Below are 56,431 nucleotides of genomic sequence, written 5' to 3'. Positions count from 1 at the left end.
ATTCGACGGCGGCGCCGCCGCGCTGCCTGAGGGGGGGAAGGGGGATGCGCATGGCCGCCTCACTTGTAGAGTTTGATTTCGGAATTCGGCACGGGCTCGATCAGCCCCGCGAACTCGACGTCGAGGCGCGCGCCGCCGCTGAAATCGGCCTTCATCGTCATGAAGAATTTGCCGATGCCCACCGCATCCATGGCGCCGCACGAGGCCGGTCCCACGGGCGCCGTGCGGCAGTCGACCAGTACCACGTTGAGGATGCGCCGGTTGTTGCGGCCCGGATGGGCTGCCGAGGGCGCCTGGAACGTGGGACCGCTGGTCTGGTTGTACGGCGAAGGCGGCGTACTGGCAGGAAAGCTTGCGCCGGGGCTGACGGGGTAGCTGGCCGTGTCGAAGTAGTTCGCCTTGGCCGTGCTGTACATGGGATTGGCGTTGGCGTCCGCGACGCTATAGGCTGTGCCGGCCTTGGCCGGGGTGGCGCCGTTGCTTTGGTAGGCGGGGCCGTAGGACCACAGCACGCCGTAGCCGGCGAACTGCGCCTGGGCCGCCGTCACGGGCGTCGTGAAGGTCGGCGGCAGGCGGTAGTTCGGCTTGCTGCCGGACAGGCTGACCGATTGCTGGCTGGGCAGGGTGCTGGCGCCCGGTTCCATCCAGCCGGTGGGCGGCGAGTTGGCGGCGCTGGCGACGCAGGGCGACGAGCCGCCATTGCATGGATATTCCTTGATGTTGGTATCGGGCGGCGCTGTGGCGGGATCGCACACGGATGGTCCGCTGTAATCGTCGAAGCGCGAATTGAGGGCCGCTGCGATCTTGCCGGCGCTCAAGCCCGTGTTCGTGTAGACCTTGCCCGAGCCGCTGCTGACGACGGCGCTGCTGCCCGTGCACATGAAGGGCGCGGTGGAATTGGCGCTGGCATGCGACGCGTCGCAGGCGCCAGGGGGCGCATCGACCGGGTTGATCAGGTAGGGATCGGACGGGCCGCCCAGCGGATTGAGGCCGAACAGGTTGTAGGTGACGCCGCGGCGGAAACCGAATTCCAGCAGTTCCGTCAGGCCCGTGCCGGCCGGCGCGGCCGGATACGTGTATTGCGCCGTCTTGTTGGCCGGATCGACGGCGCACACGCCGATCGGCGTGACGTCGTTGACGAAGCGGCCCGCCACCGCCACGCCCGAGGTGCTGGTGCTGGCGATGCCGGCGATGCCCATCAGGTAGGTGGCGAAGGTCTTGCTGCCCGTGTCGACGCGGATGAAGGTCTGGCCCTGGGGGCTGGTGCGGGCGCTGGCGCCGGACGACCAGGGGCCGTCCGGGCTGGGGCCGAAGCTGATGTTGGCGGCCGTCAGGGTCAGCGCGGTGGAAAAATCGTAGCGGTTCTTTTGCGCGATGGCGATGGCCTTCGTCTGCGCGTTGTCGATGCCGCCGGCGCTTTGATCGAGTTCCAAGGCGCCTGCCAGCGCCGAGCTGTCGGCGCCGTTCTGCAGCTCCGTCTTGGCGATGTACAGGTGGCCCAGGTCCAGCACCAGGCCGCCCATGGCAAACAGTACCACCAGGGTCAGTCCCAGCACGATGGCGATCGCGCCCTGCTGCTTGTCGTGCCTGCGGAATGCGGTGTTCATGGCTGTCTCCTGGTGGCCTGGGGGAAGTGCATCGCGGGACTGGCGCCTACTGGCGTCCGCCCACGCCGATGGTGAAGACATTCGGTTGCGGGTCCGGCGCTGCGAACGATTTCTGGTAGCGCTGGTAGGCGCTGGCGCCTGCCTTGCCGTCGATGCCGCTGACGGGGTTGGCATTGCGGTAGGCGTCCGGATACATGATCTGCTGCGCCTTGAGCAGGGCCACCGATTCGCCGAAGTGCGAATCGAGCACGGGCGTGGTGGTGGCGGTGCAGCCGGCCAGCAGGCATACCAGGGCGGCGCAAGGCAGGCAATGTGCGGTTTTCATGGTGTTCTCCTATTTGAGGTCGAAGCCGGCGGCAGGCTGGGGCGCGGCTGCTTGCGGCGGCATGGGGGCCGCTGGTGCTGGTTCCTGTGCCGCTGCGGGCGCAGGGGCGCTGCCTTCCATTTTTCCCTGCATGAACATGTCGCCGCGCGTCGGCTGGATGTAGCCGTCGGTGGGCAGCTTGTAGTCGGGCGGCAGCGGCTTGACCAGGTGCGGCGTGATGATGAAGACCAGTTCCGAGCGGTCCGTCTGGAAGTCCGTGCTGCGGAACAGGGCGCCCAGCACGGGCACTTCGCCCAGGCCCGGCAAGGCCTTGATATTGCTGGTCACGTTGTTCTTGATCAAGCCGCCGATGGCGAAGCTCTGACCGTCGAACAGCTGCACCGTGGTGGTGGCGCGCCGCGTCGTAAACGAAGGCAGGACGGCCGTGGCCGAGATGCCGGTGGCCGTGATGCCGATGCCGTCCTTGTTCAGGTCCGACACTTCCGGCGCCACCTTCAGGTTGATGCGTCCCCCTTCGAGCACGGTGGGCGTGAATTTCACGGCCACGCCGAATTCCTTCTCTTCCAGGGTGATGGTGGGTACGCCGCCATTGTTGGTCTGGCTGACGGGGATGAAGATTTTGCCGCCGGCCAGGAAGCTCGCCTCCTGGCCGCTGATGGCCATGATGTTCGGTTCGGCCAGCACCTTGATCAGGCCATCGCGTTTTTGCGCGTCGAGGTTGAAGAAGTTGTTCTTGCTGGCGCCGCTCAAGCCGCTGGGATTGTTGCTGAGCAGGCTGGACAGCAGCGAATACGACCAGCTGCCGATGGTCTTGTTGATGCCCAGGCTGGCGCCCAGCTGGTCGACCAGCACCTTCGACACTTCGGCCACCTTCACTTCCAGCATCACCTGCTGCGGCGCGGCGATCGACAGCAGGTTGATCACGCGCGGCATGCCCGCATCGGGCGCGGCGGCGGGAGCGGCGGCGCCTGCGGCCGGCGCTGCGCCGGAGGTGGCGCCGCCGCTGCGGCTGCTGCGCTGCACATAGGCGTTGGCCAGCGACAGGGCCTGGTCGGCCTTGACGACATCGCTGACCATGCCCGACAGGATCAGGGTGTCGCCCGCCACCGTGACGTGGATCTTTTCGTTCGGCAGCAGCTCGGCCATGCGTGCCTGCAGGCTGCTGCTGTCGATGCCGACGGCCAGGTCGATGATGGTGGCGTCATTGCTCTTGTTCCACAGGATCAGGTTGGTGGTGCCGACGGAGCGTCCCAGCAGGTACACCTCGGTGGGGTTGAGCAGGATCACGTCGGCGATGCGCGGATCGCCGACGGACATGCGGCTGGCGGCGAACGGCAGGCGCACCAGGGTTGACTTGCCTTCGGCCAGGCTCATTTGCGGTGCCATCTCGGTGCGGCCGGCGCGCGATTCGCTTTGCGGCGGCGTGGACTTGGGACGGACGGCGGCCCGGCTGCTCCTGGCGGCGCCCGTTTCGGCAGCGGCAGCGGTAGCGGCCGTGGCGGCGACTGGCTCGGCGTGCGCCCGGGGCGCCAGGGCGCCGATGGCGGCGATGGCAAGCGCCAGGCGCAGGCCCCGGATGCCGCTTGCTGTGCGATATGTACTCATGGCTAGGCTCCTCTGGTGCAGGTTAGAATTGTTGGGAGCTGCGTTCCAGCCCCTTGATGACATCGACGCGTGGACCGGCCTGTGGCGCAGCTGCTGCGGCAGGACGGCGGCGCGGGAGCGGCTTGGCTTGCACCATGGCGGCGGGGGCCGCCATGGCGACTTTTTCATCGAGCAAACTGGATTTGGTGGCGCCTTCCGTGTTGACGGGCTTGTCCTCGACCTGGTTGCGCAGCACCAGCGACAGGGTGCCTACGCTGCGCGCCAGGTCGAGTTTTTCCGCTTGCTCCGGCGTCAGCTCCAGGGTCACGGCGTTGACCACCTTGGGCTTGGTGTCGTCGCGGCTTGATTCCTGGGCGATGGCCAGCACGAGGATGCGTTCGAGCACGATCTTGGATATGTTCGGATCGCGGTCCGGCGTCTTGCGCGCCCCTTCGCCCTGGGTGTTGACGAGGATGTCGACGAAGTTGCCTGGCAGGGCGAAGCCGGCCACGCCCACCACGTCGTTGACGCGCACGGTCATGGCGCGCTTGCCCTCGGCGACGACGGCCGACAGGCCGCCTTGCGTGCCGGGAGGCGCCAGCTTGCCTTCCATGATCGGTTCGCCGTGCTGGATGCTGGTGCGCGTGACGCGCGTTTCCAGCAGTTTCGGATCGTTGATGGCGCCCGGCGGCAGCGCGTTCGATGGCCAGTCCACCATGCGGACCATGTCGGGCGTGAGGCGCGCGCCCAGGCTGATGTCGACCTGGGCCACGGCCACCTTGTTGATGTTGCCCGAGGCTTGGGCATTGATCCAGCGCGCGGCCACGATGACCGCGGCGAACGCCAGGATGACCGCAATGGCCATCATCGTCAGAGCGCGTGCGTTTCTCATTTTGCTTCCCCTTTGTGCTGGACCGCTGCCGGTCCGTTATGTGTGCTTGCAAGGTCGTCATCGCTGCCGAAATAGTTTTTCCATGCCCACAGCAGTACTTCCGGATTCAGCTGCGCCGCGTGGTCTTCATAGCGTGCCTGGTCGCACACCTGCGCCAGGATGTCGCGCGGATAGCAGGCCAGCAAGGGCCGCTGGCACTGGCTGTGCAGGTGCAGCAGGTAGGTGTAGGAGGCTTCGTCGAAATTGATGCCCAGCTGGGCGCAGGTGCTGCGGAACACGGCCAGGTAGTGGTAGGCGCTCAGGGGGCCCACGTGGATCTTGTAGCCGATGCGGCGCAGGAAGGAGTCGTCGGCCAGGTGCTGCGGCGCCAGGTTGGACGAGAACACGACGATGACGTCGAAGGGCACGGGGAATTTGTAGCCCGTGTGCAGCGACAGGTAATCGATATGCCGCGCCATCGGCACGATCCAGCGGTTCATCAGCTCCACGGGCGAGCAGCGCTGGCGGCCCAGGTCGTCGATGATGAAGATGCCGTTGTTGGCCTTCAGGTGCGGCGGTGCCTGGTACAACCGGTTGCCCTGGTCGAATTGCAGGTCGAGCATGTCGAGCGTCAGCTCGCCGCCCGTCAGCACGGCGGGGCGTTCGGCGCGTACCCAGCGCGGGTCGGATGGCACGGAGCCGCCGTGCGACAGCGTGTGCAGCATGGGGTCGAGGAAGGGCAGCACTTCGCCGTCGACCATCACGGCATGGGGCAGGGCGATGGCGCCGCTGAGCAGGCCGTTCAGGCGCTCGGCCAGGTAGCTCTTGCCGCTGCCGGCGGGGCCGTGGAAGAACAGGGCGCGGCCGGAATTCATGGCCGCGCCCAGCTGGTCGAGCACGGCCGAACTGGCCACCACGTCGCGAAATTCGCGCTGCACGTCGTCGCGGGTGACCTGCATGTCCGCCACGCTTTGCGCCAGCACCTGGTTGCTGTAGTCGGCCAGGGTGACTGGGGCGGGACCGCTGTAGGCATTGCGGCGCATGTACTCGGCGGCGCGCAGGCGGCCCTGGTCGCCCAGCAGGTAATACAGGTCGGCGTCGGTGCCGCTGCCGCCGTTGCGGCGCGCTTCGCACAGCTTTTCGGCGCGCATGAAGGTCAGCAGCGGTTCGAGCACGCCGGCGCCCAGTTTCACGTGCGTCGACAGGGCGGGCAGGCCGATCTGGCCGCGCAGGAAAAGTATCTTGACCAGCAGTTCGACCAGGAACAGGAAGGGCAATCCCGTTTCCTCGACCGTGCGTGGCGCGCGCCTGGCCGCCGGCTCGATGCCGCCGCCGTCGCTGCGTTCTGGATAGGTGTCAGGCATGATAGATACTCCTCTTGCTTGGGTGGCAGGTGATCAGAAAATGAAGGGCAGCAGGCGGTATTTCACCTGGCGCATGTAGACGCGGTAGCGCACGTCGCTGGACAGGAAGCGCTCTTCGCGCAGCAAGCGCGCCACCAGCATCAGCATGGCCAGCACGTACACGACGCCGTTCACGGGCGAGGTATTGGCCAGCAGGTAGCCGCTCAGGGAAATCAGGTAGCTGGCATACAGCGGATGGCGCACCACGCGGTAGGCGCCGCCCGTCTTGATCTCGCGCTGCGCCGCCACCAGGCCGAAGCTGCGGTTCAGCGACAGCAGGCCGGCGATCTGCAGCAGGCTGCCGAGGGCCAGCAGGTAGCGCGCGCCGGGCCAGATGGCAATGTCGGCGGGCGAGAGCAGGAAGGGGGCGAAGGTGGCGCCGATGGCCAGCAGCCAGTCGCCCGCATCGGTGGAGACGCTGACGGGGGCCGAGCGCACGATGAAGAACAGGGCGGCGAGGGTTTCGGCGGCGCAGAACAGCAAATAGCTCCAGTCGCCGCCCTGCAGGTAGCCCACCACGTGGGCACTGGCGAAGAAGGTCCACAGGCAAGCCATGGCGATGCTGGTGAACAGGCTGGCGTGGCGCGAGTGGCAGAGGGTGGCGAGGGTGTGCATGGTCGGGTCCTGTGGTGGCTGGTCGTCGGAGCGGCGCGTTTCAGCGCAGGCTCCACAGATGGTGGTATTGCAGGAACACCTGCAGCGCGGTGCCGCTGGCAATGGCGAAGGCGTAGGCCAGCTTGCCGGTGGCTGGCGGCGGTTCGGCGATCGTGGCGGCACCGCCGGCAAGGCTGTGCAGCAGCGCGCCCAGCATCATGTGATAGGTGTTGCGCAGCACCAGGCGCAGGCGGCGGCCTGCCAGCGCGGCGGCCAGGGCCAGCACGCCGCCGCACAGGAAGGTCAGCAGGGCCGCTTCCAGCACCGCATCGGGACCGAGGAAGGTGCCGCACATGGCCATCAATTTGACGTCGCCGGCGCCCAGGGCGCGCAGCAGGTACATGGGCAGCAGCAGGGCCAGTCCGGCGCCGGCGCCGGCCAGCGCCTGCAGCAGGCCCAGGCCGCCGAAGGAGGCGTCGAACAGGCCGGCGCCGGATGGCACGAAGCTGTTCAGGATCAGCCCCGCCAGCGTACCCCACAGCACCAGCAGGTTGGGGATGCGGCGCGTGCGCAGGTCGTGCCACAGCGCGGCGGCGAGCAGGGCGGCCAGCACGGCCAGGCACAGCAGCATGGGCAGGCGGGCGCTCATGATGTCAGTCCTCCCTTGCTCAGGCAGGGCGCCGTGGCCAGGTTCATGGCGGGGGCCGCGGCCTGGCTGCCCAGCATGCGTCCCACCAGGTGCCACACCAGCGCCGCGCCGGCTGCGCCTACATACCCGTCGAGCGCATAGTGCCAGCCCAGGTGGATGGAGCCGAGCAGGATCAGCACGGCGAAGGCGGACAGGGCGAGCCCGGCGGCGCGGCTCACTTTCCAGCCCATGATCGCCATCAGCACGGCCGTGGCCACATGCATGCTGGGCATGGCGGAGATGCCCAGTTCGCCGTTCGTGCCCTTGCTTTGATAGCCTTGCCACAGCATGTCCTGCACTTGCAGTGCCCAGACGGGGACGTGCTGGTTGGCGTCATGCAGGTAGGCCATCAGCGGCGCATACGGGTCGCTGGCGTGCAGGTGGCCGTAGTAGCAGGGGCCGACCGAGGCAAACAGCACGGCCAGGATGCTGCCCAGAGCGATCCAGGTCAGCGCAAAGCTGAGCAGGAACTGCATGCGCAGCAGGGGCCGGCGGGTATCGAGGATGAGCCAGTAAAGGATGGCGTAGAACAGGAAGAACCAGAAGTGGTAACTGAAGTTGAGCAGGCCCGTGATGAGCGGGTGGCCCAGCAGCGGCTGCAGCCTTTCCCATGGAGCCTTGCCGCCATGCAGCGCCATGTCCCAGGCGGACAGGCTGGCATCCCAGGTGTACGGATGCAGGCGGGGGATGGCGGCCTTGAAGACGGTGAAGCTGGAGGCGAAGACGGGGATCAGCAGCATGGCCGGCAGCGCGTGCAGCAGGCGCTCGTTGCTCAGGTAGCGGCGCAGATCGTGGTACAGAAAGTGGCACAGGCGGTGCGGGCGTTTCACCACCATGACGTGGATGGTGTAGCCGCACAGGATGAAGACGGGGCCCGTGAGGATGGCCACGAGGAAGCCGGCCAGTACGTTGAGGGTGTCCGAGGCGCTGGGCAGGCCGCCGGCCAGCAGTGCCGCCGCGGCGGCATACAGCAGCACGATCAGCAGCAGGGCGCGGTGGGTGCGCAGCGAGGCGCGCAGGGTATTCATGACAGGGCCAGGACCACTTGGTCCTTGACGTAGACGAACAGCAGCTTGACCTGGTCACCGAGCAGGGTGATCGTGATCACCAGCACTGCCGCGATCAGGCCCGCCAGCAGCGCGTACTCGATCGCCGTGACGGCGGACTCGTCGGATAAACGGCTGAAGAGAGTTTTCACGATGGGCCTCTGATAGGTGAGCAGGGGGAAACTTGCCTGTGGCGTTGACCTGGCGGTAACCGGACTGGCGACGTGCCAGCCCGGTTGCCGTGTTCAGGCGGCAGCGGTGTTGGCGGAGGTGAGCTTGGTGCCGATGGTGCTGAACGTTTTTTTCAGCTGCGTGCCGACGATGGTGACGGCAGCGATGATGACTACGGCGATCAGGGCGGCGATCAGGCCATACTCGATTGCGGTGACGCCATCTTCTTCGCGGATAAAGTTTTTGATGAGGTTCATGACAACTCCTGGTAGTGGTTAAGGTACAGCGGTGGGTAAAACGGCATGGCAGCGTTGCTTCCTGGCGTACTCATGGACTCTCGCCCAGTGCCAGCAGTCCGATGATGCAGACCACCGCCATGAGGGCCGCCACAAGTGCATAGCGGTAGAACGCAGCCTTTTCCTTGCCCTGCAAATAGGTGATCAGGGCTGTCGGAAGAAACTTGTCAAAGCGCATGCTGTGCTCCGTGTCGTGGTGGGCCGCGCGGTGATTTGCACTCCGGTAAATCCACTATAGAAGTCGGCACCTTGATCTACATCAGAAGAACATCCTTTTATTGCAAGGAGGAACTGCTTGTTTTTTTCGTGACAATTGTCATGGTCGAGTTTGGCGCGCAGGGGCGAAGGGAGGCCGAGCCGGTGGCTGGCGCAGGGAGGTGGCGGGGGACGGGTGTGCGCGGCCGTGCAGTGGCCGGGCAGGAGGGGGCAGCGGCGTCAGGCGCCGGGCGGCAATTGGCCCAGCTGGTGCTTGGTGGCGTAGGCGTACAGTTCCAGGCGGTTGTACACGCCCAGCTTGCGGTAGATCGATGTCAGGTGATTGCGCAAGGTGTGTTCGGAGATGAACAGCTGGTCCGCCAGCAGCTTGGCCGGCGTGCCGCTGCCGTGCACCAGCGCGGCGATGATCTTTCTTTCCTTGAGGGTCAGGCTGGCGATGGCGATGGCGTGCGCCGAGCCGCCGCCGGGCTGGGTCAACTGCGTCAGCATGCGTCCCAGCATCGCGTGTTCCAGCCACAGCTCGCCCTGGTACACCTTTTCGATGGCCTTCAACACCATCTCCGCCGGCGCATCCTTGCTGACGATGCCGCGCGCGCCTTTCAGTACCGTCTGGTCCAGGATGGCCTGGTCGTGGCTGGCCGTCAGCACCAGCACGCGCGTGCCGCCGCATTGCGCCAGCGCGGGCAGGATGGCCAGCGAGCTGATGCCGCCCAGGTCCAGGTCCAGTACGATCACGTCCGGTTGCAGCGCCTTCGCCTGCTCCAGCGCCTCGGTGCCGTCGGACGCCGTGGCGACCACGCGCATGCCGGAGTGCTCGCCGCCGATCAGGCGCTCCAGGCCCCACAGCATGGTCTTGTGATCGTCGACCAGCATGACGCTGATGACATGGCTGGCCGGTGGCATGTGGCGTACGTCATTCATATGGGGATCTCGATCTGGACGGAGGTGTTGCCCAGCATGCCATGCGTGACGCGGGCCGTGCCGCCGAGGGCGGCGGCGCGCTCGGCCAGCGAGTCGGGCAGGAAATCGGGGACGTGCGCGGCGGCGCATTCGTTGTCGATGCTGATGTGCAGCGCGCCCTGCACGCAGGTCAGCTTGACGGCGCCGTGGCGCGCCGACGTATGCTTGCGGATATTGCTCATGCCTTCGTTGACGATCTGGAATACCTCGGCCGCCAGGCGGTCGTTGATGTGCAGGTCGCCTTCGATATGCAGGGCGATGTCGATGCCATAGAATTCGCGGATCTGCGTGGCCTGGCGGCGCAGCGCGACCAGCAGTTCCGGCTCGCTTTGTACCTGGCCATTCTTGAACGTGCGCGCGTAGCTGCGCAGGTCGGTGATCACCTGGCCCGACATGATGATCAGCTTTTCCAGTTCCGGCAGCAGCGGGTTGCCCGGCGTGGCTTCGTTGCGCAGGGCGGCCAGGCCGTGGCGCAAGCCGATATACGGTTGCACGGCCGTGTCATGCAGGTCGCGCGCGATCTTTTCGCGTTCGCGCGAGGCCGCCTGCGACGCCAGGCGGTCGAGCAGGTTGATGTTTTCAATGACGGGAAACGCCTGCGCGCCGATATGGCTGAGAAACAGGGCGTCCGTCTTGCTCATGCTGGTGGCGGACACGATAAAGATCCGGCCTTTGCCATTGCGCAGGGGCAGCGGCGCGCTGATGAAGGCGTGCGCTTCGAGCAGTTCGGCCAGGCGGGCGCCCGCCGCGTCGTCATGCCGCAGCCAGCGTCCGCTGTTTGGCTCGAGCATGCGCGCGCCGCCTATCCATGGCAGCCAGGGGCCGGCGGGCTGGTTGTACAGCGCGATTTTATCGTGCGGGAAAGCGAGCAGGGGACTGGCCGCGTCGTCGCTGAGGAGCGAACTCGTATGCACGACGCCCGTACCCGTATGAATCACGCTGCGCAGCGACCAGACACGCGTGCCCTTGTCCTGCATGATCAGCAGGCAACTGCGGCCGTTGAAATAACTGCGGGTTTTTTCCAGCACCGAGGTGATGGTCTGGTCGACGCCGAAGCGCGGATTGGACAGCTGGCTGACATCGCGCAGCAGCGCCAGGTGGCTGCGCTGGGTGATGGCCGAGCCGCCCCAGTAGGCGATCATGTAGCCGAGCGCCAGCAGGAAGGTGGTGCGCAATAGCAGGCGCGACAGTTCCGCATCCGTTTCGCCGAACAGGGCGGTGGCGGCAAACAGGCCGGCCGAGGCCAGGGTGACGCGCGCGCCTTCCTCGAAGCCCCGCTGGAACGACGAGGTCAGGATGGCAAAGAAAAAGAACAGGAAGAATAAATTGTTGTGGCTGCTGGTGGAAAACACGATCAGCGCATACCAGGCCACGTCCAGCCAGTACAGCAAGATGTCCTGCGGCAGGCTGAGGCCCAGCAGGGCCAGCACGTAGAGCAGCAGGCTGTGCATGGTATACGCGGAAAAGATCAGCCAGGTGATCTTGCTCAGCTTGCCGGCGCTTTCGGGGTCGATGAACAGGGTCAGCAAGGTGGCGCTCGACAGCAGCAGGCGCATGCCGTTCACCATGGTCGTATCCATGCCGGCACCCGGCAAGCCGGATATGAGGGGAGGATCGAGATTCACAAGCGCTCCTGGCCATGTCCCGCATGGGGGGCCATGCGCAGGGATAGATACCACAGACAAATTCTTGTTGTTGTTGCTGCAATCAGTAACGAGTCTACGCACACGCCGTAAAGATGTCTACTGGAATCCTTTGCCCTGCGTTGCTTTTTTTATAGCGGCTGCGCCATCACGCGGTTGCGCCCGGCGCCCTTGGCCTGGTACAGGGCGCGGTCGGCGGCGCCGATCAGGGCGGAGATGGCCAGCGGCTGCTGCGGCTGCTGCGTGGCGATGCCGATGCTGACCGTGATGTGCTTGACCTCATTGCCTGTCTTGGCATGCGGAATGCGCAGGTCGGCCGCATGCTGGCGGATCGCCTCGGCCATGCGCAGCGCCTGCGCCGCGTCCGTATCGGGCAGGATGGCGGCAAACTCTTCGCCGCCATAGCGGGCCAGCAGATCGGTGGGGCGCTGCAGCATGGCGGCCAGTTCGGCTGCCACGCGGATCAGGCAATCGTCGCCCTGCTGGTGGCCGTAATGGTCGTTGTAATCCTTGAAATGGTCGATGTCGATCATCAGCAGCGACAGCGGGCTGCTGGTGCGCATGGCGCGCCGCACTTCCTTCTCGATCGCCACGTCGAAGTGGCGGCGGTTGGCGATGCCTGTCAAGCCGTCGGAAAAGGTTTGCGAGCGCAAGACCATGGTCTGTTCGCGCAGCAGCTTTTCGCGTCCCACGGCGATGGTGACGTCATTGATCTGGATCAGGCAGTGGCGCGGCGAACCGGGTAAATTGATCGGTGTGACGGCAATGGCTTGCTGCATGCGTTCCTCGGCGTCGTTGCCGCCCGTGGCCGCGCCATGCGTGTACAGCGCAAACGGCGCCTTGTGCAGGGTTTGCGACAGTAGCGACTGGAAATTGTCGCGCAGGGCCTGGGTGATGGCCGAATCGATGCGCTTGTGCCGCATTTCCGGAAAGACGGCGAAGAAATCCTGGCCCAGCACGGCGTCGGCCTGGCGGGCCGAGTGGTGCGCCATCCAGCTGTTCCACAGCACGATGCGGTGCTGTTCATCGAGCACGATGGCGCCCAGGTTCACGGCGCCGAGTATGCTCTCGAGCAGGGCGAGTCGATGCAATGCATCCGGCATGATCGTCACGCCTGTCCCAGGACCTTGGCCAGGTAGCGGCTGACCTGCTGTTTCAGGTCGTGCAGGGCCGACAGGTCGAGCACGAAGGCCACATAGCCATGGATCTGGTGCTTGGACAGCACGAAGTCGATATGCAGCATCAGCACGACGGCTTCGTCATCCTGGCCGCCGAACGAGGACAGGATTTCCGCGCTGGTGCCCACGTGGTACAGGGGCAGCGAGCCATGCAGTTCGCTGTCGAACAGGTTGGCCAGGGTTCCGACGCAGGAGTTGAGGATGATGTTGCCGATCTCGCTCATCGCCTCCTGTTCCATCTCCGTCAGTTCCTGCAGCGGCATGGCGTCGCCCACCATCAGGCGCACGATTTCCAGGCTCTTGTCCTCGGGAAACATCAGGATGGCTTCGGTGGCGAAAGCGCCGTCGTAATGCTGGCTGACGCCGCAGATGCGTTCGCCATCCTTCTTGCTGCCCAGCAAGGCGGCTGCGTCGGCACGGTTCAGGAAGGTGATCGACGGCACCGACATGGTGACTTCTTCATTCACGATCTCGCTCATGGCCGCCGCTGCATGGCCCACCCCGATGTTGAATATCTCTACCAGGGCATCGTTCTCGAGTTCGGAAAGATTGACCATGCTCACAGTCCCAGTGATTCGATCAGCTGGTGGATGCGCGTTTCCGTGATCGGTTTTTCCATGAAGCCGACGCCTAGTTCGCTGGCGCGGTTGCGGGTGGCGTTCTGCACATTGGCCGTGACGAGAATGATGTGCGTCTGCGGACACAGGGCGCGCAATTGTTCCGCCGCCGCGATGCCGCCCATGCCGGGCATGTTGACATCCAGTAGTATCAGCACAGGGGTGGCGGTCTTGACTTTTTCCAGAGCTTCCTCACCCGTCGCCGCCTCAATCACTTGCCAGTCGGCATGTTTGCTGAGGATGAACTGATGCGACATCAAACGTGAAACCCGGCTGTCATCGACAACAAGTACCTGTTTACTGTGATTCATGTGCTATTCCTGAAACGTCATATCGGTCAATCGTGCCATTTTCGCATATTTTAAAGGGCATAGAGTGTAAATGGGCGCGCAATTGCCTTAGGGCAAGGTTTTCATGCTTGCCTGTTGTATCGAGGCGCCTTGTCGGTCATGATGGCCGGCTGGCCGGGCTGGCAATCCGTTAAAATAGCGCCATTCCTCACTTTAGCCTGAATGCCATGACCCAAGACGAATTGAAGCAAGCCGTAGCCCGCGCCGCCATCGACTACGTAGTAAAAGGTGAAATCATCGGCGTCGGCACCGGTTCCACCGCCAATTTCTTCATCGATGAACTGGCCAAGATCAAGGACAGCATCAAGGGCACGGTCGCGTCGTCCGAAGCGACGGCCGCGCGCCTGGCCGGCCATGGCATTCCCGTCTTCGACCTGAATGATGTCGAGTCGATCGCCGTCTACATCGACGGTGCCGATGAAATCACGGCCAGCGGCGCCATGATCAAGGGCGGCGGCGCGGCATTGACGCGTGAAAAGATCGTTGCCTCCGTATCCAAACAGTTCGTCTGCATCGCCGACGGCTCCAAGCTGGTGGAAACCCTGGGCGCTTTCCCGCTGCCGGTGGAAGTGGTGCCGATGGCGCGCGCCGCCGTGTCGCGCCAGCTGGCCGCGCTGGGCGGCACGCCCCGCCTGCGCTTGAAGGCAGGGACTACCGAAGCGTTCATTACCGATAACGGCGGCGAGATCATCGACGTGCTGGGTTTGAAAATTGCCGACCCGGTGGCGCTGGAACAGCAGATCAACCAGATCGTCGGCGTCATCGCCGTCGGCCTGTTCGCCGTGCGCGGCGCCAACGTCTGCCTGCTGGGCATGCCGGAAGGCGTGCGTACCCTGGCATACTAAGATGATAGCCGGCGTTCGCCGGCATAGACGTTTTAAACGGCGGCCCCTTGCGGGCCGCTTGTCATATGCGCCTGGCGGTACACGGCCACGGTGCGCAGCAAGCCGCCGAGAAAGATGCCGCTGAAGCAGCCATAGGCGAGGCAGACGGGCAGCATGAAGCCGCTCGCATGGGCATAGGCGGGTGCGATGGCCAGGGTCACGGCGACCGCATATTTCAGGCAGAAAATACTCATCATCAAGATCAACGGCACCCAGCTGCCGGGACGCTGCACGCTGCCCCGCGCGGGAATGGCCACGATGGCGTCTGTCTTGGTCAACGACCATGCCAGCGCCGCGCCGGCCAGTGCGCCGGCGCCCCAGGCGAACGGCGCCACGCCGGCCAAACCGAAGCTGCCGTACACGCCGCTCAGGGACAGGGCCAGCATGACCAGGGGAATGATGCACAGCTTGCGCAAGCTCACTTCGCGCGCGCGGCTGGCCAGCACGCCGCGGTACACGAGAAAGCCCAGGATGGCCCAGACATACAGGGGAGTGTGGCTGAAGATTTGCTGCAACATGGTGTCCGCCTTTGGAGTGAGGTTGTCGATGGACGTACTGTGCCAGCGGGCGGCGCGGGCGGCGAGCTGGGTGCGACGAAACGGGGAGGCGGTGCCGTGAAACGGCGGGGGAGGGCGTGAAACGCAGGTGAAACTGCCCGTGACGCGGTCACGGGCAAGCGATAAAACTTATTCCGTTGGCGGCACGTAGCCCATGGCGGCATCGGCGCCATCGCCGAAGAAATGCTTTTCCATCTGCGTGGCCAGGTATTTGCGGGCGCGCGCGTCGGCCAGGTTCAGGCGGTTTTCATTGACCAGCATGGTCTGGTGCTTGAGCCAGGCAGCCCACGCTTCCTTCGACACGGATTCGTAAATCTTCTTGCCCAGTTCGCCCGGGTACGGCGGGAAATCCAGTCCTTCGGCTTCCTTGTTGAGTTTGATGCAGTGGATCGTGCGGGCCATCTGTGCTCCTGAATCAGTGTAGAGATAAAGCGTGATTATAAGGCACTTTGCGCCTGCCCTCGCTGGGCCGTCGCAGCCTGGCGACACGCCGTTTGCCGCGCCCTTGCGCTGGATCAAATTTGATCTGCGCCGCCCTAGCTAGTAAGATGCCTTATCGCGCCAGCCGCTGGCGGCGCCTCTTCCAACCAAGCAGTAGCAATTAACCAATATGGAATCCCTATGACCTCAGTGAAAGTCCATGGCATCGATGTCAGCAATACAGGCAGCTTTGCGCTGTTTGGCGGCATCAACGTGCTCGAATCGCGCGATCTCGCCATGCGCGCCTGCGAAGAATACGTGCGCGTGACGCAAAAACTGGGCATTCCCTATGTGTTCAAGGCCAGTTTCGACAAGGCCAACCGTTCCTCGATCCATTCCTACCGCGGTCCGGGCCTGGAAGAAGGCATGCGCATCTTCCAGGACGTGAAGGCGGCGTTCGGCGTGCCCGTGATTACCGACGTGCATGAGCCATGGCAGGCACAGCAGGTGGCCGAAGTGGTCGACGTGCTGCAATTGCCCGCCTTCCTCGCGCGCCAGACGGACCTCGTCGTGGCCCTGGCGAAAACTGGTAAAGTCATCAACATCAAGAAGCCGCAATTTTTGAGCCCTGGCCAGATGGCCAATATCGTCGAGAAATTCAAGGAAGCGGGCAACGATCAATTGATCCTGTGCGACCGCGGCACCTGCCTCGGCTATGACAACCTGGTGGTCGACATGCTGGGCTTTGGCGTCATGAAAAAGACCTGTGACGACTTGCCGATCATCTTCGATGTCACGCATGCGCTGCAGCAGCGCGACCCCGGCGGCGCCGCTTCGGGCGGCCGCCGCCAGCAAGTGGCGGACCTGGCCCGCGCCGGCCTGGCCGTCGGCATCGCCGGCCTGTTCCTGGAAGCCCACCCTGACCCTGACAACGCCCGCTGCGACGGCCCCAGCGCCTTGCCGCTGGACCAGCTGGAGCCGTTCCTGGCGCAATTGAAGGCGCTCGACGACCTGGTGAAATCGTTTGCCCCGCTGAACATCAAATAATTGATTATCAAATATTGATATTGCGCAAAGAAAAAGCCCGGCATGCCGGGCTTTTTCACGTGTTACAGGGTTTTAATTAGGACTTGCGATTTACGCTGCCAGTTATACATATGCTGGCGGTCCTTCGGCAGATCGTCGACGGTGGCCGGCACGAAGCCGCGTTTCTTGAACCAGTGCGAGGTACGCGTGGTCAGCACGAACAGTTTGTTCAGGCCGGCGGCGCGGGCGCGGTTTTCCATGTGTTTCAGGATGCGCTCGCCGTCGCCCTGGGCTTGCACTTCCGGGTTGACCGTCAAGCATGCCATTTCTGCCATCTTTTGCGCGGGGAACGGGTACAGGGCGGCGCAGCCGAAGATCACGCCGTCATGCTCGATGACGGAGAAATAATCGATTTCGCGCTCGATCAGCTCGCGCCCCCGCTTCACCAAAGTGCCGTCCGCTTCCAGCGGTTCGATCAGTTTGATGATGCCGCCCACGTCTTCAATGGTGGCCTGGCGCAGGCTTTCCAGGTTTTCATGGCTGATCATGGTGCCCACGCCATCATGGGTAAACAATTCCAGCAGGGCCGAGCCATCCATCGAGAACGGCACGATGTGCGAACGCTCGACGCCGTTGTGGCATGCCTTGACGCAATGTTTCAGGTAAAACGCCGTGGCGTCGGGCAAGAAGCCCGCCATCAGCACGGCTTCGGCCTGGTGCGACGACAGTTCGCGGATTTCCACGCCCGTCGCGTCTTCCATCATCGGTGTTTCCGTGATGAAAATCAGCTTGTCTGCGTGCAGGGCGATGGCGGCGCTGCACGCCACGTCTTCCATGGTCAGATTAAACGCTTCGCCGGTCGGCGAGAAACCCAGCGGCGAGAGCAGCACCAGGCCGTCCGAACCGAGGATGGAATGGATGGTTTCGGCATCGACCTTGCGCGTGATGCCCGTCAGTTCCAGGTCCACGCCATCGATCACGCCCAGCGGGCGCGCCGTGATGAAGTTGCCGGAAATGATACGGATGGCCGCATGCGACATGGGCGTGTTCGGCAAGCCCTGGCTGAACGCGGCCTCGATATCGAGGCGCAGCTCGCCGGCGGCTTCCTTCGCGCATTCCAGCGCGGCAATATCCGTGATGCGCACGCCGTTGTGGAAGCGGCCTTCGACGTTACGCAAGGCCAGTTGTTCCGCCACCTGCGGCCGCGAGCCGTAGACGACGGTGACATTGATGTCCAGCGCATGCAGCAGGGACAAATCATGGGCCAGCACCTGCAGCGCCCCGGCGCTGACGAGTTCACCGGGGAAGGCGACCACGAAGGTCTTGCCGCGAAAGGCGTGGATGTAGGGCGCGACGGAGCGCAGCCATTGGACGAATTGGGTAGGGTTTTCCATTAAGCGCATTATAATTCGCTGCGCGATGTGCGCGCTTAAAATACCTGTAAAAAAACAATGTCTTCAGCCAGCAATAAGTCTTCCCCTCCTTCCACCGTTGCAAACGTGCCCGCCAGCGGCGATGTTGCCATGCCTGCCGCCACGTCTGCGCAGGGCCGCCAGCGCCCGCCCGTGAGCCAGCAACGGCAGCAAGCGCCGCGCGCGGAACAGCAGAAACAGCAACAGCAGCAGCGATCGGGAGAGGGCAGGCCCCAGGCCGCGCGCCCGCCGCGCGAGGGGCAGGAAAGCCGCGAAGCCCGCGACGCGGCCCGCGCCGCGCGCGAAGCGGAAAAGGCTTTCCGCAACCCGCTGCCGCCGATCACGTATCCGGAAGACTTGCCCGTCTCGGGCCGGCGCGAAGAAATCGCCAAGGCATTGATGGAAAACCAGGTGATTATCGTCTCGGGCGAGACGGGTTCCGGCAAGACGACCCAATTGCCGAAGATTTGCCTGGAACTGGGACGCGGACAGAAGGGCTTGATCGGCCACACGCAGCCGCGCCGCATCGCCGCCTCGTCGACGGCCAAGCGCATCGCGCAGGAGCTGGGCACGCCGCTGGGCGAAACGGTGGGCTTCAAGGTGCGCTTTGCCGACACCTTGACGAAGGGCGCGTCCGTCAAGCTGATGACGGACGGTATCTTGCTGGCCGAGACGCAGACCGACCCGTTGTTGAAGAATTACGACACCATCATCATCGATGAAGCGCACGAACGCAGCCTGAACATCGATTTCCTGCTTGGCTACCTGAAACAGCTGCTGCCGCGCCGGCCGGATTTAAAGATCATCATCACCTCGGCGACCATCGATGCGGAACGCTTCGCGCGCCATTTCGGCACGCCGGAAAAGCCGGCGCCCGTGATCGAAGTGTCGGGCCGCCTGTACCAGGTGGAAGTGCGCTACCGTCCCGTGGAACGCGAACAGGTGGCCATGCCGGGTGCGGGCGCGGGTAGTAGCGGCGCCGACAAGCCGGGCCAGCGCACGGCCGCCGCGCGCGAAAAGCGCGACTTGATGGATGCCGTCGTCGATGGCGTGGAAGAGCTGTGCCGCATCGGCTCGGGCGACGTGCTGGTGTTCTTGCCGGGCGAGCGCGAAATCCGCGACTGCGCCGAAGCGCTGCGCAAGCACCACCCGCCGCATGTGGAGATTTTGCCCCTGTTCGCCCGTCTGTCGGCCGAGGAGCAGGAGCGCGTGTTTAAAACCAGCAATGCGCGCCGCATCGTGCTGGCCACCAACGTGGCGGAAACGTCGCTGACCGTGCCCGGCATCCGCTACGTGGTCGACGCGGGTCTGGCCCGCGTGAAGCGCTACAGCTACCGCAACAAGGTCGAGCAGCTGCAGGTCGAGCCGATCGCCCAGTCGGCCGCCAACCAGCGCGCCGGGCGTTGCGGCCGCGTGGCCGACGGCGTCTGCATCCGCCTGTACGAAGAGCAGGATTATTTGCTGCGCCCGAAATTCACGGAACCGGAAATCCTGCGTTCCTCGCTGGCCGCCGTCATCCTGCGCATGAAGTCCCTGCACCTGACGGACGTGGAAACCTTCCCCTTCATCGAGCCGCCGCTGGCGCGCGCGGTGGCCGACGGCTACCAGTTGCTGCAAGAGCTGGGCGCCGTCGATGAAGTCAATAAACTCACGCCGCTGGGCAACAAGCTGGCCAAGCTGCCGCTGGACCCGCGCGTGGGCCGCATGATCCTGGCCGCTCTCGATAATGCCTGCCTGACGGAAGTGCTGATCGTCGCTTCCGCTTTGTCCGTGCAAGACCCGCGCGACCGCCCGATGGAGCACCAGCAGGCGGCTGACGAGGCGCACAAGAAATTCGCCGATGAGAAGTCGGAATTCCTGAGCTATCTGAAAATCTGGCGCTGGTTCGAATCCGCCATCGAGCACAAGAAAACCAACCGCCAACTGCAAGACAATTGCCGCACGAATTTCCTGTCGCAAATGCGCTTGCGCGAATGGCGCGACGTGCACTCGCAGTTGTTGACCATCGTCAAGGAACAGGGCTGGCGCCTGAACGAAGCGCCCGCCACCTATGATAATCTGCACATGGCCTTGCTGACTGGCTTGCTGGGCAATATCGGCTTCAAGGGCGAGGACGAGCCGGGCGCGGGCTACCTGGGCGCGCGCGGCATCAAGTTCCATATCTGGCCTGGTTCCTCGCTGCTGAAAAAACCGGGCAAGTGGATCATGGCGGCCGAGCTGGTCGACACGACGCGTTTGTACGCGCGCTGCGTGGCGCAGATCCAGCCCGAGTGGCTGGAAAAGGTGGGCGAGCACCTGCTGAAAAAGTCGTGGGGCGAACCGCGCTGGGAAAAACGCTCGGCGCAGGTGACGGCGTCCGAACGGGCGACCCTGTATGGCCTGGTGGTGTACAGCCAGCGGCGCATCAATTACGGCAATTTTAACTTGCCGGAAGCGCGCGAAATCTTCATCCGCGACGCCCTCGTGGGCGGCGACTTCGACACGCGCGCGCCGTTCTTTGCGCACAACCATAAACTGATCAAGGACATCGAAAACCTCGAGCACAAGTCGCGCCGCCTGGACGTGCTGGTCGACGATGAACTGATCGCCGCCTTCTACGACAAGCTGCTGCCGGCGGACGTGTGCAATGGCGCCGGTTTCGAGAAGTGGCACAAGGAAGCCACGCGCGAGAACCCGAAGCTGCTGTACCTGAACCGCGAAGAGCTGATGCGCCACGAGGCGGCCGGCGTGACCACCGACCTGTTCCCGAAAACCATGTCCGTGACGGGCCTGGAAATGGGCCTGACGTACCACTTCGAGCCGGGCAGCGTGCGCGATGGCGTGACGTTATCGGTGCCGCTGTATGCCTTGAACCAGTTGCCGCGCGAGCGCTGCGAATGGCTGGTGCCGGGCATGCTGAAGGAAAAAGTGCATCTGCTGTTGAAATCGCTGCCGCAAAAGCTGCGCCGCCACTGCGTGCCGCTGCCCGACTATGCGGCGAAATTCTGCGAGCGCGTGCATGCAGCGGGCGTGTTTGGCCGCGGCGACCTGATCGACGCCATCATCCTCGACATCCGCACGCAGATCACGATTAACGTACTGACGACGGATTTCAAGCCGGAAACCCTGCCTGCCCATCACTTCATGAATTTCAAGGTGATCGACGAGCACGGCCGCCAGCTGGACATGGGCCGCAACCTGGCCACTTTGCAGGCGGAATTCGGCGGCCAGGCGCGCCAGAGTTTCCAGAAGCTGGCCGAAGTGTCGGGCGTGTCCGGCACGGGTACGCCCGGTGCCAAGGTGGCGGGCGCGCAAGTGGCGTCGCGGCTGCAAGCGCAAGCGCAGGGTGCCAACGCGGCGGCAGGCAAGGGCGGCGCGCCGGCCAAGGGCGCAGCCGCTGCCGCGGCGCCGGCGTCAGGCAATGCCACCGTCTCGCAGCACATGGGCTTGACGGCCTGGACCTTTGGCGAATTGCCGGAGTTGCTCGAAATCGTGCAAGGCAAGCTGACCCTGATCGGCTTCCCCGCGCTGGTCGACAAGGGCACGCATTGCGACCTGGAAGTGTTCGACGACCCGACCGTGGCCGCCCGCACGCACAAGGTGGGATTGCGCCGCCTGTTCGCGTTGCAAATGAAGGAACAGATCAAGTACGTCGAGAAAAGCATCCCCGGTTTGCAGCAGATGGGCATGCAATTCATGGCTCTCGGTTCGCAGGAAGAGTTGCGCGAGCAAATCATCAACAAGGCGCTCGATATTGCTTGCCTGCAAGATCCGCTGCCGCTGGACGCCGCCTCGTTCGCCAAGCGCCAGGCGGAAGGCAAGTCGCGCCTGGTCTTGCTGGTCAATGAAATCGCCCGGTTGCTGTCGCAAGTGCTGACGGAATTCCACGGCTTGCCCAAGCGCCTGCAAAATATTCCTGCCGCGGCCGCATCCGATATCCAGTCGCAGCTGCAGGGACTCGTGCATAAACGTTTCCTGACGGAAAACGAGTACACGCAACTGGCGCACTTCCCCCGCTATTTGAAGGCGATCAATGTGCGCCTGGAAAAACTGCGCGCCGACCCCGCCCGCGACACCAAGTTGATGGCCGAATGGCAATCGGCGGCCGCGCCGTACCTGCGCCAGGCCAAGGACCGCCAGGCCGGCAAGAACACGGATCCGAAACTGGTCGACTTCCGCTGGATGCTGGAAGAGCTGCGCGTGTCGCTGTTCGCGCAGGAATTGCGCACGCCGATGCCTGTTTCGGCCAAGCGCCTGCAGAAAGTATGGGAGTCGATGCAGCGGTAGCCTGCTAAGCCCCAGGCAAATACTGGGTCGTACCCTCAGGGTACGACCCCAGCCCTTGTCTGTCGGGTTTGCCTGCCGTCTGCTCCATCAACTACGCTCGTCGCGGCCATCATCGCCGAGCGATGAGCGCGAGCCGCCCTGGCTGCTGCCCGTACCGGCGCGGCTGCCGCTCATGGAGGTGCCGGACATGCTGCCTTCGCTGCCCGATTGCAGGCTGGCGCCGCCGCGCAGGTCGCTGCCCGATGGCATGCGGCTGCCTGCCATGGCGCCGCTGCCGTAGCGCGTGCCGCTGCCATAGAAGGCTTCCATCTGCTGGTTCCACGCTTCGCTGCCCATGTCGGGCCAGTTGTTCTTGTCGAAGCCGGGGGCGTCTTTCAGCAAGTCTTTGTCCACGTTGAGCAGGAAGCGCTTGTTGACGGTGTCCAGGGTCAGGCGTTCCCAGGGCACGGCAAACAGCTTGTCGCCCATGCCCAGGATGCCGCCGAAGGACAGCACGGCATAGGCGATCTGGCCCGTGCGCATGTCGAGCATGATTTCCTTGATGTCGCCCAGCTCCTCGTCGTTGTGATTGTAGACATCGTCGCCGAGCAAGGTATCTGCCCCCATCAGTGCCGGCCCCGGGCCGTCGTGGTTGCGGTACATGCCCAGGATGTCGCGGTCCAGATAGCTCATGGTGTTCTCTCCTCTGGTGAAGTGCGGATCGAACATCCAGATTAAGCATGCGCACGAGGTCGCGCTTGATCTGCCTCAATGGTGTTAAGTAACCCCCAATAAATTATTATGATTTCTGACTTCCATAACCGGCGCTCTGCAAGGTGGCCGACGAGGCTTGCCCACTGCTAGCAGTGCTCGCACTGCGTCGCAGTGGGCGCCTTGCATAGCATCCGGTTCTGTTCGTCATAAATTCACAATAATTTCCTGAGGATTACTTAGCGGCACTTTTATCGGTGTGCAAACGTACGGTGTTGCCAGACAATTGCGGTACTCTATGCATTCTACGGAGGAGGCCGCACATGCTGACGATGCAACGATGCAGTGGGATGAACTTGCGGTACGCTCCAACACGCCATGCGCGCCGCTTGCCATGGTAAAGCCCGCCACCAAATGGTTGCGCGGGCTGTTGCGCGCCGGTAAGGCGCAGCAGCGCACGGCCAGCAAGCTGGCCAAGGTGCTGTTCGGGCCCGTGCCGGCCAAGCCCACGCCTAAACCCCGCGGCAAGCCCGTGGCCAGGAGCCGGCCGACGCCGCGTGCCAGGCCCGCCAGCGACGCGCTGCCTGCCCTGGCGCCGTTTGCCACGCCCCTGTCGCCCCCGCGCGTGCGCAAGCGAACGGCGCCCCCGCCGGGCAAGTGGCTGGCCGCCCACTATGCGCCGTTGCCGGAACTGGGGCAGTTGCCGGGCCGGCGCCTGCCGTATTTCCTGTACCTGCCCGAGAAGGCGCCGAGCGCCGCCATGCGCAGCCGTGGGCGGCCGCTGCTGGTGATGCTGCACGGCTGCGAACAGAGCGCCACGCAGTTTGCCGAAGGCACGCGCATGAACCGCCTGGCCGAGCGCAAGGGCTATGCCGTGCTGTATCCGCAGCAATCGCTGCGTTCGCATGCGCGCCGCTGCTGGAAGTGGTACGACAAGCTGACGCAGGAGGGCGGCGGCGACGTGCGCCTGATCGTCGGCGCCATCGAGCAGGTGGCGGCCCGCTATGCGATCGACCGCGCGCGCATCTATATCTGCGGCATTTCCGCCGGCGCCGGCATGGCGCATATCGTGGCCCTGAACCATCCGCAACTGTTTGCGGCGCTGGGCCTGCATTCGGGGCCCGTGTTTGGCGCCGGGCATAACCTGATCGGCGCGCTGGGCGTGATGCAGCATGGCGCGGCCGCCCGCGCCGACGCGGCCATCGATGAAGTGCTGGCGCGCCAGCCCGCGTTCCCCGGCCTGCCCACCATCCTGCTGCAAGGGCTGGCCGACAAGGTGGTGCGGCCCATTAACCAGACGCAGCTGGTGCGCCAGAGCGTGCGCGTGAACCGCATGCCGTTCGATACCGTGGTGACGGCGCAGCGCCTGCCTGGCGGCGCGGCGGGCGGGCGCAATCCGGCCCATGCGTATGGGCTGCACGATTACCAGGTGGGCAAGCAGGTGCTGCTGCGCGTGGCGCAGGTCGAGCATCTCGAGCACGCCTGGAGCGGCGGCGACGCCAGCCTGCCGTTCAACGACAAGGCCAAGCCCGACGCCAGCAAGATGCTGCTCGATTTCTTCGCCGGCCACCGCCGCCGATAAGCTGCCGCGCCGCGCGCCGCAACGGCGCGCAGGCACTGGTACGCATCGTTCTTCCCTTCCCCGCATGCCCGCTGCCGCGCGCCGGCACGCTGGCCGCGCCCTTTTCAGTGCCGATTTCCAGTACCGCAACAGCAGGGATACTTCTAAAGTGGTATTGCTGCGGTATTTAAAAATCACAAAAACAGGCGCTAAAAATACTAACTGGTATACAATTGGTACACGTTTTCAGTGAAGTCGTGTCCGCCGTCCCATGCCCCGACAGCCGGCACGCACTGACGGCAGCCACCCACGTTACGGAACGCGCCATGTCCATCAAGTCCAAGCAGTTGCTGTGGTTTTTTGCGTTTTTCCTCGTCTTTGAACTGAATATTTATTTGTCCAACGACATGATCATGCCGGCCATGCTGGGCATCGTCGGCGAGTTCCAGGCGGAGGCGAAATTCGTCCCCTTGTCCCTGAGCCTGTATCTGCTGGGCGGCAGTTCCCTGCAGATATTCCTGGGGCCCCTGGCCGACGCCATCGGCAAGCGCAAGCTCGTGTTGACCGGTAATACCTTGTTCCTGCTGGCCACGGTGGCCGTGCCATTGACCGCTTCGATCGAGCAATTTCTCGTCGCGCGTTTCATCCAGGGCATGGGCTGCTGCTTCATCTTCGTCGGCTATGCCATGATCCATGAACTGTTCGACGACATGGCGGCCGTCAAGCTGAGCAGCATTCTGTCGAGCACCACCATCCTCGCGCCCCTGGCCGGCCCCATCCTCGGCAGCGCCATCATCAGCCGGCTGGACTGGCGCTACGTGTTTTTCCTCTCCGGCCTGCTGGCGCTGCTGTCCTTGCTGGGCCTGTGCAAGACCATGCCGCGCACGCCGGCGCCGGTCGCTCGGCTGGACCTGGGCGCCATCGCGCGCAGCTATGGCGCCATTTTCAGCAATGGGCGCTTCATGTTCGGCATGTTCACGGCCGGGCTGGCCACCGTGCCCCTGACGGCCTGGATCGGCTTTTCGCCCCTCTTCGTGCTGCAGGAAATGGGCGCGTCCTACACCACGTATATCGCCCTGCAATGCGTGATTTTGTCCGGTTTCGTTCTCAGCAGCATCGCCATCCAGCGCCTGCGCCAGGATTTCCCCCTCGTTTCCCTGTTGCGCCTGGGCGGGCTGATCGCGGCCGCCGGCATGCTGGGCGCCGGCGCGGGCCGCCATCACGTCGACGTGTTTGCCGCTTGCATGTTTGTCTATTCCATCGGCTTCGGCCTGTTCAACGGCGCCCTGATCCGCAGCGCGATCACGGCCAGCAAGGAATCGATGACCTTGACGACGGCCGCCATGAGCTTGCTGTACTGCATTTATCTGTCCGCCTGGCTGCAGCTGTACAACGTGCTGTGCCAGCGCTTCGGCTATGCGCTGGAAACGTATGCGCTGCTGAATATCCCCGTCATCGTGGTCATCACGGCCTGCCTGCTGCTGTTTACGCGGGGCATGGCGGGCCGCCGGGAAAGCGAGGTGCTGCTCGCCCGGCACTGATGGCGCAACGATGCGCATGTTGTCGACCTTGTTTTATCTCCTGCGACGTTTATTGACACTCTCCTGCGGAAAATGGTGCGCCCATGAAAATAGATGACCTGGCCTCGAAACACGATCAAGCAAAGATTTTCAACCTGGAATACGAGTTCCGCATCAACCGGCTGAAACTCGATTACATCACTCTGGCCGATGTGCGGCCCCCTGGCATTGATCTGGAACAACTGGCCGCGGAGCACCAGGCGGGCATCGCCGCCCTGCGCAGCTTCGTCGCCCTGAATTTCAACCATTTCAATGCGGCAAGCTGTTCCTCGCTCAGCTGCATCCCCACGCGCGCGCTCGGCGAGGACGAGCGCTACCTGCACCGCATCTGGATGGGCGGACCGTTGCCGGCCATCGCCTGCGAGGCGATCGGGCAGTGGGGCGCGGCGCTGGAAGAAGTGCAGCACAACGGCGGCGCGCCGTATGTCTCCATTCTGTGGGTGTGGGATGCGCAGCAGCTGCGCGATGACGAGCGCTTCAGCCCCACGGGCGGCGCCGGGCGCTACACGATAGGCCGCTACGACATCGGCGGCACGACCCTGCATATCAACTCGCTGCGCGCGCTGGCGCTGGACTTCGCGCCGGCCCGCTTCGATATCCTCGATATCCTGCATACGCAGCGCTATTTCGCCACCTTGTCCGATTATTTCCGCATCCTCATCATGTGCGAATACGGCGGCCTGTATATGGATGTCGATACGATCCCGCACAATCCGGCGACGATTTTCCTGATGAAGCCGGAAGTGCCCGATTATTTCCAGCGCAACGATGATGACAGCGAAGAGCGCCGGCATGTCAGCTGGATGAATCTGTTTCTCGATGAAACGGGCATGCTGATCGCCAAGAAGAACGATGCGGCGCTGCGCGTGATCCAGCGCAATGTGAACCGCGCGTATGCGGGCATCGATGCGCAGATTCCCCGTTCCTGCCCGCAATTCGAGGCGCGGCTGTTCGGCCAGTTTTATGCCGAATGGAAGAAAAACCTGGGCGTGACCCTGCTCAGCCATGCCGAGTTTTACCAGCGCTTTTGCGTGCTGTATGACGGCGCGCGGGAAGCGGTGGCGGGCGGCATCCGCGGCATGCGCTTGCTGGACGATATCATTACCGACATGCACATCCCCTTGAGCGACGAGGAGCGGCGCGCGTATGCGCGCTGCGTGGCGCGGCTCGACGAAATCGGCTGGCAACTCGACGATCCTTTGATCTTGCCCAATATCGTTGACGTGTTCGATATCGAGGAAGTGCCGCGCATGGCGTATGCTGCCCAATTGCGGGCGGATATCGAGCATTTTCACTATTATTCGGTGCTGTCGGACGATCCGCAGCTCGACCGCGTGAATGACGTTTTTTGCCGCTACCTGCTGGCCCACCGTTCGCAGCATATTGCCGCCGGCAACTTCTGGCGCCCGACCGTGGGTCGCCACGGCAGCCGCATGCCGGCCGCCGGCGATGCCGCCCCGCCAGGTGACGAGGCTCAGGCGGGCCTGCTGTCGCATGCGCCGCTCACGCTGGTGGCGGGCGAACTGCTGGGCGACGAGGCGAAGAACCGCATGGCCAAATTGCTGTTTGCTACCAGCTATCTGGAATACTGTTCGTTCGGCAATAAACTCAATCTGCAGTTCGTCGAATTGCAGCGGCGGCAGAACATCGACCCCTACCTGGCGCATATCCACGGCCTGCATGACGAGGACGGGCGTTTCATCGGCTTCTTTACGGCCGCGACGATGGACGAGTTCCAGGCTTGCGGCGCCGTCTCGTATTACCGCGATGACATGAAGGCGCTCGACGATGCGTATGACGCCTTCGTGCTCGCGCATGCGCGCGCCGACGACTGTTTCGTCAGCAGCCTGGCCATCGACGAAAAATACCGTGGGCAGGGCTTGTTCCGGCAAATGTTCCACGAAATCCGCGACCTGTCCAGCCGCAAGGGCTGCGCGCGCATCACCTTGACGGTGTGGGAAAAGAGCGAAGCGCTGCAAGTGTATCTGCACAAGGGTTTTCGCAGCGTGGGCACCTTCGACTATGCCTACAGCCTGTTCTATGACCGGCTGCATTTCCTCGTGTATGAAGGAAACTGAGGAGTGTAACTGAGGAGGAGGGGAGCAGGGGCGGCCGGCAGCCGCCCCTGAGCAGTCTTACAGGGCCAGGAAGGCCAGGCCCGCCACGGCCGTCGGCAGCAGGGCGCCCGCCAGCAGGCCGACGGCGCCGATCGATTCATCCTTGAAGCCGCGGCGCAGCAGGGCCACGCCGGCCGGGTTCGGCGCATTGGCGATGACGGTCAGGCCGCCGCCGGCCACGGCGCCGGCCATCAGCATGTATTTCGCTTCGTCCGTCATGCCGACGATCAGCGAACCGAGGTAGGTGAGGGCCGCATTGTCCGTGATCGCCGTCAAGCCCAGGGCGCCGAAGAACAGGGCCAGCGGTTTCAGGCTGGAAACGATGGGCTGCAGCCACCATTGCTGCATGCCGCCCAATACCACCAGGCCGCCCAGGAAGAAGCCGACCAATAAACCTTCCTTCAGGATCAGCGGGCTTTGATAGCGCTCATACGCCTGCACGAAGCCGAGGAAGAACAGGAACAGGCCGATGAACAGCACGGGATGGTGCGCCAGGGTGACGACGCCGGCCAGCACGATCATGTGTACCAGACTGACGGCCAGCGGCACTTTCGGCGCTTCCACATCGCCGGCCTTCGGCTTGATGTCGGAGGTGTTGCTGTGCAGATATTTGCGCAGCAATATGCTCACGCCCGTGGCGTTGACCAGCACGGCGATGGCGGCCTTCCAGCCGAAATGGGTGGCCATGTAGGCGCTGTCCCAGTTCCACGTGGTGGCCACCATCAGCACGGGCGGCGCCGCATACGAGGTGAGGGTGCCGCCGATGGAAACGTTGACGAACAGCACGCCCAGGGCACCGTATTTCAGCCATTCAGGAATGCCCGGACGAAAGATTTGCGGCGCCAGCATCAGCGCGGCCAGGGTCATGGCGGCCGGTTCCGTGATCAGGGAGCCCGTCAGGGGCACGAGCGCCAGACCCAGCCAGACGAGGGCCAGTTCAGTGCGCAGCGGCATCACGCGCGCCACGCCTTTCAACAGGCGCTGCACGGCGTCCAGCACGGGGCGCGAGGCGGCCACCACCATGACGACAAAGACGAACAGCGGCTCCGTGTAATGGCGCGACTCGGCATACTCGATGGCCGCATCGCTGCCCGAGACAAAGGCCATGATGATGATCAAAATGAAAGCCCAGAAGCCGAACACGACTTCCACTTCGCCCAGCAGATGCAGCAAGCCCGCATGGCGGGGGTGGCGCCGCGATAATGTCTCAAACGACTTGGCGGCGAAGGTGTGGATGAGCGCAAGGCCGAAGACGATGGCGCTGATGATTTGGATGGTGGTCAAATGCGTTTCCTTATGGACGGAGGAAGCCGCCCGGTGCATTGCCGAGCGGTAAGGAGAGTGCTTATGGTACAGCAATCGATGCGGGAAACGGGGTTTTTCGGACGTTGCGGGACGGCCTCCGGATGGGGATGCGCAGATATGCCTTGCCAAAAGGGGGGCTGAATAGTACTGTATATGCATACAGTACTCATCTTCATATTCAATTATGCAACATTCTCAATTGATGGCCTCGCCGGAAGCCTTGCACCCGTCCTTGTGGCGCGCATCGCAGCTGGGGCAGGGCGCCACGCGCTGCCTGGACACGGGCTTTGCCGCCTTGTCGGCGCAGCTGCCCGGCGGCGGCTGGCCCAGCGGCAGCCTCATCGATCTGCTGGTGCAGCAGCCGGGCAGCGGCGAATTGCGGCTGCTGGCACCCGCGCTGGCGCAGCTGCCGGGCTTGCCCATCGTGCTGCTGCAGCCGCCCCATCCGCCGCAGGCGCTGGCCCTGGCCGCGCAGGGACTGGCGCCGTCGCAATTGCTGTGGCTCAAGAGCGCCGGCAGCAAGGATGCCTTGTGGGCGGCGGAAAACATTTTGCGCAGCGGCACGTGCGGCGCCTTGCTGTTCTGGCAGGCGCACGTGCGCGCCGACAGCCTGCGCCGCCTGCACCTGGCCGCGCAGTCCGGCAACACCCTGTTCTGCATGCTGCGCCCCTTGCACGCCGCGCAGGATGCGTCGCCGGCGCCGCTGCGCCTGTCCGTGCGCCCGGCCGCCGGCGGCATCGAGATCGGCTTCATCAAGCGCCGGGGACCGCAGCGCGACGCGCCCCTGTTCCTGCCCCTGCAACCTCCTTCATTACTGTTACGCCATGCGACTCTGGATCGGCCTGTACCTGCCCCGGCTCCCGCTCGAAGTGTTTTGCCCGCGCTGGTCGGCTGACCTTCTCGGCGTGGTGCTGGAGCAGGAGCAAGTGATGGCCGTGTCGCCGCTGGCGCGGGCGGCGGGCATCCGGCCGGGCATGCGCCGCGCGGGTGCGCTGATGCTGGCGCCGCAGGCGCGCCTGCACGAACGCTCTTTGGCACTGGAAGCGCAGGCGCTGCAAGCGGTGGCGCTGGCGCTGCTGCAATATTCGCCGCTGGTGGCGCAGGGCGAGGAAGCGACCCTGCTCGTCGATGCGGGTGCCAGCCTGCGCCTGTTCGGCGGCGTGCGCACCCTGTGCCGACACATCGCGGCCAGCTTGCGCGCGCTCGGCTACACGGCCCGGCTGTCGTGCGCCCCCACGGCGCGCGGCGCCTGGCTGCTGGCGCGCGCCGGGACGCGCCGGGGCCGGACATTGAGCATGGCCAGCCTGGTGCGCCGTCTGGACGGCCTGCCGTGCGCCTTGCTGCCGCCCGCGCGCCCCTGGCTGGAATGGCTGGACGGCATCGGCTGCCGCACCCTGGGGCAGTTGCGCCACTTGCCCCGGCCCGGCTTGCAGCGCCGCTGCGGCGGGGCCTTGCTCGACATGCTCGACGATGCGCATGGCCACGGCACGGAACTGTTCGTGTGGCTCGAAGCGCCGCCCACGTTTTGCGCCAGCCTGGAACTGTTCGACCGCGTGGAGCACGCGGAAGCGCTGCTGTTCGGCGCGCGCCGGCTGCTGCAGCAAATGACGGGCTGGCTGTGCGCGCGGCAATTCGCCGTCGAACGCATCCAATTGCTGCTGGCGCACGAGCGGGGCAGGGTGGCGCGCCCGCCCACCGTCATCGACCTGGCCCTGGGCGAAGCCGTCTGGCGCGACGAACATTTATTGCGCTTGCTCAAGGAACGCCTGGCGCAGCTGGTGCTGGAGGCGCCCGTGATCGGCCTGACCCTGGAAGCGCTGCAGGTGCAGCCGATGGCGCCGCCCAGCGAGACCCTGTTTCCCGAGCCGGGCGGCACGCCGCAGGAACGCCAGCGCCTGCTGGAATTGCTGGTGGCGCGCCTGGGTGCCGAGAATGTCTTGCAGGCATCTCCGCGCGCCGATTACCGCCCCGAAGCGGCCAACCGGTGGCTGCCGCTGCCGGCCAAGCCCGTTTCAAGAAGCGCGCCACCCGACTTGCCGCCCGGCTTGTCCGGCATGCCCCGTCCCGGCTGGCTGCTGGCCCAGCCCATCGCCCTCTTGATGCGCGAACACCGGCCGTTTTATGGCTCGCCGTTGAAAATGGTGTCCGTCGCCGAACGCATCGAGGCGGGCTGGTGGGGCCAGTCGCAGGCGCGCGATTATTTTATTGCGGAAGGCCTCGACCACGCCCATTACTGGGTCTACCGCGAACGCATCGCCGGCAGCGGAGAAGATGCCGCGCCGCGCTGGTTTTTGCATGGCTTGTTTGGCTGAAGGCGCTGTCCTGCTGAAACTGCCATGCTTGGCTATACTTGCTTTCTTGCGCCACGTCATACACTCAATAAGGATTTCCATGTCCCAACTTTCCGACTTTCCCATCACCGGTAAATGGCCTGCCCGGCATCCCGAGCGCCTGCAGCTGTACTCGCTGCCCACGCCGAACGGCATCAAGGTCTCCATCCTGCTGGAAGAGCTGGGCCTGGCGTACGAGCCGCACCTGGTCAGCTTCGAGCAAAACGACCAGTTGTCGCCCGCCTTCCTGTCCCTCAATCCGAACAACAAGATTCCCGCCATCCTCGACCCGGACGGTCCCGGCGGCAAGCCGCTGGCCCTGTTCGAGTCGGGCGCCATCCTGCTGTACCTGGCGGAAAAGACGGGCAAGTTCCTGCCGCAGGACGCGGCCCTGCGCTATGAAACGATCCAATGGCTGATGTTCCAGATGGGCGGTATCGGCCCCATGTTCGGCCAGGTAGGTTTCTTCCACAAATTCGCCGGCAAGGATTACGAGGACAAGCGGCCGCTGGAACGCTATATCGGCGAAGCGAAGCGCCTGCTGGGCGTGCTCGAGCAGCGCCTGCAGGGCCGCGACTGGATCATGGGCAGCCAGTACACGATTGCCGACATCGCCATCTTCCCGTGGGTGCGCTGCCTGGTGGGGTTCTATGGCGCGGGCGACCTCGTCGGCTTTGCCAACTTCCCGAACGTGCAGCGCGCGCTCGATGCCTTCCTGGCCAGGCCAGCCGTTGCCAGGGGCGTGGATATTCCCAAGCGTGGTTAAAGCAGGCGGCGGCCAGGCGGCGCTACAATGCGCCATCGGCCGCCCTGCGCGGCAGCTTTGATCTGAGACAATGAAATCCACCCGGCAAGATTTTCCCGGCGCGCACGGCCATGTACTGGCGGCGCGGCTCGATGCGCCCGACGGCGCCATCCGCGCCTATGCGCTGTTCGCCCACTGTTTTACCTGCGGCAAGGACGTGCTGGCCGCGCGGCGCATCGCGCAAGGTCTCACGGAGCACGGCATCGCCGTGCTGCGCTTCGATTTTACGGGGCTGGGCGCCAGCGAAGGCGAGTTCGCCGCCACCAATTTCTCGTCGAACGTGGACGACCTGGTCGCCGCCGCTGATTTCATGCGGGCAAAACATGCCGCGCCGCAATTGCTGATCGGCCATAGCCTGGGCGGCGCGGCCGTGCTGGCCGCCGCGTCGCAAGTGCCGGAAGCCACCGCCATCGCCACCCTGGCCGCGCCCAGCACGCCCGCGTATGTCACGCGCATGTTCAGCGAGCATCTGGAGCAAATCGCCGCCGAAGGCGAAGCGCTGGTGCAGCTGGAAGGGCGGCCTTTCCGCATCCGCCAGCAATTCGTCGACGACGCGGGCAGCCACAGCCTCAAGGCCTGCATCGCCGGCCTGCGCCGCGCCCTGCTGGTGATGCACGCGCCCAACGACACGACGGTCAGCCTGTCGAACGCGATGGAGATCTTTACGGCGGCCAAGCACCCGAAAAGCTTCGTCTCGCTTGACGATGCCGACCACTTATTGACGGGGCGCAATGATGCGGCCTATGTGGCCAATGTGATTGCCGCCTGGAGCGCGCGCTATATCAGCTAAGTAAGCAAGCGGTCGCCCATGAAAAACGCCGCGGCAGCAGAAGCTGGCGCGGCGCGGATACTATTGGTACTTTACAACACCTGACAAAATCGTAGCGAGCGGCAGTGATTTGTGGCCGAGAAGCGCAGCCGTGCTAAAGCACGGTGAGCATCGCCGGCCGCAAAGCGCGACGCGCAGTAGATTTGGTCAGGTGTTCTCAGTCTTCGTCAAATTCGGCGGATAAATCCTTCCAGCCCTTGCTCACTGCAAAGGCGGAAAATTCCTCCGGCGCTTCCAGGACGATCAGTTTCTTGTCTTGCAAGCCCAGGTCGCCATGGCCGAAGTCGGGGCCCACGTAGCCGAGGCTGCGCAGGCGGGCCAGGATGTGGCCGACCAGGGTCTTGTCCTTGTACGCGCCCGCTTCGAGCGGGGCGGCGAAATCGACGTAGACGTCGATGATGCCGTAGCCTTCGTCGAAGATGCGGATGGCCTTGATGTCGTGGGCACGGCCGGAGCCGTCGGTGGCCTTGAAGGGGCCGCTGAGCTGGATGTCGGTGTCATTGTTCATGCCGCCAGCATACACCAAAAGCCGGCCCCGCATGGGGCGCGCGGCGCAAAATCACCGGGCAATCCCCGCCTCAGCGCGCCTGCAGGATGGCCGACAGGCGGTCGCGCGTGCCGGCGATGCGCTCCAGTTGCGGGTAGCGCAAGCCGCCGTGGTAGTCGAGCGCTACCGTCTGGAATTGCTTGCCCTTCCTGACCAGCAAGTTGATCGGCTGCGGGCTCGTCTTGGCCGCCTGGATGGCCGCCTTCAGCAGCTTGGGCGTGTAAGCCGTGCCATTCACGGCGAGCAAGGTCGTGTTGCCCGACAAACCCGCCCGGAAGGCGGGGCCATCCCACAGCAGCTTGCCCAGCTTGCCATCCTTGTCGATGGTCAAGCCCAGCGAATACGTCAGGTCCGTGCTCTCGCCGCGCTCTTCATTGGCTTTCAGGAAGGGCGTGGGCGTGTCGCGGTAGACCAGCTTCCAGCCGGCGCGGGCCAGGCCATCGAGCGGGGCGCCGGGGCCGTGGCTCTCCAGGCGCGTGCGCAAAAAGGCGGCCCAGTCGTGCGGCTGCACGGCGTTCAGGGCCGCGACCACATCCTCGAACGTGTAGGGCAGGGGCGTGATGCTGCCATCCTGCACGCCAAAGAAGGCGCGGGCGAAGTCGTCCAGCGAGCGGCGCTCGCGGGACAGTGCACGGATGGTGGTGTCGACGTCGAGCCAGATCAGCGCACCTTCCATATAGTAATCCTCGTCGCGCTGCCAGCTGCTCCAGCCGATGGGGCGCCGGCCATTGATGATGGGATCGTTCGTCGTATCCTGCATGGTGCGCCAGCTGCGCCCGGGCATGACGTCGTAATGGGCCGCCGTCGCAGCGAACAGGTCGCGCATGTGGGCTGCCGCCACCAGACCGGAGCGGGCCGCCAGCACATTGCCCCAGTACTGCGTCTGGCCTTCGTATACCCACAGCAGGCTGTTTTGCAGCGGCGTGTTGAAATCGGGCGTGTCCTGGCCGGCGGGGCGGCGGAACTTGCCGTTCCACGAATGCGCCAGCTCGTGCGGCAGCAGCACGCGCTCCGCCTCGTTCTTGTCCCACTCGCTGAAATAGCCGGGCTTGACGCCGTTTTCGCTCGATTGCAGGTGTTCGCGGCCGATGCCGCCGAACTCGTCGCTCAGGGCCAGCAGGAAGTCATAGTGGCGGTAGTGGCGCGCGCCGAACAATTTATAGGCTTGCTGCAGCATGGCCCGGTGTTGTTCGATTTGCAGCGGCGACGCTTCCAGGCTGTCGGCGCTGTCGGCCATCACGTTCAGGTGCACGGGGATTTTGGCGCCCGGATCGAGGTCGATGCGCTCGAAATGGCGCCCCGCGAAGACGGGCGAGTCGACCAGGGTGTCGAGGTCCAGCGCTTCGAAATCGACTTGCTGGCCGGCTGGCGTGGCCGCCCGCGCGCGCACTTCCAGGGCACTGGCAAATTCCCAGCCGGCCGGCAGGGTCAACGATGGCTGCACGAGGATGTCGCGCGCGGCGCGCCCGGCCGGATACAGTGTCATCGCATGCCATTGCACGCCCAGCATGGCGCCCGTCATGGTGATGCGGCCCTGGCTCGTGTCGACGGGCGAGAGGAACTGGTATTGCGCTTCCACGGCCGTGGCGCCGGCCGGCACGTCGAGGTGGAAGGCGAACATGTTGACGGGATCGCGCCGCCATTCCAGGGGCTGGCCGTTGGCGGACAGGCGCAGGCCGGCCAGCTGGTTCAGGGGGCCGCTGGGACCGTGATTGCCCGGAACCCATTGCGGATACAGCAAGGTCAGCTTGCCGGGCGCGGCGGGAATGCTTGCGCGGATGCTGAACAGTTGCTGCGCCACATTGCTGGCGTCCACCTGCAGCACGATGGGGGGAGCGGTGGGCGAGGCGGCCTGGGCCGCAGTGGAAACGAGAAGGAAGAACGACACGGACAGCAAGGCGCGGGAATAGGGCATGGAGCGGGGCATGGAGCGGGGCATGGGACGGGGCGGCGGGAGGACAAAGGCCGAGTCTAGCATTCTGTAAAAATTTCTTACAAATTTGAGGCCGTCTGGGGCGTTTTTCGCCAATTTCAAGGCCTTGAAAGGGCGTTGACAGGCCGTATATCGGTAACAGGCGGATGCTCACGGTGAGGTCCGCCCCTCTTATCGCTTTAATGAAAAGGATATTTATCATGCGTACTTTTGACCTTGCTCCCCTGTACCGTTCCGCCATCGGCTTCGACCGCCTGGCGCAATTGCTCAACGAACAGCGCGCCGATGCGCAACCGAGCTACCCGCCCTACAACATCGAACTCGTGTCGGAAGATAAGTACCGCATCGTGATGGCATTGGCCGGCTTCTCGCGCGAAGAGATCGACATCATCACCGAACGCGACTCGCTGCACGTCACGGGCCGCAAGCAGAAAGATGGCGTCGAGCGCACGTTCTTGCACCGCGGCATCGCTGCCCGCGATTTCGAACAGCGTTTCCAGCTGGCCAACCATGTGAAGGTCACGGGCGCCACGTTTGAAAACGGCATGCTGACCATCGACCTGGTGCGTGAAGTGCCGGAAGCGCTGAAACCGCGCAAGATTGAGATCGGCACCGGCGGCGACACCATCGCCACGGCCGCTAACGTGAATGCGCTGGAACAGCGCCAGGCGGCCTGATCTGACTGCGGCGCCCCTCGGGCGCCCGGGCTAGCCTCTCCCATGCAGTAAAATACTGGCCGGTTGATCCGGCCAGTGTCACGTCTGGAGCCAGTTCGGGTCCTCCTTGATCGGCATGCAACATGCGTGCGGCACGCAAGATTAAACCCTGCTTAAAGGCGCAAATGCCTGTTTCCAAATGGAAAAATGTTAAGCACCGCCTAAGACTCGTGGCCCACTATTGCATACATCAAAATCTCATTGAATGAGGAGCAATTCATGGAACAGCAAACGAATACCGCATCCCTGAAAATCAAACGCACCGTAGCCGCGCTGGCCGCGATCGGTGTGCTGGGCGCCGGCGGCGCCATGGTGGTGCATCAGAACAATGCCGGCGCGAATGCCGCCGCCGCTGGCGCCCCCGCCGCCCCCGTGGCTGCCGCCGTGGCGCCCGCCGCCAGCGCGCCGCTGGTAGCCTTGCCCGACTTTAGCCAGATCGCCGCGCGCAACAGCCCGGCCGTGGTGAACATCAGCGTGACGGGCAGCACCAAGGTGGCGTACGACCCATCGGCCCAGGCCGGCAATGACGACTTCGGCAACGACCCGTTCCTCGAGTTCTTCCGCCGCTTCCAGGGGCCGCAAGGCGGGCAGCGCGGCGGCCGCGACGTGCCCACGCACGGCCTCGGTTCCGGCTTCATCGTCAGCCCCGACGGCGTCATCATGACCAACGCCCACGTGGTGCGCGATGCGCGCGAAGTGACCGTCAAGCTCAACGACCGCCGCGAATTCCGCGCCAAGGTGCTGGGCACGGATCCGAAGACGGACATCGCCGTGCTGAAGATCGACGCCAACAACCTGCCCATCGTGCCGCTCGGCCATTCCAGCGACCTGAAAGTGGGCGAGTGGGTGCTGGCCATCGGTTCGCCGTATGGCTTCGACAGCACGGTGACGGCCGGCGTGGTCAGCGCCAAGGGCCGTTCCCTGCCGGACGACAGCAATGTGCCGTTCATCCAGACGGACGTGGCGGTGAACCCCGGCAACTCGGGCGGCCCGCTGTTCAACACGCGCGGCGAAGTGGTCGGCATCAATTCGCAGATCTACAGCCAGACGGGCGGCTTCCAGGGTTTGTCGTTCGCCATCCCCATCGACCTGGCCGGCCGCATCAAGGACCAGATCGTTGCAACGGGCAAGGCCAGCCACGCCAAGCTGGGCGTGACGGTGCAGGAAGTCAACCAGGGCTTTGCCGACTCGTTCAAGCTGGCCACGCCGGAAGGCGCGCTGGTGGCCAACGTCGAGCGGGGCAGCCCGGCCGACAAGGCGGGCCTGAAATCGGGCGACGTGGTGCGCAAGGTGAATGGCCAGCGCATCATCGGTTCGGCCGACTTGCCGGCGCTGGTGGGTACATCCTTGCCAGGCGACAAGATCAGCATGGATGTCTGGCGTGACGGCAAGATCGTCAGCCTGACGGCAACCCTGGGCAATGCGGCCGACAAGGTGGCCGAAGTGGCGAAGAGCGACAGCGCCGCCGGCAAGGTAAAGCTGGGCCTGGCCCTGCGTCCGTTACAATCGGATGAAAAACGCGAGGCGGGCATCAGCGCCGGCCTGCTGGTGGAAGATGCGGGCGGCGCCGCCGCGAATGCCGGAGTGCAGCCGGGCGACGTGCTATTGTCGGTGAATGGCCGTCCCGTCAACACGGTCGAGCAGGTGCGCGACGTGGTGGAAAAATCCGCCAAGTCGGTGGCCTTGCTGATACAGCGCGGCCCCGATAAGATCTTCATTCCCGTGCGCCTCGGTTGATCTGGCGCAGGATGCAAGGTCGATAAAACAGTCAAGATGAAGGAGTAGGGCATGCGCTTATTGCTGGTAGAAGACGATACGATGATCGGCGAGGTGGTGCTCGATTTGCTGCGCGCCGAGCATTACGCGGTGGATTGGGTCAAGGATGGCGACATGGCCGATACGGCCCTGCAGACGCAAACCTACGACCTGGTGCTGCTGGATCTGGGCTTGCCCCGCAAGGATGGCCTCGATGTGCTGCGCTCGATGCGTTTGCGCAAGCTCGACACGCCTGTGCTGGTAGCCACGGCGCGCGACGCCATCGAGCAGCGCATCGCCGGCCTCGACGCGGGCGCCGACGATTACGTCTTGAAGCCGTATGACCTCGACGAATTGCTGGCGCGCATACGCGCCCTGCTGCGGCGCGCCTCGGGGCGGCCGGAACCGATCTTCGAACACCAGGGCGTCTCCATCAATCCGCTGACGCGCGAAGTGATTGCCGAGGGCCACCCGGTCAACCTGTCGGCGCGCGAATGGGCCGTGCTGGAAGCCTTGATCGCCCGTCCCGGCATCGTGCTGTCGCGCGCGCAGCTGGAAGAAAAGCTGTACAGCTGGAAGGATGAAGTCAACAGCAATGCCGTGGAAGTGTATATCCATGGCTTGCGCAAGAAACTGGGCAGCGACCTGATCCAGAATGTGCGCGGCCTCGGCTACATGGTGCCCAAGGCATGAGGATGAAGGTCACGGTGACGCATTCGCTGCGCGGCCGCCTGCTGTGGTTTTTGCTGGCGGCCATCATCATGGCGGCCCTGGCGCAAGCCTCGATCGCCTACCGCAGCGCCCTGTACGACGCCGACCAGATCTTCGATTACCACATGCAGCAGATGGCCCTGTCGCTGCGCTCCGGCGCGCCGCTGGCCAACCATGCGCAAGCGTTGCCGGCCGACCCCGTCAACAACGACATGGTGGTGCAGGTGTGGACGCCGGACGGCGTGCAGGTGTTCCGCTCGATCACGCGCGCGGAATTGCCGCAGCGCGCCGTGCTGGGCTTTTCCAACGTGAAAGCCAATGGCACGACTTACCGCATCTTTTCCGTGCAAACCAGTTCCCAGACCGTGCAGATCGCCCAGGACATGGCCGTGCGCAAGCGCATGGCCGGCAGCCTGGCCCTGCGCACGGTCGGTCCCATCGCGCTGATGGCGCCTATTCTGATGCTGGTCGTGTGGTGGGTCGTCAGCGGTTCGCTGGCGCCCGTCTCGCGCGTGCGCAAGCAGGTGGCGGCGCGCCAGGCGGACGATTTATCTCCCGTCTCGGAAGCGGGCTTGCCCGACGAAGTGCGCCCCCTCGTGCATGAGCTGAATTTGCTGTTCGGGCGCGTCAAGACGGCGTTCGACGCGCAGCAGCATTTCGTCGCCGACGCCGCGCATGAATTGCGCACGCCGCTGGCGGCCCTGAAACTGCAGGTATTGAGCCTGGAACGGGCTGAATCGGAAGAAAAACGCAGCCTGGCCATTTCCCGCGTGAGCGCCGGCATCGAGCGGGCCACGCGCCTGGTCGAGCAGCTGCTGGTGCTGGCGCGCCAGGAAGCGAGTGCCGCCAGCGGCGACCAGCTGCAGGCGGTGGACTTGAACGATGTCGTCAAGCGCGCGCTGGGCGACATGGCCGGCATCGCGCAGGCGCGCAAGATCGACCTGGGCCTGCACCACATGGATGCGGCCAAGGTGGCGGGCCAGGCCGACGCGCTCAACATCATGCTGCGCAACCTGGTCGATAACGCCATCAAGTACACGCCGCAGGGCGGCACGGTCGACATCGACCTGCGCGCCAGCCCCGTCGGCGTGACCTTGTTGGTGGAAGACAGCGGCCCCGGCATTCCGCCCGAGGAGCGCGAGCGCGTCTTCAGCCGCTTCTACCGCGTGCCCGGCACGGACGCCAACGGCAGCGGGCTGGGGCTGGCCATCATCAAGGCCATCGCCGAACGCCATGGCGCGCGCCTGGTGCTGGACAAATCCGAGCGCCTGGGCGGCCTGTGCGTGCGCGTGGAATTCCCGCAAGCCGTAAAAAAATAGCGTTTTGATCATGATCTTTGGCCTGTTGCATTGACGCGCACGCCGCTGGCATATATTGTCTGCGCAATAAGCAATCAAGCAAACGGAGCGCAGCATGCAGAAGATCGGCTTTTCAGGCACCCTCGACCCCATCACCAACGGCCACATGTGGGTGATCGGCGAGGCGCGTTCGCTCGCCGACGAGGTGATCGTGTTCCTGTCGCAAAACCCCGCCAAGCGTCCCCAATTTCCCGCCGAAGACCGCAAGCGCATCATTGAGCAGAGCGCGCGCGAGTGCGGCTGGGACAATGTGCAGGTGGTCATCGTCAAGGGCGACTACACGGCGCGCGCGGCGAAAAAGCATGGCTGCGACTACCTGATCCGCGGCATCCGCACGACGGCCGATTTCGACTATGAAAACCTGATCCAGCAAACGAATGTGGACGTGCTGCAGGGCGCCAAGACGATCTTCGTCATGCCGCCGCGCGACCTCGGCTCCGTCAGCTCCAGCTTCGTCAAGGCGCTGGAAGGCCCCGTGGGCTGGAACTGGACCATGAAGAAATTCGTCCCCGGCCCGGCCTACCAGGCGTGGATACTCGACTGCCTGCGCAAGGAGTGGGAAGCGCTGTGGAATTACACGACTGCCTCGCAAGCGGACATCGCGCTGGCGGATCACTGGTTCGCCCACCTGACGGGGCCGCAGGCGTATGGCGGCGCGGACCGCCACTATCACAATCTCGATCACCTGGTGCACGGCCTGTCCGAAATCCGCGTGTGGGCCGACAATACCTATGCGCCCAAGCGCGACAGCGCGCTGGTCAAGAAGGCGTTCTGGTTCCACGACGCCGTCTACAGCCACGACGACGATGCCCTGTATTCCAGCGAAGAGGCGAGCGCCCAGTTGTGGCTGGCCAGCGGCCTCGATGCGGGCGACAACCTTGATGTGGCGCAATTGATACGCGTCACCGATCATTTCCAGGGGCCGGGCATCAGCCACGCGCTGAAAGACGCCATGCTCAGCGCCGACCTGGCCATCCTGGGGCAGGATGACGAGGTGTACCAGGCCTACACGCAAGCCATCGGCCGAGAATACGCGCACGTGGACCCCGCGCGCTTCAACGAGCAGCGGAGCCTGGCCCTGCAGCATTTGTGCGGCAAGGCGCAGGCGGACCAGCTGTTCGGCGATGCATACTTTGCCGACCAGTACAACGAACGGGCCATTGAAAACATGCAGAAGGAAATCGCGGCGCTGGCCGGCTGATGCTCGTCAGGGGCGGGCGGCGGCATGCGCCAGCGCATCGTCGAGCCGGTCGTTGCCCCAGAAGAGTTCGCCGCCGCTGAGGAAGCTGGGGGCGCCGAACAGCTTCAGCGCTTGTGCCTGCTCGGTCTGGCGGCGCAGCCGTAGCTTGTTGTCCTGCGTCAAAGCCAGCGCCACGATGGCGCGCGCATCGAGGCCCAGTTCTTCCAAAGCCTCGCTGACGGCTTCGAGGTTGTCGATGTCGCGGTCTTCGGCGAAATTCATCGTCATCATGCGGCGCGCAAAGGGCGCAATCCAGCCCTGGTCCGCGCCGATCAGCGCCACGCGCATGGGCAGCAGGGCCGTGCGGGGGAAGACGCCCGGTTGCTGCCATGGCAAACCGTACTTTTCACACTGGCGCGCCATGTCGCGCCACGTGTAGTCGCCCTTGATTTTTTGCAAGACGAACGGCGACGTCTCCCAGCCCAGCGCCTTGAAGACGACGCCCAGCAGGAAGGGTTTCCAGATCACTTGCACCTGCTTTTCACGCGCCAGCGCGTCGATGCGCATGGCGCTCAGGTAGCTGTAGTTGCTGCCGAAGTCGAACCAGAATTCCAGTGTGGCCATGGCATCGTTTCCAGATCAGGCAGCCGCCGCCTTGGCGCGCGCCGCGTGCAATTTCTTGAAGCTGTCGATCAGGCGCTGGTGCCGGTCGAGGCCTTCCAGCTGCATGCTGGTCGGGGTCAGGCCGTAGAAGCGCACGCTGCCGTCCACCGAGCCCAGCACCGCATCCATGCGGTCGTCGCCAAACATGCGGCGGAAATTGACGACGTAATCGTCCAGCTCCAGCTCGTCATCGAGTTCCACTTCCAGCACCACGTTCAATGCTTGATAGAACAGTTTGCGCTCGAGCGTGTTGTCGTTGTACTGCAGGAAAGTTTCCACCAGCTCTTTCGCTTCCTCGAATTGCTGCAGGACGAGCTGTATCAGCAGCTTCAATTCCAGGGTCGTCAGCTGGCCCCACACCGTATTTTCGTCAAACTCGATGCCGATCAGGGTGGCGATGTCGCCGTATTCGTCGAGCTCGCTGTTTTCCAGGCGGTCGAGCAAGTCTTCCAGGCCGGCATCGTCCAGGCGGTGCAGGTTCAGGATGTCGGCGCGGAACAGCAGCGCCTTGTTGGTATTGTCCCAGATCAAATCCTCGACCGGGTACACCTCGGAGTAACCGGGCACGAGGATGCGGCAGGCGGTGGCGCCCAGCTGGTCATATACGGCCGTGTAGACTTCCTTGCCCATGCCGGCGAGGATGCCGAACAGGGTCGCCGCTTCCTCGGCATTCGAGTTTTCGCCGTGGCCGGAAAAATCCCACTCGACAAAATCGTAATCGGCCTTGGCGCTGAAGAAGCGCCACGAGACGATGCCGCTCGAATCGATGAAGTGTTCGACGAAGTTGTTCGGCTCGGTGACGGCTTCGCTGGCAAACGTCGGCTGCGGCAAGTCGTTGAGGCCTTCGAAGCTGCGGCCCTGCAGCAATTCCGTCAGGCTGCGCTCGAGCGCCACTTCCAGGCTCGGGTGCGCGCCGAACGAGGCAAACACGCCGCCCGTGCGCGGGTTCATCAGGGTGACGCACATCACCGGGTACACGCCGCCCAGCGACGCATCTTTTACCAGCACGGGGAAACCTTGCTCTTCCAGGCCCTGGATACCGGCCACGATGCCCGGATATTTCGCCAGCACTTCCTGCGGCACGTCGGGCAGGGCGATCTCGCCTTCGATAATTTCGCGCTTGACGGCCCGCTCGAAAATTTCCGACAAGCATTGCACCTGTGCTTCGACGAGGGTGTTGCCGGCGCTCATGCCATTGCTGACGTACAAGTTTTCGATCAGGTTCGATGGGAAATACACGGTCTCGCCATCGGACTGGCGCACATACGGCAGCGAGCAGATGCCGCGCTCCGCGTTGCCGGAGTTGGTGTCGATCAGGTGCGAGCCGCGCAGTTCGCCATCGGCATCGTAGATGTCGCGGCAGTAGGCATCGAGAATCTCTTTCGGCAGCGCATCCTTGCGGCCCGGCTTGAACCAGCGCTCGTTCGGGTAATGGACAAAATCCGCGTTGGCGATGTCCTCGCCCCAGAACGAGCCGGCGTAGAAATGGTTGTTGCTGAGGCGTTCGATATACTCGCCCAGGGCCGACGCCAGCGCGCTTTCCTTGGTCGCGCCCTTGCCGTTGGTGAAACACATGGGCGAATGCGCATCGCGGATGTGCAGCGACCACACGTTGGGAATGATGTTGCGCCACGAGGCGATTTCAATCTTGATGCCCAGGCCCGCCAGCAGGCTGGACATATTGGCGATGGTCTGTTCCAGCGGCAAGTCCTTGCCGACGATATAGGTGCTCGCGCCAGGGGCGGGATTCAGGGCCAGCAAGGCCTGGGCATCGGCATCCAGGTTTTCTACCTCTTCAATGACGAACTCCGGCCCCGCCTGCACCACTTTTTTCACCGTGCAACGGTCGATCGAGCGCAGGATGCCCTGGCGGTCCTTGTCCGAGATATCGGCCGGCAACTCGACCTGGATCTTGAAAATCTGCTGGTAGCGGTTTTCAGGATCGACGATATTGTTTTGCGACAGGCGGATATTTTCAGTGGAAATATTGCGCGTATCGCAATACAACTTCACGAAGTAGGCCGCGCATAGTGCCGATGATGCCAAAAAGTAATCGAACGGGCCGGGCGCCGAGCCATCGCCCTTGTAGCGGATGGGCTGGTCGGCGATGACCGTAAAATCGTCGAACTTGGCTTCGAGACGCAGCTTGTCGAGAAAGTTGACTTTAATTTCCATGAGGTAATCCAATACTGTGCTTATGAGTTAGCCGCTATTATCCGTGCTTTCCGCCGCAGGGCAAAGATTGTTCGCGGCGGCCGTGCTGGCGGGGCGCCGCTGGACCGGGCCGGCAGGGCAGGCAAGGGGTATGTTCCCTTATGCAGCAGGCTGGTAGTCCATTGCTTTTCACCTATCGCACTGAAGGTTGTCTCTCTATTATGATTATTCTTGCTGATATAAAAAAATCGCAAACTGTGATGGACGAGCTCGCATCGCAGTGCGATTTTGACCTTGGCCGTGCTGCGCGGGACAGCTCCTGGATCAAGTTGCTGCCAGAAAAGTCTTTCATGGTACTGGCCGGTGAAAGCAGCGGTGGTGTTTTTCTTGCCTACGGGGAGGGCGAGATCGAACGACGCCCGGTCCTATATGTCAGCTCCGAGGGCCATGCCGGCCGTATCGCCGCCAATCTCACGGAGCTGATTGCCATGATGCTGGCGCTGCCATACTGGCGCGACCTGCTCAAGTTTTCAGATCGTGGCAACTTGCAAGAGATGCGCCGGACCGCTGGGTTCAGCGAACAGGACTTTGCAGAGGAATACGCCGAGTTTCCTGCTGCCAGGAAAAGGATAGCAGACTCTTTACTTGTTCCGGCCATTGCTGATCCAGTCAGATTGCTGCATGACTGCGTACATGCCACCGATTGCAGTGTCGTGGCCGAAGACGGCTGGCCTTACGAGTCACTGTTTCATCATTTCAAGTCAAGCGACAATCCCGGCTGGACGTGAGTGTATGGATGCCGGCATAAAAAACAGCGGCTGCCCATGCCGGCGCAGCCGCTGTTGTTTCAGGTGGACACGGTGATCAGAATTTCACCCACAGCCGTCCGAAATACGAAGCGCCGTTCAGGCCGAACTGCACGCTGTCGTATTTGAAGCCGTTGTCCGTCTCGTCCGCGTTTTGCGTGGTGGGCTTGACGTTGAAGATGTTGTTGCCGCCAAAGGTCAGCTTGGTGTTCTTGTTGATGCTGTAGGTGAAGCTCAGGTCGGCCGAAGTCTTGGCCGCATAGTGGGCGTTCGGCACGCCAGCGGCCGTGCCGCTGAAGGTGCCCAGGGTTTGCGGGCCAAAGTAGATGATGCGCAGATCCGACTCCAGCTTGCCCGTGATGTAGTCGAAGCCCAGCGTGGCTTTCGAACGGGGGCCACCCTGTTCGATGAACAGGCGTTCGCGTTCGGACAGCAGTACGTCAGCATAGCCTGCCAGCGAATCGGGCGTCTTGACCTTCGTCACTTCCGTTTTGCTCAAATTCAAGGCCAGGAAGGTGTTCAGGCGGTTGCCGGCCAATTCTCCCTTGTGCGACGCCGTCAGGTCCAGGCCGCGCGTGCGCGTGTCGATGGAATTGACGAAGAATTGCGCTTCGCCCACGCCCAGCAGGGCCAGGCGCGCGGCCAGGTCCGGGTAGTTGTCGGCATTGAAGCGGCCCGACAGCACGATGCGGTCCTTGATCTTGATGTTGTACAAGTCGGCCGTGACGGAAATGGCTTGCGTCGGCGTCCAGGTGGTGCCGAAGGTAAAGCTGGTGGATTTTTCCTCTTTCAGCTTGGGAATGCCGGCCGCGTTGGCGACGGCGCCGCCGTTGGGCGCCAGCACCACGTCCGTGGGCACGCCGCCGATGAAGTCGGTGAAGGTGGACGAGAAATACACTTGCTGCAGCGATGGCGCGCGGAAGCCCGTGCTGGCCGAGCCGCGCAGCAGCACGTTCGGCGCCACTTTATAGCTGGCGGCCAGCTTGCCCGTCACGGTGGAGCCGAAATCGCTGAATTTCTCATAGCGCAGGGCCGCCTGGGTTTTCAGGCGTTCCGTCCAGTCCAGTTCCACGTCGCCATACGCGGCGATGCTGTGGCGTTTGGCCTTGGTGGCGTCGCCGGGCTGGAAGCCGGGAAAGCCCTGGCTACCCGCATTGCCGCCCACGCCCACGCCGTCGGCATCGTTGTAGGAGCCCGGTTCGCCGGCCATGATCTTGTATTCCTCGCTGCGGTACTCGGCGCCGAAGGCCACGTTCATGCCGCGCATGACCGTGTCGTAGTAGCGGCTGAAGTCGGCGTTGCTGGTCAGCTGCTGGAACGAAAAGCCGCCCGCGTCGAAACGGCTGGGGCTGACGCCCTTGCCGCCGTTCATCAGGTCGAGGTTGGCGATCGAGGCGTTCAGCGTGTTGCTGATGTCGTAGCGCATCTTGTTGTAGCCATAGGTTTGCGAAAAATCAGCATGCCATTCGCCGATCTGGCTGCGGTGGCCGATGGTGGCGTACTGGTCGTCGATCTTGCCATTGATGAAAGGCACGAAACCATCCGGATACATGGCGGCCGAATTGCGTGATGGAATGTCGTCGCTGCCGATGCCGCCCCGGCCGAACGCGGCGCTGGACGCGTCGCGCGTCTGCGCGCCGGCCGTGAAGTACAGCTTGCCCGTGGGGCTGGTGGCGTAGTCGCCATTCACGTACAGGGTCTTGTTTTTGGATTTGGTGTCGCCGATGATGCGCATGCTGTCCGCATCGGCCCGGTTCGAGCGGCCGCGGTCCAGGTATTCTCCCGTGATGGCCAGGGTGCCCTTGTCGCCCAGCGCGATGCCGCAATAGGCGGAGGTCATGTAATTCTTGCCGTCGCCTGCGGAATACTGGCTGTAGCCGGCCACGGCTTCGCAGCCCAGGCTTTTCTTCAGTTCGATGTCGATCACGCCGGCAATGGCGTCCGAGCCGTACTGGGCGGCGGCGCCGTCGCGCAGCACTTGCACGTTCTTGATCGCCAACAAGGGAATCGCATTCATGTCCGTGCCCGTGTTGCCGCGGTTGCGCGCGCCGAACAGGTTGACCAGGGCCGTCGTGTGGCGCCGCTTGCCGTTCACCAGCACGAGGGTCTGGTCGGAGCCCAGGCCGCGCAGGGCGGCCGAATCGATCAGGTCGGCCCCGTCGGCGCCCGTCTGGCGCGTGGAATTGAACGAGGGCGAGATGTATTGCAGCGATTGCGCCAGATCAAACTGGCCGCCTTGTTCGGCTACCTTGGAAATGGGAATGATATCGACCGGCACCATTGTGTCCGTGGCGGAACTGGCGACCCGGCGCGAGCCGACCACGCTGACCGTTTGCACGGGGCCTTCCGTGGCGGCCGCTTCCGTGTTCTGGGCCATGGCGGCAGGGCTGAAGGCGGCCAGGGCGGCGCTGCCGTACAGGCTGATGAGGATGGCTTGACGCAAGGTGGTGAGGGTCGGCACGCAGTATCTCCAAGTGGCTGATGAGCAAGATTCGTGACTTGATTCTAGTGCCATCTTTTCAGCATTCACCAGCGATACTTTGTTTTGTTATTACAAATTCGCTGTAACTGTTGTTTCCTGGTTGATTATCTTTTGGCCACTGCCTGGCTTGCCTTGTACTGGTGCGGCATGCCCCGTTCAGGTGCTGCGTTGCACCATGCCGCCCACCCAGATCGCTTGCGCGCCGTACTGGACTTCGATCAGACAGGGCTGCTGCGTCACATGGCCCTGGTGCAGCCGCAGCGACTGCCGCAAATGCGCTGCCAGCGCGCCCGCCGCCACGCCCGTGGCGCTGTCTTCCAGCGCCGGATCGAGGTGGTTGAAGTTGCGCCCCTCGTACTCGTGTTCGCCCGTGCGGCAATACGCATAGCAGCCGCTGACCTTGTGCAAGGCGCTCCAGTCGGCGATCAATTCCAGGTTCGGCCGCAGCGCGCGCAGGGTGGTGCGGTCGGCCACTTCCAGCAGCAGCTTCGGGCTGCCGACGGAGGCGACGACGGGCGGCGACGGCAAGTGCATGTGCTGGCCCATCAGTTCGGACGGCACATATTTTTCCAGCATGACGGCCGGCGCCGGCTGCGAAGTCAAGCCAATGAATAGCCCCTCCGCGCGGCGCACCAGCTGCAAGGCTTGCCCGCGCATGGCCGTGCTCACCGTCAAGGTTGCCGGGGCGCCGGGCGCCGTCAGCAGCACATGCGCGGCGGCCAGGGTGGCGTGCAGGCACAGGGGGCTGCGCGTGTGCGGATAAAAATAGTCGAGCACGATGCCGCCGTCCGCCTGCCGGTCGATGAAGACGCAGGCGCTGACCTGGCGTTCGCGGGCGAAGGCCTGGCGCGCCGTTTCTCCGCTGCCGTCGTTTTCCACGACCAGCGCCGCATTGCCGCCACTGGGGGCGGCGCCGAAACATTTTAATAAGTGGACGATCATGGCGGGCACTGTGCAAGGTAAAACCCCAGCATAACTGAGATGGCCGTTTTCAGATGAGTATAATATACTGTGTTTATATGCAGTATTGAGGTAGATCATGGGGAGCGCAGTCTTACCCGAGTATGCTGAGTTGTACTGCCTGAGTAATTTCAGCTTCCTGCATGGGGCCTCGCATGCGGAAGAGCTGGTGGCGCGCTCTGTCCAGCTTGCTTACCGGGCGCTGGCGATTACCGACGAGTGCTCGCTGGCGGGTGTCGTGCGCGCCCATGCGACGGCCAAGCGGGCCGGTTTCCCCCTGATTATCGGCGCGCACTTTCATTTGACGCAGGCCGACGGCAGTCCGGGGCCGTCCCTGCTGGCGCTGGTGCAGGACCGCGACGGTTACGGCAACTTGTCTGAACTGATCACCATGGCGCGAACGCGGGCGGCCAAGGGGCGCTATTTGCTGACGCCCGACGATTTCGCCGCGCCGTCGGCGCAGTTTGCCCATTTGCAGGGCTTGCCCGGCTGTTTGATGATCTTGCTGCCTGGCTATCCGGCCCAGCCCGCGACGCTGCGCGCGCAGGGGGCGTGGATGCTATCCACCTTTGGCGGCGAGCGCAGCTGGATAGGCTTGAACCTGCTGCAGCGGGCGCAGGATGACGCCCACCGCAGCGCCGTGCAGGACGCCGCGCAGGCGCTGGGCTTGTCCGTGGTGGCCGTCGGCCATGTGTGCATGCACGTGCGTTCGCGCAAGCCCCTGCTCGACACCCTGTGCGCGATCCGCGTGGGCAAGCCCGTGGGCGAGTGCGGCTATGCGCTGGCGCAAAACGCGGAGCAGCATCTGCGCGCGCGCTTGCGCCTGGCCAATGTGTATCCGCCGCAGGCGCTGGCGGAAACCCTGCGCATCGCGGACCTGTGCACATTCTCGCTCGACAGCTTGCGCTATGACTATCCCGACGAGCTGGTGCCGCACGGCCACACGCCGGCGACGTATCTGCGCGAAGAAACGTATGCGGGAGCGCGCCTCCGTTTTCCGCTGGGCATTCCGGCCAACGTGCAGGAGCAGGTCGAACAGGAGCTGGAACTGATCGCGGAGCTGTCGTATGAAGCGTACTTTTTGACCGTGTACGACATCGTGCGCTTTGCCCGCTCGCAAGACATTCTGTGCCAGGGCAGGGGGTCGGCCGCCAATTCGGCCGTCTGCTATTGCCTGCACATTACGGAAGTGGACCCGGCGCGCGGCAATTCGCTGGTCGGGCGCTTCATGTCGCGCGAGCGCAACGAGCCGCCCGATATCGACGTCGATTTCGAGCACCAGCGGCGCGAAGAAGTGATTCAATATATCTACGGCAAGTATGGGCGCGAGCGGGCCGCGCTGGCGGCCGTGGTGATCAGCTACCGGCCCAAAAGCGCCTTGCGCGACAGCGGCCGGGCGCTGGGGATCGACCTGGCCATCGTGGAAAAAGTGGCCAAGGCGCACCGCTGGTTCGACGGCAAGCGCGATTTGCTGGAGCGCCTGGCCGAATGCGGGCTCGACCCGGAGGCGGCATTGTCGCAGCAGTGGGCCGGCCTGGCGCAGCAGTTGCTGGGCTTTCCCCGCCATTTGTCGCAGCATCCGGGCGGCTTTGTGATTGCGCAAGGAAAGTTGTCGCGCCTGGTGCCGATTGAAAACGCGGCCATGGCCGAGCGCAGCGTCATCGAGTGGGACAAGAACGACCTGGAAGAGCTGGGCTTGATGAAGGTCGACGTGCTGGCGCTGGGCATGCTGTCGGCCCTGCGCCGCGCCCTGGAGCTGGTCGGGGCGCGGCGCGGCGAGGAATTTCGTTTGCAGGATATTCCCGCAGAGGATTCCGCCACCTACGACATGATGTGCCAGGCCGACACCATCGGCGTGTTCCAGATCGAGTCGCGCGCGCAGATGAGCATGCTGCCCCGCCTGCGTCCCCGGGAATTCTACGACCTCGTCATCGAGGTGGCGCTGGTGCGCCCCGGCCCCATCCAGGGCGGCATGGTGCATCCGTATCTGCAGCGGCGCCAGCAGAAAGAGCCGGTCGAGTATCCGAAGGGCCTGGAAAAGGCGCTGGGGCGCACCCTGGGCATTCCCATTTTCCAGGAGCAAGTGATGCAGGTGGCCATCATCGCGGCCGGTTTCACGCCTGGCGAAGCGGATCAGTTGCGGCGCGCCATGGCGGCCTGGAAGCGCAAGGGCGGCATGAACAATTACCATGACCGTATCGTCAATGCCATGGTGGAGAATGATTATGACAAGGAGTTTGCCGAGGCTATCTTCAGCCAGATCGAGGGCTTTGGCGAATACGGTTTTCCCGAGTCGCACGCGGCCAGTTTCGCCCTGCTGACGTACGCCAGTTCCTGGCTGAAATGCCATGAACCGGCCGCCTTTCTGTGCGCCTTGCTCAACAGCCAGCCCATGGGCTTTTACAGCCCCTCGCAACTGGTGCAGGATGCGCGCCGGCATGGCGTGCCAGTGCTGCCTGTCGACGTGACCGTCAGCGCCTGGGAGGCAACCCTGGAAGCAGGGCAGGCCCCCGCGCCCGCCGTGCGCCTGGGCTTGAACAGCCTGTTCGGCATGCGCGCCGAGGCGGCCCGGCGCATCGAGGATGCGCGCGCCATCGCCGCCTTTCTTGATGTGGCCGACCTGGCGCGGCGCGGCGGCCTGGACCGTCATGACTTGCAGGTCTTGGCGGCAGGCAACGCGCTGCACGCGCTGGCCGGGCACCGGCGCGCGGCGCTGTGGCAGGCGGCCGGCGCCGTGCCCGACAGGGATTTGCTGCGCGTCACCACGCAGGAGGAAGACTTGCCCGTGCTGGCCGCGCCCACGGAAGGCGAGGGCATCGTCAGCGACTACCGCGCGCAAGGCCTGACCCTGGGCCGCCACCCGCTGGCGCTGCTGCGCAGGCAATTGCTGGAAGAACGCTTTCTGCCCGCCGCGACGCTTGCCAGCTACACGGATGGCCAGCTGGCGCGCGCCTGCGGCATCGTCACCGTGCGCCAGCGTCCGGGCACGGCCAAGGGCGTCATCTTCATGACTCTGGAAGACGAGACGGGCACAGTGAACGTCATCGTCTGGCCCGACCTGGTGGAAAGCCAGCGGCGCGAAGTGCTGAGCGCGCCGCTGCTGGGCGTGTACGGCGTGTGGCAGCGCGAGGGCATCGTGCGCAATCTGGTGGCCAAGCGCCTGGTCGACATGTCGCATCTGCTGGGACGCTTGCGCACCAGCAGCCGCGATTTTTGTTGAGGCTTGTCAATATCGTCCGGACGGTGGCATGATGATTATCATGACTACTTTGCCCGAACCGATATTGCGTCCCGCCCTGGTCGCCGACGCGCCCGCCATCGTCGCCCTGATTGACGACCTGATGCCCTTTCTGACCCTGCACCCGGACGGCGCGGGGGCGGAAAAGTTCATCGAGAACTGCCGCCAGCCCGCCATCGAAGGCTATCTGTCACTGCCCAATTACGCCTACCAGCTCGCGCATATCGACGGCGAGCTGGCCGGCGTCGTGGCCATGCGCGACAACACGCACCTGTTCCACATGTTCGTGCCGCGCGCCCTGCACCGGCGCGGCATGGCGCGCCGCCTGTGGCAGGCGGCCCGCGATGTGTCCTTGGCCAAGGGGAATGTCACGGCGTTTACCGTCAATTCCTCGGCCTATGCCTTGCCCCTGTACGAAAGCCTGGGCTTTGTTGCCACGGGACCGAAGGTGGAGACGGGCGGCATTGCCTTCGTGCCGATGCGCATGGAATGGTCAACATAACCCAACGACAGGGACTGGGGTCGTACCCGGCGGGGGCATTTTTCCCAGTGGGAAAAATGCCGATCCCGAAGGGAGCGACCTACCATCTGACAATCTTCCCCGGATTCATGATGTTCTTCGGATCCAGCGCGTGCTTGAGGGCGCGCATGGTGTCGATGGCGCCCTCGCCATGTTCTTCCACCAGGAAAGCCATCTTGTGCATGCCGACGCCGTGTTCTCCCGTGCACGTGCCATCCATGCCGATGGCGCGCGTGACCATGTCGCCGTTGACCTTTTCCGCGCGCGCGACGTCGGCCGGGTCATCGGGATCGACCAGCATCTGCACGTGGAAGTTGCCGTCGCCCACGTGGCCGATGATGGCGTAGACGAGGCCCTGCGCTTCGCAATCGGCCTGGGTGGCGAGGATGCATTCGGCCAGGCGCGAAATCGGTACGCAGCAATCGGTGGAAATGGCGCGGCTGCCGGGGCGCATCTGCAGCAGGGCAAAGTATGCGTTGTGGCGCGCGGCCCACAGGCGCGAGCGGTCTTCGGGGCGGCTGGCCCACTCGAAATCGCTGGCGCCGTGTTCCGCCGTGATGGCTTGCACCAGCTGCGCCTGCTCGGCCACGCTGGCCGGCGTGCCGTGGAATTCAAACAGCAGCAGGGGTTTTTCCGGCAAGGCCATCTTGTCGTAGGCATTGATGGCCTTGACGCCGTTTTCATCGAGAAACTCGACCCTGGCCACGGGAATACCCATCTGGATGGTCTGGATCACGGCGCTGACGGCTTCGCCCGTGCCGGAGAACGAGCACACGGCGGCCGAGATCGCTTCCGGCAGCGGATACAGTTTCACCGTCACTTCCGTGATGATGCCCAGGGTGCCTTCGCTGCCGACGAACAAACGCGTCAGGTCGTAGCCGGCCGACGATTTTTTTGCCCTGGTTCCCGTCTTGATGATGCGGCCATCGGCCGTCACCACCGTCAGGGCCAGCACGTTTTCGCGCATGGTGCCGTAGCGCACGGCGTTCGTGCCCGAGGCACGCGTGGCGGCCATGCCGCCCAGCGAGGCATTGGCGCCCGGGTCGATGGGGAAGAACAGGCCCGTGTCGCGGAGCTCTTCGTTCAGTTGCTTGCGCGTCACGCCCGCCTGCACGGTGGCCGTCAAGTCTTCACTATGCACGGCTACCATCTGATTCATTTGCGACAGATCAATCGTCACGCCGCCATGCAGGGCCAGCACGTGGCCTTCGAGCGAAGTGCCGCTGCCGTAGGCGATGACGGGCACGTCGTGCGCGCTGCACAGCTTGACGGCGGCGGCCACTTCCTCGGTGGAGTGGGCGAAAATGACAGCGTCCGGCAGCATGGGGGGATAGCTCGACTCGTCGCGGCCATGGTGGGCGCGCATGGCTTGCGTCATGGAAAAACGGTCGGCAAAGATCAGGGAAAGTACGGCAGCAAGGGATGCGGGCAGCGGTTTTTTCAGTACCGCCAACTGGTCAGTTTGATTCACGCAAGTCCTCCGTTTTTTTTATTCTACTCCGCGTGCGGAGATTTCACCGAGGCACCATTTTTGCCGGTTGTAAAAAAATCGCATCGCGGGCCGTGCATTGGTTGTAAATGAGAATCATTTCTATTAGAATGCCCGCCAGTAGTTATTTTGCAATGCGTGCTTCCACCCGAAAGGCCATGCCCATGAGATTCCCCCTGTCCTTCGCCGCTGTCCTGCCCGTCTGTGTGCTGGCGCTGAGCGCCTGCAGCAGTATCGCTCCAGTCACTGACGCTGCCACCGCTGCTGCCGCCGCTTCGCCAGACGTACGCCAGCTGGGCGAAATCGTCGACTTGCGCAGCGGCCAGCGCGTGACTGCCGAACAATTGCTGGCCCGGCTGGCCGCCGCCCCGCGCGTCATCGTGGGCGAGCAGCACGACCAGCTCAGCCACCACCAGATCGAGCAATGGCTGCTGCAGCAATTGCAGGGCCAGCGTCCGCAAGGCAGCGTGCTGCTGGAAATGCTGAATCCGGACCAGCAAGCCAAGGTGGACAAGGTCAAGCCGTGGCTGCGGACGGATCCCGTCGTGCGCCCTGAGCACGTGGCCGAGCTGCTGGCCTGGCAGCCGAGCTGGAAGTGGGCGCAATATGGCGACCTGGTGATGACCGTGATGCGCGCGCCGTATCCCGTCTGGTCGGCCAACCTGGACCGCAGCGAGATCAAGCAATTGTTTATCGACAAGCCGGCCGTGCAGGGCAAACATTCGAACCTGGCCAACGACGGCAAGGTGCATGACAAATTGAAGGACATCATCCGCGTCATGCATGACAACCAGATCGACGAGCCGCGCCTGGCCGCCATGCTGTCGGTGCAGCAGCAGCGCGACCGCCGCATGGCCGAGCGCCTGCTGGCCGCGCCCGCGCCGGCCGTGCTGATCGCCGGCGCCTACCATGCGCACAAGGACCTGGGCGTGCCGCTGCACGTGCAGGATTTGACGGGCGGCCCGGCGCCGCTGGTGCTGGTCCTGGCACAGCAGGGCGCCACGGTGCAGGCGCCGCAGGCGGATTTCGTCTGGTTCACGCCCGTAACGCCCGCCGTCGCCAGCGCCAAGTAAGCCGTTGCACCTCCGCCGGGCGGTCAGCCCGGCACTCTCCCCCAGCAAGCTCCCCCATGGCAGCCAGGTAGTTCGTCCGATTTTTTTGCATGCGCGTGCGCGCCGTTGGCGCAGCCATGCCTGTTACCTGTCAAAGTTCTCATGCGTATCCTCCGTATCAAAGCCGCCAGCTGCGGTGTCGTTCTTTCCCTGTTGCATGCCACCGCGCAAGCGTCCGCCTTGCCGCACGATATGTCGCCGCTGGGCATGTTTTTCGCCGCCGACCAGGTCGTTAAAAGCGTGCTCATCGGCTTGCTGGCCGCCGCGCTGGCCACCTGGGTGGTCTTGCTGGTGAAGGGCGCCAGTTTGCTGCAAGCCCGGCGCGAGGCGGCGCACGCCGTCGCCATGCTGAAGACGGCCACCTCCTTGCCTGACGCGGCCGTCAAAGTGGAGGGCGCAGGCAGCATTTCGCTGGCGCAACAGTTGCTCGCTGATGTACAGCAGGAACTGAGTTTGTCGCACGCGAGCGCGCCGGCGGCGGCCCTGAAGGAGCGGGCCGGCTTTCGCCAGGAGCAATTGATCGCGCACAAGGTGCGCAGCATGACGCAAGGCATTGGTTTACTGGCCAGCATAGGCGCCGTGGCGCCGTTCGTCGGTCTGTTCGGCACCGTGTGGGGCATCATGAACAGTTTTATCGGCATCGCCGTCAGCCAGAGCACGAACCTGGCGACCGTGGCGCCCGGCATCGCGGAAGCCTTGCTGGCAACCGCCCTGGGCCTGGTGGCGGCGATCCCCGCCGTCGTCATCTATAACGTCTTGAACCGTGGCATCAACCAGTACAAGGCGCAGCTGCGCGCCGCTTCCGCGCAAGTGCTGCTGATGCTGAGCCGCGACCTCGACACGCGCCAGCAGGCCTGAGCAATGGCTTCCCTGTTTCCCTCCCCGGACGACGACGCGGCCGACATGCCGGAGTTGAGCGAGATCAATGTCACACCCTTCATCGACGTGATGCTGGTGCTGTTGATCATTTTCATGGTGGTCTCGCCGCTGGCCACTGTCGACCTGAAGATCGACTTGCCGGCCGCCACGGCCAAGCCCGAACCCCGTCCCGACAAACCTCTGTTCGTTTCCCTGAAGGCGGACCGCAGCCTGTATCTGGGCGAGTCGCGCGTGGCGCGCGAGCAGCTGGGCAGCCTGCTCGATGCACAGACGGGCGGCGACCGCCAGCGTACGCTGTTTTTCCAGGCCGACAAGCAAGCCGCGTATGAAGACGTGCTGGGCGTGATGGACGCCCTGCGCCAGGCCGGCTACCTGAAAGTGGGCCTGGTCGGCCGGGAGGGTGGGTGAATCCGCGCCCCGTATTGAACTGGGGCATCGCCACGGCGCTAGTGGTAGCGGGCATGCTGGCGTTGCTGCTGTGGGCCAGCTGGCAGCCCGTCGCCGTGGCGCCCGCCAACCCGGCGGCCAGCGTGATGGTGGTATTTGCCGCACAGGCGATGTCGCAGGAAATACAGGTCGCGCATGCCGTGGGCGCGC

General features: G+C 64.1%; 51 protein-coding genes (2 of these 51 only partly in view). 22 read left to right on the top strand and 29 right to left on the bottom strand.

Annotated elements, in window-relative coordinates:
• The 17 genes from BZG29_RS22565 to BZG29_RS22490 form a co-directional block, all read right to left on the bottom strand.
• On the bottom strand, window positions 1-52 hold the beginning of the coding sequence (locus tag BZG29_RS22565) for a TadE/TadG family type IV pilus assembly protein (protein WP_077407732.1). Its footprint begins 416 nt before the window's first position; 52 of the gene's 468 nt are visible here — the first part of the coding sequence; the start codon lies at window positions 50-52; its stop codon lies off the left edge, out of view.
• Window positions 53-59: 7 nt separating this feature from the next.
• The gene (locus tag BZG29_RS22560; protein ID WP_077407729.1) at window positions 60-1,607 is read right to left on the bottom strand and encodes a Tad domain-containing protein; all 1,548 of its coding nucleotides are present in this window, start codon (window positions 1,605-1,607) and stop codon (window positions 60-62) included.
• A gap of 46 nt (window positions 1,608-1,653) precedes the next feature.
• Window positions 1,654-1,932 carry a hypothetical protein gene (locus BZG29_RS22555; RefSeq protein ID WP_077407727.1) on the bottom strand — a complete coding sequence of 93 codons (279 nt, stop codon included), beginning with the start codon at window positions 1,930-1,932 and terminating at the stop codon, window positions 1,654-1,656.
• Between the two features lie 9 nt (window positions 1,933-1,941).
• Window positions 1,942-3,537 carry a type II and III secretion system protein family protein gene (locus BZG29_RS22550; RefSeq protein WP_077407725.1) on the bottom strand — a complete coding sequence of 532 codons (1,596 nt, stop codon included), beginning with the start codon at window positions 3,535-3,537 and terminating at the stop codon, window positions 1,942-1,944.
• Between the two features lie 22 nt (window positions 3,538-3,559).
• Window positions 3,560-4,408, bottom strand: a complete 849-nt coding sequence (gene cpaB / locus BZG29_RS22545; RefSeq protein WP_077407723.1) for a Flp pilus assembly protein CpaB — start codon at window positions 4,406-4,408, stop codon at window positions 3,560-3,562.
• Window positions 4,405-5,751, bottom strand: a complete 1,347-nt coding sequence (locus BZG29_RS22540; RefSeq protein ID WP_216350325.1) for an ATP-binding protein — start codon at window positions 5,749-5,751, stop codon at window positions 4,405-4,407. Before BZG29_RS22540 ends, cpaB begins: the two co-directional genes overlap by 4 nt.
• 33 nt (window positions 5,752-5,784) lie before the next feature.
• On the bottom strand, window positions 5,785-6,405 hold the full coding sequence (locus tag BZG29_RS22535) for a methyltransferase (protein ID WP_077407721.1): 621 nt from the start codon (window positions 6,403-6,405) through the stop codon (window positions 5,785-5,787).
• A 40-nt stretch (window positions 6,406-6,445) separates the two neighbouring features.
• Complete coding sequence (locus BZG29_RS22530; RefSeq protein ID WP_216350324.1) at window positions 6,446-7,033, bottom strand: prepilin peptidase; 588 nt, start codon at window positions 7,031-7,033, stop codon at window positions 6,446-6,448.
• Window positions 7,030-8,100 (bottom strand): phosphatase PAP2 family protein, encoded by a 1,071-nt coding sequence (locus BZG29_RS22525; RefSeq protein ID WP_077407719.1) that lies wholly within the window; start codon window positions 8,098-8,100, stop codon window positions 7,030-7,032. Before BZG29_RS22525 ends, BZG29_RS22530 begins: the two co-directional genes overlap by 4 nt.
• Entirely contained in the window at window positions 8,097-8,270 is a 174-nt protein-coding gene (locus tag BZG29_RS22520) for a Flp family type IVb pilin (protein WP_077407717.1), read from the bottom strand. The genes BZG29_RS22525 and BZG29_RS22520 overlap by 4 nt, the downstream gene beginning before the upstream one ends.
• Before the next feature lie 93 nt (window positions 8,271-8,363).
• A complete protein-coding gene (locus BZG29_RS22515) occupies window positions 8,364-8,546 on the bottom strand; it encodes a Flp family type IVb pilin (protein WP_035821247.1) in 183 nt (60 codons plus the stop codon).
• 70 nt (window positions 8,547-8,616) lie between these two features.
• Window positions 8,617-8,763: a hypothetical protein gene (locus BZG29_RS28255; protein ID WP_158300249.1), complete on the bottom strand. Its 147-nt coding sequence runs from the start codon at window positions 8,761-8,763 to the stop codon at window positions 8,617-8,619.
• A gap of 257 nt (window positions 8,764-9,020) precedes the next feature.
• Window positions 9,021-9,722, bottom strand: a complete 702-nt coding sequence (locus tag BZG29_RS22510) for a response regulator transcription factor (protein WP_240317720.1) — start codon at window positions 9,720-9,722, stop codon at window positions 9,021-9,023.
• Window positions 9,719-11,386, bottom strand: a complete 1,668-nt coding sequence (locus tag BZG29_RS22505; protein ID WP_150131027.1) for a histidine kinase — start codon at window positions 11,384-11,386, stop codon at window positions 9,719-9,721. The genes BZG29_RS22510 and BZG29_RS22505 overlap by 4 nt, the downstream gene beginning before the upstream one ends.
• A gap of 149 nt (window positions 11,387-11,535) precedes the next feature.
• Window positions 11,536-12,507 carry a GGDEF domain-containing protein gene (locus BZG29_RS22500; protein WP_150131026.1) on the bottom strand — a complete coding sequence of 324 codons (972 nt, stop codon included), beginning with the start codon at window positions 12,505-12,507 and terminating at the stop codon, window positions 11,536-11,538.
• Window positions 12,508-12,512: 5 nt separating this feature from the next.
• Window positions 12,513-13,139, bottom strand: a complete 627-nt coding sequence (locus tag BZG29_RS22495) for a chemotaxis protein CheC (RefSeq protein WP_034786994.1) — start codon at window positions 13,137-13,139, stop codon at window positions 12,513-12,515.
• A 2-nt stretch (window positions 13,140-13,141) separates the two neighbouring features.
• Window positions 13,142-13,510, bottom strand: a complete 369-nt coding sequence (locus tag BZG29_RS22490; RefSeq protein ID WP_077407710.1) for a response regulator — start codon at window positions 13,508-13,510, stop codon at window positions 13,142-13,144.
• Window positions 13,511-13,716: 206 nt separating this feature from the next.
• On the opposite strand from BZG29_RS22490, the gene rpiA reads away from it, so the two are divergent.
• Window positions 13,717-14,394, top strand: coding sequence for a ribose-5-phosphate isomerase RpiA (gene rpiA / locus BZG29_RS22485; protein ID WP_077407708.1), 678 nt, complete (start codon window positions 13,717-13,719; stop codon window positions 14,392-14,394).
• 32 nt (window positions 14,395-14,426) lie between these two features.
• On the opposite strand, the gene BZG29_RS22480 is transcribed toward rpiA, so the two are convergent.
• Together BZG29_RS22480 and BZG29_RS22475 are read right to left on the bottom strand one after the other, a co-directional pair.
• Window positions 14,427-14,951: a DUF6622 family protein gene (locus tag BZG29_RS22480; protein ID WP_077407706.1), complete on the bottom strand. Its 525-nt coding sequence runs from the start codon at window positions 14,949-14,951 to the stop codon at window positions 14,427-14,429.
• Window positions 14,952-15,119: 168 nt separating this feature from the next.
• A complete protein-coding gene (locus BZG29_RS22475; RefSeq protein ID WP_034750797.1) occupies window positions 15,120-15,392 on the bottom strand; it encodes an oxidative damage protection protein in 273 nt (90 codons plus the stop codon).
• A gap of 219 nt (window positions 15,393-15,611) precedes the next feature.
• Here BZG29_RS22475 and kdsA point away from each other — a divergent pair, with 219 nt between their 5' ends.
• Window positions 15,612-16,457, top strand: a complete 846-nt coding sequence (gene kdsA, locus BZG29_RS22470; protein ID WP_034750794.1) for a 3-deoxy-8-phosphooctulonate synthase — start codon at window positions 15,612-15,614, stop codon at window positions 16,455-16,457.
• A gap of 62 nt (window positions 16,458-16,519) precedes the next feature.
• Here kdsA and argA read toward each other — a convergent pair whose 3' ends face one another.
• Window positions 16,520-17,830, bottom strand: a complete 1,311-nt coding sequence (argA, locus tag BZG29_RS22465) for an amino-acid N-acetyltransferase (RefSeq protein ID WP_046685875.1) — start codon at window positions 17,828-17,830, stop codon at window positions 16,520-16,522.
• A 129-nt stretch (window positions 17,831-17,959) separates the two neighbouring features.
• Here argA and hrpA point away from each other — a divergent pair, with 129 nt between their 5' ends.
• A complete protein-coding gene (gene hrpA / locus BZG29_RS22460) occupies window positions 17,960-22,114 on the top strand; it encodes an ATP-dependent RNA helicase HrpA (protein ID WP_253192678.1) in 4,155 nt (1,384 codons plus the stop codon).
• Between the two features lie 87 nt (window positions 22,115-22,201).
• Here the strand turns inward: hrpA and BZG29_RS22455 are convergent, their stop codons facing one another.
• Entirely contained in the window at window positions 22,202-22,786 is a 585-nt protein-coding gene (locus BZG29_RS22455; protein WP_077407703.1) for a PRC-barrel domain-containing protein, read from the bottom strand.
• Between the two features lie 412 nt (window positions 22,787-23,198).
• Between BZG29_RS22455 and BZG29_RS22450 the strand changes: the two genes are divergently transcribed.
• The 3 genes from BZG29_RS22450 to BZG29_RS22440 all read left to right on the top strand — a co-directional run bounded on the left by BZG29_RS22450 (window position 23,199) and on the right by BZG29_RS22440 (window position 28,023).
• Window positions 23,199-24,386 carry a PHB depolymerase family esterase gene (locus tag BZG29_RS22450; RefSeq protein WP_077409242.1) on the top strand — a complete coding sequence of 396 codons (1,188 nt, stop codon included), beginning with the start codon at window positions 23,199-23,201 and terminating at the stop codon, window positions 24,384-24,386.
• Between the two features lie 305 nt (window positions 24,387-24,691).
• Window positions 24,692-25,906 carry an MFS transporter gene (locus BZG29_RS22445; RefSeq protein ID WP_077407701.1) on the top strand — a complete coding sequence of 405 codons (1,215 nt, stop codon included), beginning with the start codon at window positions 24,692-24,694 and terminating at the stop codon, window positions 25,904-25,906.
• 83 nt (window positions 25,907-25,989) lie between these two features.
• A complete protein-coding gene (locus tag BZG29_RS22440) occupies window positions 25,990-28,023 on the top strand; it encodes a GNAT family N-acetyltransferase (protein WP_077407699.1) in 2,034 nt (677 codons plus the stop codon).
• A 57-nt stretch (window positions 28,024-28,080) separates the two neighbouring features.
• Here the strand turns inward: BZG29_RS22440 and BZG29_RS22435 are convergent, their stop codons facing one another.
• Window positions 28,081-29,346 (bottom strand): putative Na+/H+ antiporter, encoded by a 1,266-nt coding sequence (locus BZG29_RS22435; protein WP_077407696.1) that lies wholly within the window; start codon window positions 29,344-29,346, stop codon window positions 28,081-28,083.
• Between the two features lie 205 nt (window positions 29,347-29,551).
• Between BZG29_RS22435 and imuA the strand changes: the two genes are divergently transcribed.
• From imuA to BZG29_RS22415, 4 genes are all read left to right on the top strand, one after another.
• Window positions 29,552-30,262, top strand: a complete 711-nt coding sequence (gene imuA / locus BZG29_RS22430) for a translesion DNA synthesis-associated protein ImuA (RefSeq protein WP_077407694.1) — start codon at window positions 29,552-29,554, stop codon at window positions 30,260-30,262.
• The gene (locus BZG29_RS22425) at window positions 30,192-31,679 is read left to right on the top strand and encodes a DNA polymerase Y family protein (RefSeq protein ID WP_077407692.1); all 1,488 of its coding nucleotides are present in this window, start codon (window positions 30,192-30,194) and stop codon (window positions 31,677-31,679) included. The genes imuA and BZG29_RS22425 overlap by 71 nt, the downstream gene beginning before the upstream one ends.
• A gap of 79 nt (window positions 31,680-31,758) precedes the next feature.
• Window positions 31,759-32,463 carry a glutathione S-transferase N-terminal domain-containing protein gene (locus BZG29_RS22420; RefSeq protein ID WP_077407690.1) on the top strand — a complete coding sequence of 235 codons (705 nt, stop codon included), beginning with the start codon at window positions 31,759-31,761 and terminating at the stop codon, window positions 32,461-32,463.
• 70 nt (window positions 32,464-32,533) lie between these two features.
• Window positions 32,534-33,292 carry a S9 family peptidase gene (locus BZG29_RS22415; RefSeq protein ID WP_077407688.1) on the top strand — a complete coding sequence of 253 codons (759 nt, stop codon included), beginning with the start codon at window positions 32,534-32,536 and terminating at the stop codon, window positions 33,290-33,292.
• Window positions 33,293-33,488: 196 nt separating this feature from the next.
• Here the strand turns inward: BZG29_RS22415 and BZG29_RS22410 are convergent, their stop codons facing one another.
• Both BZG29_RS22410 and BZG29_RS22405 read right to left on the bottom strand, forming a co-directional pair.
• Entirely contained in the window at window positions 33,489-33,839 is a 351-nt protein-coding gene (locus BZG29_RS22410) for a hypothetical protein (protein WP_034783462.1), read from the bottom strand.
• A 70-nt stretch (window positions 33,840-33,909) separates the two neighbouring features.
• Entirely contained in the window at window positions 33,910-35,793 is a 1,884-nt protein-coding gene (locus tag BZG29_RS22405; RefSeq protein WP_077409241.1) for a M61 family metallopeptidase, read from the bottom strand.
• Window positions 35,794-36,011: 218 nt separating this feature from the next.
• Here BZG29_RS22405 and BZG29_RS22400 point away from each other — a divergent pair, with 218 nt between their 5' ends.
• The 5 genes from BZG29_RS22400 to coaD all read left to right on the top strand — a co-directional run bounded on the left by BZG29_RS22400 (window position 36,012) and on the right by coaD (window position 41,552).
• A complete protein-coding gene (locus BZG29_RS22400; protein ID WP_077407687.1) occupies window positions 36,012-36,488 on the top strand; it encodes an Hsp20 family protein in 477 nt (158 codons plus the stop codon).
• A 258-nt stretch (window positions 36,489-36,746) separates the two neighbouring features.
• On the top strand, window positions 36,747-38,264 hold the full coding sequence (locus tag BZG29_RS22395) for a Do family serine endopeptidase (protein ID WP_077407685.1): 1,518 nt from the start codon (window positions 36,747-36,749) through the stop codon (window positions 38,262-38,264).
• A gap of 51 nt (window positions 38,265-38,315) precedes the next feature.
• On the top strand, window positions 38,316-38,975 hold the full coding sequence (locus BZG29_RS22390) for a response regulator transcription factor (RefSeq protein ID WP_034783312.1): 660 nt from the start codon (window positions 38,316-38,318) through the stop codon (window positions 38,973-38,975).
• 2 nt (window positions 38,976-38,977) lie between these two features.
• Window positions 38,978-40,312, top strand: a complete 1,335-nt coding sequence (locus tag BZG29_RS22385; protein WP_077407683.1) for an ATP-binding protein — start codon at window positions 38,978-38,980, stop codon at window positions 40,310-40,312.
• A 94-nt stretch (window positions 40,313-40,406) separates the two neighbouring features.
• Entirely contained in the window at window positions 40,407-41,552 is a 1,146-nt protein-coding gene (gene coaD, locus BZG29_RS22380; RefSeq protein ID WP_077407681.1) for a pantetheine-phosphate adenylyltransferase, read from the top strand.
• Between the two features lie 6 nt (window positions 41,553-41,558).
• Here coaD and BZG29_RS22375 read toward each other — a convergent pair whose 3' ends face one another.
• The gene (locus BZG29_RS22375) at window positions 41,559-42,155 is read right to left on the bottom strand and encodes a 2-hydroxychromene-2-carboxylate isomerase (RefSeq protein WP_077407679.1); all 597 of its coding nucleotides are present in this window, start codon (window positions 42,153-42,155) and stop codon (window positions 41,559-41,561) included.
• Window positions 42,156-42,170: 15 nt separating this feature from the next.
• The gene (locus BZG29_RS22370; protein WP_077407677.1) at window positions 42,171-44,369 is read right to left on the bottom strand and encodes an OsmC domain/YcaO domain-containing protein; all 2,199 of its coding nucleotides are present in this window, start codon (window positions 44,367-44,369) and stop codon (window positions 42,171-42,173) included.
• A gap of 140 nt (window positions 44,370-44,509) precedes the next feature.
• Here BZG29_RS22370 and BZG29_RS22365 point away from each other — a divergent pair, with 140 nt between their 5' ends.
• Window positions 44,510-45,136 carry a hypothetical protein gene (locus BZG29_RS22365; RefSeq protein ID WP_077407675.1) on the top strand — a complete coding sequence of 209 codons (627 nt, stop codon included), beginning with the start codon at window positions 44,510-44,512 and terminating at the stop codon, window positions 45,134-45,136.
• Between the two features lie 76 nt (window positions 45,137-45,212).
• Here BZG29_RS22365 and BZG29_RS22360 read toward each other — a convergent pair whose 3' ends face one another.
• Both BZG29_RS22360 and BZG29_RS22355 read right to left on the bottom strand, forming a co-directional pair.
• On the bottom strand, window positions 45,213-47,615 hold the full coding sequence (locus tag BZG29_RS22360) for a TonB-dependent receptor (protein ID WP_077407673.1): 2,403 nt from the start codon (window positions 47,613-47,615) through the stop codon (window positions 45,213-45,215).
• A gap of 177 nt (window positions 47,616-47,792) precedes the next feature.
• On the bottom strand, window positions 47,793-48,578 hold the full coding sequence (locus BZG29_RS22355; protein WP_077407671.1) for a PhzF family phenazine biosynthesis protein: 786 nt from the start codon (window positions 48,576-48,578) through the stop codon (window positions 47,793-47,795).
• Window positions 48,579-48,675: 97 nt separating this feature from the next.
• Between BZG29_RS22355 and BZG29_RS22350 the strand changes: the two genes are divergently transcribed.
• Both BZG29_RS22350 and BZG29_RS22345 read left to right on the top strand, forming a co-directional pair.
• Window positions 48,676-51,816 (top strand): error-prone DNA polymerase, encoded by a 3,141-nt coding sequence (locus BZG29_RS22350; protein ID WP_077407669.1) that lies wholly within the window; start codon window positions 48,676-48,678, stop codon window positions 51,814-51,816.
• Between the two features lie 40 nt (window positions 51,817-51,856).
• Window positions 51,857-52,336 (top strand): GNAT family N-acetyltransferase, encoded by a 480-nt coding sequence (locus tag BZG29_RS22345; RefSeq protein WP_253192677.1) that lies wholly within the window; start codon window positions 51,857-51,859, stop codon window positions 52,334-52,336.
• Between the two features lie 79 nt (window positions 52,337-52,415).
• On the opposite strand, the gene BZG29_RS22340 is transcribed toward BZG29_RS22345, so the two are convergent.
• Window positions 52,416-53,732, bottom strand: coding sequence for an FAD-linked oxidase C-terminal domain-containing protein (locus tag BZG29_RS22340; RefSeq protein WP_077409239.1), 1,317 nt, complete (start codon window positions 53,730-53,732; stop codon window positions 52,416-52,418).
• Between the two features lie 269 nt (window positions 53,733-54,001).
• Here BZG29_RS22340 and BZG29_RS22335 point away from each other — a divergent pair, with 269 nt between their 5' ends.
• From BZG29_RS22335 to BZG29_RS22320, 4 genes are all read left to right on the top strand, one after another.
• Window positions 54,002-54,916: a ChaN family lipoprotein gene (locus BZG29_RS22335; protein WP_253192676.1), complete on the top strand. Its 915-nt coding sequence runs from the start codon at window positions 54,002-54,004 to the stop codon at window positions 54,914-54,916.
• Window positions 54,917-55,057: 141 nt separating this feature from the next.
• A complete protein-coding gene (exbB, locus tag BZG29_RS22330) occupies window positions 55,058-55,813 on the top strand; it encodes a tonB-system energizer ExbB (RefSeq protein WP_077407665.1) in 756 nt (251 codons plus the stop codon).
• A gap of 3 nt (window positions 55,814-55,816) precedes the next feature.
• Window positions 55,817-56,242, top strand: coding sequence for a TonB system transport protein ExbD (exbD, locus tag BZG29_RS22325; protein WP_077407663.1), 426 nt, complete (start codon window positions 55,817-55,819; stop codon window positions 56,240-56,242).
• Window positions 56,239-56,431, top strand: partial view of an energy transducer TonB gene (locus BZG29_RS22320; RefSeq protein WP_077407661.1) — the 5' end (the start) only. 587 nt of this gene lie beyond the right edge of the window; only the first 193 of its 780 coding nucleotides appear in the window; the start codon lies at window positions 56,239-56,241; its stop codon lies off the right edge, out of view. Before exbD ends, BZG29_RS22320 begins: the two co-directional genes overlap by 4 nt.

Origin of the sequence: Janthinobacterium sp. LM6 (assembly GCF_002002885.1) — a bacterium.
In the GTDB taxonomy this organism is placed as follows: Bacteria; Pseudomonadota; Gammaproteobacteria; order Burkholderiales; family Burkholderiaceae_D; genus Janthinobacterium; species Janthinobacterium kumbetense.
The sequence above is the reverse complement of the archived record's forward strand: the minus strand, read 5'-3'. Positions and strand labels throughout refer to the sequence as shown.

Excerpts from the sequence above, each read along its gene's own strand:
- BZG29_RS22560 (WP_077407729.1), bottom strand. The coding sequence starts at position 1,607 with ATGAACACCGCATTCCGCAGGCACGACAAGCAGCAGGGCGCGATCGCC.
- BZG29_RS22555 (WP_077407727.1), bottom strand. The coding sequence starts at position 1,932 with ATGAAAACCGCACATTGCCTGCCTTGCGCCGCCCTGGTATGCCTGCTG.
- BZG29_RS22550 (WP_077407725.1), bottom strand. The coding sequence starts at position 3,537 with ATGAGTACATATCGCACAGCAAGCGGCATCCGGGGCCTGCGCCTGGCG.
- cpaB (WP_077407723.1), bottom strand. The coding sequence starts at position 4,408 with ATGAGAAACGCACGCGCTCTGACGATGATGGCCATTGCGGTCATCCTG.
- BZG29_RS22540 (WP_216350325.1), bottom strand. The coding sequence starts at position 5,751 with ATGCCTGACACCTATCCAGAACGCAGCGACGGCGGCGGCATCGAGCCG.
- BZG29_RS22535 (WP_077407721.1), bottom strand. The coding sequence starts at position 6,405 with ATGCACACCCTCGCCACCCTCTGCCACTCGCGCCACGCCAGCCTGTTC.
- BZG29_RS22530 (WP_216350324.1), bottom strand. The coding sequence starts at position 7,033 with ATGAGCGCCCGCCTGCCCATGCTGCTGTGCCTGGCCGTGCTGGCCGCC.
- BZG29_RS22525 (WP_077407719.1), bottom strand. The coding sequence starts at position 8,100 with ATGAATACCCTGCGCGCCTCGCTGCGCACCCACCGCGCCCTGCTGCTG.
- BZG29_RS22515 (WP_035821247.1), bottom strand. The coding sequence starts at position 8,546 with ATGAACCTCATCAAAAACTTTATCCGCGAAGAAGATGGCGTCACCGCA.
- BZG29_RS28255 (WP_158300249.1), bottom strand. The coding sequence starts at position 8,763 with ATGCGCTTTGACAAGTTTCTTCCGACAGCCCTGATCACCTATTTGCAG.
- BZG29_RS22510 (WP_240317720.1), bottom strand. The coding sequence starts at position 9,722 with ATGAATGACGTACGCCACATGCCACCGGCCAGCCATGTCATCAGCGTC.
- BZG29_RS22500 (WP_150131026.1), bottom strand. The coding sequence starts at position 12,507 with ATGCCGGATGCATTGCATCGACTCGCCCTGCTCGAGAGCATACTCGGC.
- BZG29_RS22495 (WP_034786994.1), bottom strand. The coding sequence starts at position 13,139 with ATGGTCAATCTTTCCGAACTCGAGAACGATGCCCTGGTAGAGATATTC.
- BZG29_RS22490 (WP_077407710.1), bottom strand. The coding sequence starts at position 13,510 with ATGAATCACAGTAAACAGGTACTTGTTGTCGATGACAGCCGGGTTTCA.
- rpiA (WP_077407708.1), top strand. The coding sequence starts at position 13,717 with ATGACCCAAGACGAATTGAAGCAAGCCGTAGCCCGCGCCGCCATCGAC.
- BZG29_RS22480 (WP_077407706.1), bottom strand. The coding sequence starts at position 14,951 with ATGTTGCAGCAAATCTTCAGCCACACTCCCCTGTATGTCTGGGCCATC.
- BZG29_RS22475 (WP_034750797.1), bottom strand. The coding sequence starts at position 15,392 with ATGGCCCGCACGATCCACTGCATCAAACTCAACAAGGAAGCCGAAGGA.
- kdsA (WP_034750794.1), top strand. The coding sequence starts at position 15,612 with ATGACCTCAGTGAAAGTCCATGGCATCGATGTCAGCAATACAGGCAGC.
- argA (WP_046685875.1), bottom strand. The coding sequence starts at position 17,830 with ATGGAAAACCCTACCCAATTCGTCCAATGGCTGCGCTCCGTCGCGCCC.
- hrpA (WP_253192678.1), top strand. The coding sequence starts at position 17,960 with ATGCCTGCCGCCACGTCTGCGCAGGGCCGCCAGCGCCCGCCCGTGAGC.
- BZG29_RS22455 (WP_077407703.1), bottom strand. The coding sequence starts at position 22,786 with ATGAGCTATCTGGACCGCGACATCCTGGGCATGTACCGCAACCACGAC.
- BZG29_RS22450 (WP_077409242.1), top strand. The coding sequence starts at position 23,199 with ATGGTAAAGCCCGCCACCAAATGGTTGCGCGGGCTGTTGCGCGCCGGT.
- BZG29_RS22445 (WP_077407701.1), top strand. The coding sequence starts at position 24,692 with ATGTCCATCAAGTCCAAGCAGTTGCTGTGGTTTTTTGCGTTTTTCCTC.
- BZG29_RS22440 (WP_077407699.1), top strand. The coding sequence starts at position 25,990 with ATGAAAATAGATGACCTGGCCTCGAAACACGATCAAGCAAAGATTTTC.
- imuA (WP_077407694.1), top strand. The coding sequence starts at position 29,552 with ATGCAACATTCTCAATTGATGGCCTCGCCGGAAGCCTTGCACCCGTCC.
- BZG29_RS22425 (WP_077407692.1), top strand. The coding sequence starts at position 30,192 with ATGCGACTCTGGATCGGCCTGTACCTGCCCCGGCTCCCGCTCGAAGTG.
- BZG29_RS22420 (WP_077407690.1), top strand. The coding sequence starts at position 31,759 with ATGTCCCAACTTTCCGACTTTCCCATCACCGGTAAATGGCCTGCCCGG.
- BZG29_RS22415 (WP_077407688.1), top strand. The coding sequence starts at position 32,534 with ATGAAATCCACCCGGCAAGATTTTCCCGGCGCGCACGGCCATGTACTG.
- BZG29_RS22410 (WP_034783462.1), bottom strand. The coding sequence starts at position 33,839 with ATGAACAATGACACCGACATCCAGCTCAGCGGCCCCTTCAAGGCCACC.
- BZG29_RS22405 (WP_077409241.1), bottom strand. The coding sequence starts at position 35,793 with ATGCCCTATTCCCGCGCCTTGCTGTCCGTGTCGTTCTTCCTTCTCGTT.
- BZG29_RS22400 (WP_077407687.1), top strand. The coding sequence starts at position 36,012 with ATGCGTACTTTTGACCTTGCTCCCCTGTACCGTTCCGCCATCGGCTTC.
- BZG29_RS22395 (WP_077407685.1), top strand. The coding sequence starts at position 36,747 with ATGGAACAGCAAACGAATACCGCATCCCTGAAAATCAAACGCACCGTA.
- BZG29_RS22390 (WP_034783312.1), top strand. The coding sequence starts at position 38,316 with ATGCGCTTATTGCTGGTAGAAGACGATACGATGATCGGCGAGGTGGTG.
- BZG29_RS22385 (WP_077407683.1), top strand. The coding sequence starts at position 38,978 with ATGAAGGTCACGGTGACGCATTCGCTGCGCGGCCGCCTGCTGTGGTTT.
- coaD (WP_077407681.1), top strand. The coding sequence starts at position 40,407 with ATGCAGAAGATCGGCTTTTCAGGCACCCTCGACCCCATCACCAACGGC.
- BZG29_RS22375 (WP_077407679.1), bottom strand. The coding sequence starts at position 42,155 with ATGGCCACACTGGAATTCTGGTTCGACTTCGGCAGCAACTACAGCTAC.
- BZG29_RS22370 (WP_077407677.1), bottom strand. The coding sequence starts at position 44,369 with ATGGAAATTAAAGTCAACTTTCTCGACAAGCTGCGTCTCGAAGCCAAG.
- BZG29_RS22365 (WP_077407675.1), top strand. The coding sequence starts at position 44,510 with ATGCAGCAGGCTGGTAGTCCATTGCTTTTCACCTATCGCACTGAAGGT.
- BZG29_RS22355 (WP_077407671.1), bottom strand. The coding sequence starts at position 48,578 with ATGATCGTCCACTTATTAAAATGTTTCGGCGCCGCCCCCAGTGGCGGC.
- BZG29_RS22350 (WP_077407669.1), top strand. The coding sequence starts at position 48,676 with ATGGGGAGCGCAGTCTTACCCGAGTATGCTGAGTTGTACTGCCTGAGT.
- BZG29_RS22345 (WP_253192677.1), top strand. The coding sequence starts at position 51,857 with ATGACTACTTTGCCCGAACCGATATTGCGTCCCGCCCTGGTCGCCGAC.
- BZG29_RS22340 (WP_077409239.1), bottom strand. The coding sequence starts at position 53,732 with ATGACGCAAGCCATGCGCGCCCACCATGGCCGCGACGAGTCGAGCTAT.
- BZG29_RS22335 (WP_253192676.1), top strand. The coding sequence starts at position 54,002 with ATGCCCATGAGATTCCCCCTGTCCTTCGCCGCTGTCCTGCCCGTCTGT.
- exbB (WP_077407665.1), top strand. The coding sequence starts at position 55,058 with ATGCGTATCCTCCGTATCAAAGCCGCCAGCTGCGGTGTCGTTCTTTCC.
- exbD (WP_077407663.1), top strand. The coding sequence starts at position 55,817 with ATGGCTTCCCTGTTTCCCTCCCCGGACGACGACGCGGCCGACATGCCG.